This window comes from Arthrobacter tecti (genome assembly GCF_054511355.1).
Genome location: NZ_JBTNCT010000024.1, coordinates 1 through 52,304 on the forward strand (window position 1 = coordinate 1; position 52,304 = coordinate 52,304).

Below are 52,304 nucleotides of genomic sequence, written 5' to 3' on the forward strand. Positions count from 1 at the left end.
GCCCGATCAAACGCCCGATGAAAAATCGAGGTTAGGCCGTTGCTCACGTCTACTGGTCTGCTCTGTAGCCTTGATGTATGACTGCTGAGGCGCAACTCTGGATAACGATTGTAGGTGCTATCGCGGCTGGCTCGCTGGCTCTTCTTGGTAGCTGGCTGGGAAGCCACTTGGGGAAGAAGACCGAACATGAGCAGTGGCTGAGAAATGAAAAACGGGCTGTCTACTCGAACGCCTTGAAACAGGTTCATCGTCTCGTGCTTTTGCTGCAGGAGCACGAGAGAACGCCGATTCCGTCGAAGCGCTGGGACGAGACTTTTACAGAGACGATGGAAGAAGCCGATCTTGGGGTGATTGCCTCCGCGAAGGTCAGAGAAGCGTACCAAGACTTCATAGACGCCACGATTGACGCCGTTGCAAGCGAGAATCCAAATACCCTTCCTGCTGAGTACTACCACAAGAAGCGGCGACATCTCCGGGAGGTTATGCGTGCCGACTTGGGTATCGAGTCCGGAAGCTTTCGATAGATTCGGTCTGCACTGCAATCATTCATTGCCTCAGGCAACCGACGTACTTTAGAAACAACTTCACTGAAAAGGTTGTCGCCGACGCCTTCGCTGTCGAAAGCGAAGATGGCAAAGAACATGATCGAATACGCGCTCGCCAGAATGAAACTGCCTATCACCCCGCCCCGGAAGGTGACGGTGGGATCTTCGTCCCGGCGCGGAGTATGGGCGGCGCGCCACCGATCGGCGATCCCGGCTGCCCAGGCCTCCGGACTACCGTGCAGCCCCTGCGCCGGCTCCTGATTCGACTCGACTTGTTCAATGGCCGACTCAACCGCCTTGCATGCGGCCTCCACGGTTGCCTGTTGGCGGTCGATGAGTTCGACGACGGCCTCCGACGCCCAACTGCGATCTTCCGGTGATTCGCGGGCATGCTCCGCGAGCTCAAGGAGCGAGGTGATCCGCGGGTCGGCAAGTGTGGCCTGGTGCTCGAAACTTATAGATCCATTCTCGATTACGGGGTTAGCCGGAGCAGTCGACGGCCACAGCCAGAGCTTCGCAGACCTGCCGCATTTTGGCGTCGGCCAAGCGACCGAGCCTCTCAACAAGAACGCCTACCGAGACGCTCTCGATAGAGTCCAGGTTGACGGCCGAGCGTAGCGGTATCGGGTCTTGTCCGGGCTCGAGGATGACTTCGCTGCCTAGTCCGCGGACCGTTGTTGTGCAGGGGGCAACGAGCGCCCGCCGAAGCCGTGGAATGGCCGCATCACGAGATAGGACGACGACCGGGCGCCGTCCTATCTCGGCCAGCTCGCACCACCACACCTCTCCACGGGCGGGCAGTGCACTCACGAGGCGCCCGCTGCCCGCCGGAATGATGCAAGATCTCCCCATTCGTCCGGCTCGTCAATCTTGTGCTCGTCATAGGCGGAATAACTCGCATCCACTTGAGCAGCGCGATGGCGAATGAGTAAGGCTCTAAGGGCCTCATCGATCAAGGAGGCATCGGTGCTTCCCGGTCCTACGCTACGTGCGCGTTGAAGCAACTCGGCATCAACAGTGGTGCTCAAGCGTGTTCTCGACATGCCACTATTATGCCACGAAGGGCTTCGTGCGCGGTTCCGAGATCCGCCGGTTTCACCGGGCGTTGGGCGCCGCGTCCGAGGCAAACTGAACGTCCCGACCAAGTCCGGGCGGCGCATGTACCGTTGAGCAATGAGCGGCTTTGACGTGCGGCGCGCGGAGCCCGCGGACACTCAGGGCATGGCGCGGGTCCACGTCGACACTTGGCGCGAAACCTACCGGGGATTGATGAGCGACGCTGTCCTGGATGATCCTGCGCTCCTGAGCTCGCGCGAGCGATTCTGGGTAGCGGCCCTGACTGACCCTCAGTACTGCCAGAACACCGCCGCAGTCGCTGCGCATGAAGGCACGCTGGCCGGCATTGCTATGTCCGGCCCCTGCCTTGATGAGGTCTATGAAGCGCCGCATTTGTATCTCCTCTACGTCTACGCCGCGTTCCACGGTTCGGGAGTGGGTACGGCACTCCTCAATTCCGTGATCGACGCGGAAGCTCCAGCCGTGCTTTGGGTGGCCGACCCTAATCCCCGCGCACAGGCCTTCTACCGAAAGAACGGCTTCATCGCAGACGGCGGAGTTAGAACCGAGGATGGCGTTCGGGCGGTTCGAATGGTCCGAACAGCCCGCTGAAATCCGAGCGTCTTTCGGCTACGGCGCGCGTTCGCTCAGTTTTTACTGGCCGGCTCATACGACGTGAAGACTACGCCGCTTTCGAGCACCGTCCGTCCGGTGGGCTCCCAGGCGCGTGGGAGAGCCACTGCGTCCCTGCCCCATAACGGGATACCGGCTCCTAAGGTCATCGGCGCGATTTTCAGTACCAGTTGATCAATCTGATCAATAAGTGAGGCAGCGAGCGATGCGCCGCCGACCAGCCAGATACCGGTGCCGTCCTCCTTCTTTAGTTGGGCCACCCGGGCAGCCGGGTCACTGGACACCAGTTCGACGGCGGGATCTGCGGTCTTCTCGAGGGTCGTGGACACTACGAGGTGCCGAAGATGCGGGTAGGCGTCGGGGACTCCTGCGGCCAGCCCAACTTCGTAACTGCGGCGTCCCTCGATCACTGTGTCGAACTGCTTCCCTGGACCATCGATGCCGAGGGCGGCACGCGCGTGACCTGGCAACGTCTCGGGGTAGTGTTCGGTCAGGTGCTGGAGGTAGTCGGGGGTGACCGGCCAAAACGAACTGGGATCGGCGCCGTCGGGCGCTGCAATGAAACCGTCGAGGGTAGTGGCCACGAGATAGGTCAGAGTACGCACGAATGCGATCATAGCCACGCGGGCAACGTTTGGCCGAAGCGGGATTTATTGCAATGAGGAGTGCGATTTCGTTCTGCCGGTTGGCGCAGGGGTGGCAAGACGCCAGATCCAGACGGCCACGCCGAGCACAATAAGCAATCCCGCGAAGGCGAAGAGGCCGCGCTCAGCGGGAGTAACGCTCACAAGATGGCTGAACACAGCCGTACCTTCCTCAAGTCCGGAGTCCTCCACCCAGAAGTACCGGGAGGTGAGCGATGCGATCAGCGTCGCACAAACCACGAAACCTATCCCGCAGAGCACAGCGGCCAGAAGGCCCTTGGACCGCCGTAGTTCGACCTGCGCCTCGATAGTCCCCATTCGATGATTCTCGTCCTAGATGAGCGTCCCCCACAAGGTTCAGTCCCGCTCACGCCGCCCGGAGGTGGCTGACTCGTGTTATTGGTCGGCCCAGGGCATGGGACATTTTGCCCGGCATTCCGGCTGACCTTTACCGGGCCAATCCCGTCCGAAGGAACGATTGCACCGGCAGCGCCGGGGAGTGTTGGGATTCCTGAGGACTCTGAATCGGCGCGGTTTGATTCGGCCGCTGTAGTCAACGGTCGCCCCAGTGAGCACAGCTAGTGCGCTCTCGCTCACGAACAGTTCCACACCGGGGCAGCCGTATCTGGCGTCCGTCGGATCACTTGGATCCCGCGTGATGACGTAGGTGGTTCCGCAACATCCGCCGGGCTCAAGATCGATTCGCACCCGCCCGCCCAGGTGCACTACCTGTTCAACTGCAGCCGCAGTCACTGTGAATGGTGGGAACACTGTGTCCGACATGTCTCAACCCTAGGGCGAGGACCGTTGGCCGAGCCCCTGCATCGCGGACTATCAGTGTCCTAATGTCCGCGCAGATTTCGGCAGGCGCGAAAACAGTGTTGCCCCTCGATGTCGTGTCCAGGGCACAGCATCATAAGCTCGACGTATGGGTGACGACCGGATTCTGATCGATTGGAAGGATGCGCGGGCGAGCAACCGCGCCAACTGGGAGGATCGGGTTCCGCTGCACGAGAAAGCCTACGGAATCAGCGACCTGGAGGATCCCAACCACTTGAGCTCGGTCGTCCGGACTGATCTGGCCGCGCTCGGGCCGTTCCTTCCGGACGGGACGGTGTCGGGTCTGGATGTGTGTCATCTGCAGTGCCATATCGGCACGGACACGCTCTCGCTGGCCCGGGCAGGTGCCCGTGTGACCGGCGTCGACTTCTCCCCGGGCGCCCTGCAGTCTGCCGCTGGACTGGCGAAGCGGTTGGGTTTGCAGGCGGAATGGGTGGAAACCGATGTCCTCGACGCCCGCGCAGCAGTGACCGGTGACTTCGATCTTGTTTACACCAGCATCGGAACCATCACCTGGCTTCCGGACCTCAACCGTTGGGCGGCGCAGATAGCCGGACTCCTACGACCCGGCGGGACGTTCTACATTCGGGACGGGCATCCCGTTCTCTACGCGATCGATGAAAACGCCGACGGTCTGCAACTTCGATACCCGTACTTCAGCAGTAGCGAAGCGCAGGTGTGGGATGACGAATCGACGTACGCTGGCGATGGGAAGGTTGAGCATGCCAGGACCTATGAGTGGGCACATCCTCTGTCCGACATCCTCAACTCACTCATTAGCGCGGGCCTACAGATTCTCCGCATGGACGAGGACACAACTCTTCCCTGGAAGTTTTCGCCCCGCATGGTGGAGATTCCGGGCGGCTTCGCCTGGCCAGAAACTGAACGCAACCTGGCGCCCTGTACATACACGATCGTTGCCCGGAAGCCCTGACTTCCCGGTCAATCTAACGTCCGGCCGCAGGCCGGTGATCCGGGAAGTCTTCCTCTCCGATTCCTCGCGGCTCATAGAACCCCTGCAGGAAACCGCGGACCTCGTCGACGAGTTCTTCGCGCGACATCCGGTACTCACGATGGGACCCGCCAACGGTATAGCCGTACCCCTCAGCCGGACCGTTGAGCCAGAGGAAGTCATAGCTCATGTTCCCGGTGGGCTGCCGCCGCTCGCTGATGCGGAAGACCTCCTGCTCAATCGTGACTTCGAAGGGTTCCATCCGAACAGCCTAGTTTCGACCCCCGGTCACCGCCCGTAGGTCTGGATCACCTGGGAGTCGTCCCGCCGCTCAAGGCCGGCCTCCACAGCTGCCAGGTACCGGCCCCTCGCCGCCTGCAGCAGCGGAACATCGAGACCCACTTCCTCAGCGACGTCCTTCACCAGGGTCGAATCCTTGACGAAGATCCCGACGGTACTGGTCACCTCCGCATCAAGGCCCTCAAGCATGCGCGGCCCACGATCGGACAGCATCCAGGATCCGCCGGCCCCGCCGGAAACGGCCGTGAGCACCTTCTCCTGATCGAGGCCCAACTCCTTCGCCAACGCGAGTGCCTCGGCCGCAGCGACAATATGTACCGAACACAGCAGTTGATTCACGGCCTTGTACGACTGCCCCTGCCCAATCTCCGTCCCGCACTCGATGACGGTTCCCAGCGCATCGAGAACGGGCCGCACATACTCGAGCGCCTCGGGAGAACCCGACGCGAAAAGCTTCAGCCCACCCGTCACGGCGCGGGCAACACCACCCGTAACCGGAACATCGAGCACCCGCACCCCGTCAGGAGCGGCAGCCGCCACTTCCCGCACAGCGCTGGGCCCAACAGTGCTCATGACCAGCAGAACGCTTCCGCTACGCATCTGCCGGAGCAGGCCGTCGTCGTCGTTCATTGTCGCCGTCCGTAACTGCTCCGGGGTGGCGACCATACAGACGACGACGTCGGCACTCGCCGCGGAAGCGGCGGTCGCCTCTGCGGCGATCCCCCGGGCGGCAGCCTTCTCGCGTTGGGCGGGGAAGGGGTCGACGCCGGTTACCTCGAACCCGGCACCGCGCAGCTGCTCGGCCATCGGCAGCCCGATGGCTCCTATTCCTACGAAGGTGACGCTGTGTGGAACTGAGGACATGTTGCTCTCCTGGGGGTGTTGGTCAGATGAAGATGTCGAGCACGAGGCAGACTGCGAGCCCCACCACCGCGAACGTTGACTGCGCCATGGTGTAGATCTTGAACGTCCCCTTGGTGGTGAAACCGAGCATCTGCTTGAAGATCCAGAACGTGTTGTCCGTGACGTGCCCACCGAAAGCGGCACCGGTGCCCGAAGCGAGGAGGATGAGGATCGCTGAGGTGTCGATGGATCCCATGATCGGCGCGAGCAGGGTTGCCGCGGTGATGGCAGCAACCGACGCCGAACCCTGGGCCAGGCGCAGAACAGCGGCGACAATCCAGGCAAGCAGGACCGGGATGGCGGCATTGGCGGAGAAGAGCGAGCCGAGCATGTCGCCGATACCAACCTCGGTGATGACCTGGCCGAGCGACCCCGCGACGCCGGTGAACAGGAGGATGGAGCCGGAGGTCTGGGCGCCCTTGGTGATGAGGTCGTCGATGCCGTGGCGGGTCACAACCGGCACCGCGAAGATTATGCCGATGATCAGCCCGATCAGCAGGGCTACAACAGGGCTGCCAAGGAAGCCGAGCAACGCGATGTCCTGACCGGCTGCCCGGGCGACGGTATCGAGGATGATGAGCAGGATCGGCACAATGACGGGAAGCATCGCGACCATCAGGGGCATCCGGTGGGTTGTCGCCGTGGCGACCGGGCCGGGCATGCCCTTGCCCGCCACCTCAGTGGTGCCCTCGTTAGTGGCATCCACGGTGCGCTGGGCCCTGCCGGCCGTGCCGCCGTCGTTGTTGTACTCGCCGAAGATGGAGTCATCGAAATCCGGCTCGCGGTCCTTGACGGGGTCGAAGATCTTACGCATCAGGAGGTCGTGCAGAAAGATGCTGGAGATGATGAAGAGGATGCCCAGCGGGATTCCCCAAAGCAGCATGGTGCCGATATCGACGCCGAGGGGTCCGGCGACGGCGAGCGCCGCGACACCGGGGACAACGATCAGAAGGCCGACTTCGAGTCCGATCGCCAGCGCGCCGGCCAGCGTGGCGATGCTCTTGCCGGTGCGTTTGGCGATAGCGCCGGCGATCGGAGCGAGAATCACGAGCGCCACGTCGAAGTAGATTGACGGGAAGATGATGCCGGAGGTGAGGCCCAGCACGTAGGGCGACCTTTTCGGGCCAACAATCCTCATCAGCCCGTCGACCACGCGCTGCATGGTGCCGGTGGCTGAGAGCGTGGTGCCGATCATCACGCCGAAGCCGATGATCAACCCGACCTCCGCCATGAGGTTGCCGAACCCTGTGTTGACGGCTGCAACAGAGTTATCGAAGCCGAGTCCGCTGGCCACGCCAAGGTACAGCGCGCCGACAACGAGGGAGACGACGGGGTTTACCTTCGCCCAGACAATCATCAGGATGATTCCGATGACCGCAACGGCGAGGTGTATCAGAACGATCGTATTCACTGGTTCTCCAAGGTTCGTGGGTGGGTTTCGGCTTGCCGGCTAGTGCATGTGGCTGCCGCCGTTGATGTCCAGGGTGATCCCGGTGAGGTAGGCGGAGTCCTCGGAGGAGAGGTAGGTGATAGCGGAGGCTACCTCTTCGGTGGTGGCCGTGCGGCCTACCGGAACTCCCGCCGCGATGGCCGCTTCCTGTTCGGAGGTACTGCCTACGCGGATGTTGGTGTCAACGGCTCCTGGGGTGACGGCGTTGACGGTCACTCCCGTTGGGCCGAGTTCCCGGGCCAGCGCCTTGGTGAAGCCAAGGATCGCTGCCTTGGCGGCGGAGTAAGGCACCTTGCCGAACACTCCCCCGCCCCGCTGTGCGGAAACCGAGGACATGTTCACGATCCGCCCCCACCCGTTCTCCAGCATGTCCGGGAGGAATGCCCTGGTGACGAGGTAGGTGCCCGTGGCGTTGACGTCCATGACCTTGTGCCATAGCTCGAGGGTGGTCTCGAGGAAGGGAACAGGGGAAGTGATGCCGGCGATGTTCGCCAGCGCTCCGACCGGAGGAAGGTTCCCGGCGGCAACCTCCGCCGCTACTGCTTCACGGGCGGCAGTGACGGACGCTTCGCTGGTCACATCCACGGCGTGACCGAAGGCCGGCGTTCCGGTTTCGGCGGCGATACTGCGGGCAACTTCCGCTGACCTCTCGCCGTCGAGGTCCAGAATCACCACGGCCCAGCCTTCGCGGGCGTACCGGCGGGCGGTGGTCATACCGATGCCTTTGTCCGAGGTGGCGCCGGTGACGACGGCGGTGCGCTGGGTGCGTGACATGTTGCTCCTAAAGGGATTTCTTGTGTGCCAGATCACGTTACCTCCGTTTACTGTTAACAGTCAACAGTGCGTTTCCTTTGGCTCGCCCTTGAGCCCTTCCTCGCGGAGGTCTAGCGTTGAGCAAACGGAGGTGATGACCGTGCAAAGGCGCCTTGTGGGCGCGGCCGCGCTTCTCGCCGTCGTCGTCCTCTCGGGCTGCTCCCCGGGGGTAGGCGTGCGTCCGTCCCCTCCATACTTTGAACCCGTTGCGGTCGAGCTTGAGCCGGGTGACGTTTTTCCCATGCTCACGCTGTACGGCGGATGGTGGAGTACGCTGGCCGACTCCTCCGAATCCGCAGGCTATCCGGCTCAGGCGACGCTCATCCGACCCGAAAGCGGCGAATATCTTGGCGGCTACGACCGCCGGTCCGGGATGCTCGTACCAGGCGAGGACATCCTCCCGCTCGAAGGATGGCCGGCCGACGTCGTCCTGGTCATTGATCCCGCGACGGGCATTGTGTGGGACCAGTTCCATGTCGATGAGAACGGTCTGCCTATCGAGGCGGAGAGTGGCGCCGTGTCGGTGGAGCGGCGCTTCCCGACCATCGCCGGGGACCCACCGCCGGGCACCTTCCACACGTTCGTCCAGAACGAGTTCACCGGGGCAGTGATCTACGTCGGCATCATGCCGGAGGAATCGCTCGATGCCGGCCGCGTGGGCGTGGACTGGTAGCTGCCGCCCTTGACGTGGGACGTTTTCTCCGGTGGGCTTCAGATACCCGGAACAGCAGGAGGAAGGTCCACCGTGAAATCCCTTTGGCTAGAATCATCCCCGCAGATCCCCACCGACTCCTTCGTGGCGAATGCCCAGTACGATTCCGTGGTGGTCGGAGCCGGAATCACCGGGCTGACCACGGCCGCGCTGCTCGCCCGGTCCGGACAGCGGGTCGCCGTCCTGGAAGCACGCTCGGTGGGAGTGGTAGCCACGGGAAACAGCACGGCGAAGGTCTCCCTGCTGCAGGGCACCCAGCTGTCCACGATCATCAAGCACCACGGAGCGGACCTCGCCCGCCACTACGTCACCGGCAATCGTGAGGGCCAGAGCTGGCTGCTGCGCTTCTGCGACGAGCACGGGGTCGGCTACGACACGCGGGATGCCTTCAACTACGCCGTGACCGACGACGGCGCCCGCCTCCTGAGCGAAGAACGCGACGCTTGCGCTGACGCCGGCCTGACGGCCACGCTGGAGGACACGTCGGAGCTGCCATTCCCGGTGAAGCGGACTCTCCGGGTGGCGGGTCAGGCGCAGGTTCATCCCATGGAAGTGCTCGCAGCCCTTGCCGCTGACCTGCGGAAACACTCGGGTCAGCTGTCCGACGGCGTCCGCGTCACCGGGGTTAAAACCGGCAGCGCGAAGGGCGACCGCATCAGCGTGAACACTCCGCGGGGTGACCTGGCTGCGCACAACGTCATCCTCGCGACCGGTACCCCGATCCTGGACCGTGGCGGCCACTTCTCAGTGCTCGAACCGCAGCGCTCCTACGCCGTGGCTTTCACGGTGCAGGACGAGATTCCACGCGGAATGTACCTCTCCGTCGATTCCCCGTCGCGAACCCTGCGAACCGCCGAGGTGGAGGGCCGTCCCTACCTGATCGTCGGTGGGAACGGCCATGCCGTGGGGCGGCAAGCGCACACGCAGGCGCTGGTAGATGACGTCATCCGGTGGACGCAGGAACACTTCCCCAGCGCGCAAGCCTCGTTCAGCTGGTCCGCGCAGGATTACCGGCCGGCGTCGTCGGTTCCCTATGTCGGACGGATGCCGGTAGGCGGGCAGTCGATCTACACCGCAACCGGCTTCAACAAGTGGGGGTTCACCAATGGGGTGGCGGCGGCGTTGGCACTGTCGGCCGAAATCCTCGGTGGGCACATGCCGTGGGCCAAGGAACTGTACAAGGCGCGTGTCGGCAAGCAGGACGCGCTGAGCACCGCGAAGGCGGGTGCCGGCGTCGGACTGGAATTGGCGAGCGGCTGGCTGAGCGGGCTGACGCGCTCCTCGCATGCCCAACCGCCCGAGGGGCAGGGCTCGGTGGTGCGCGAGGGCGCTCGGCCGGTGGGTATCTGCCAGGTTGCCGGCGTGACGCACCGGGTATCGGCGGTCTGCCCGCACCTGGGTGGGGTGCTGAGCTGGAACGACGCCGAGCAGTCGTGGGACTGCCCACTGCACGGCTCGCGCTTTACTTACGACGGGACGCGCCTCGAGGGTCCGGCAACGCGGGACCTTTCGGCGCCTTAGGGGCTTGGTCCTCGGGTCCTACGCCATACTGGAATAGTGGCCGAAGGGGAGAAAAGAATATCGCACACCAGAACGACTCGTCAGCGCGTATTCATTTCTTTCATGTTCGCACTCCCGTGGATACTGGTCGCGTGGTTCTGTTCGGTTCTATGGACGGCGATCGATGAGAGTGGAGTTCCGCCCGACTCAGCTTTCCAGTCTGTTCCGCCGCCTAACGAAGTGACGGAAATTTCCACTCAGTGCGGATCCGGAGGTTGCTGGAGGGTGATGGTCATAGACGTCAAATCCCCGCACACCGAACACTCACTCGCATCTGAAATGGGCCTCACATCCGAACGCTGCGGAGCGATGAACCTGTGGACTATGAGGAAGACCTGCTCCGGGGTCTCTTCTTCCCGCGGCGAGGGCCTTGAGATCTATCTCGGATACTCCCGCTTGTTTTCCAAGTATTCCTGATTTGATGCAGCACTCGAACGACGACGGCGGCCGGGGCTCCGATGTTAAGCTCCTTCGATGGATGGCGCCGCAATACCTGATTGGTGCCAGGACCTCGTGGCCAATGCGACCAGCGGTCTTCCGCGAACAACCCGGACGGCTCCAGGCCGCCTCGTCTCCTCCGGTTCGGCACACCTTGTTGTTCTGCTCGGAACGCGGGTCGCGGTTCGGATCGCTCGTGACAGTCATGCGGCGGCTCACATGCGCCGCAGGCAACGTCTCATCGACCTGCTCCGTCCTTGTGCTGGCATCACCCTTCCGCAATCCCTTGGTCCCGTCGTGGAACAGCACGGGAGGGCGGCAATTGCCGTTCAGGTGGTCCCGGGCGAGCCGTGCCCTCCCAATGAAGGGAATCCGCAAGAAGTGAAGCGGCTGCTCGAATGGGTCAGCAGCATCGACATCGGCCCAGTCGAGCCGCTCCTCGCGAAACCATTGTCTTTCTGCGGCGGTGATGACTGGCTACGCATCCAGATGGAAGAGGTCCTCCCGCGGATACGCCTCCCACTTCGCGCGGCCGCTCGACTCGCAGTGGAGTCGCTTGCCGCCCTGGAGCCTGCGGAGGAGGTCTTCTCCCACGGCGACCTCGGCGGCCACAACGTCTTCTGGAAGGACGGACGGGTGAGTGGGGTCCTCGATTGGGATCTGGCTTCGGCGAGCGATCGCTCCACGGACCTGGCCAGCCTCGGTGTGTGGCATGGCTGGGAAAAGCTGCCGGCCATTGCGCCTCCCGAGGAGGTGTGTCGCGCGGCGGTCCGGCGTGACACCTTCCGCCTGCAGCAGGTTGGCTTCCTCATCGTCTCGAACCGGCCCGACGACGAGGTTACTCGCGCCATACACCGCGCCGAAGCATGGATCGAGGAACATCTCATTCGGTAACAGTGAGCGGGGCTTCCGGACGCACGCACGCCACCCGCTCCAAGGCTGCACTTCCCGAGACGCGGTTGTTCCTGCCCGTGTCGTCGCACCAGTCCACCCGATACGGCATCGCAACCACTACATACTCGCCCAGCGGCGCGTCGTCGGGAACCGTGAGGGTGTACTCGAACGCGCCGGAGTCGCCCATCGGGCCAGTGCCGCTCGCAACGACGTCGTTCCGTAGCTTGATCAACTGGACTTCCACTTGAGCCGCTGCGCCATATCGCGGGTTGCAGTCTGCGTCGGATGCACGGACGGTCACATCCTCCCCCGCCTGAACCGTGGAAGAGGACAACGAAAACGGCGGCGGCAGGCATGGTGGCGCAAAGTTCGGGTCAACGGAGGCACATCCCGAAGCCGCCAGGAGAACGACGACGGCGAGCATCGCCCCAGTGCCTTGGCGCACAACCTGCTGATGGAAGGCAATCGTCCCCATCCGTGCATTCTTCTCCCAGAAAGACCGCAGCGCAGCCTTTCGCAGAACTCTTACTCAGATTGTTGCCGGACTCATCAGGGAACACCTACAGTAGGAACTATGCTATTGGTATAGTTCCTATGTTCTCAGAACAACTTCGGGGAGTCACAGTGTCAGCTCGAGCCACAGGCCAGGAACCAATCAACAACAGACAATTGCTGCGCTACGTCGCTGGACTCGTCCTTGGTGTGGCCGTTCTGCAGACCTACACCATTTTGATTGCGGACGGCAGAATCACAGTGATCACTCTGCTTCTTCTTGGAGCGGTAGCCCTCCATGCGCTGCTCTTCTACCGGCGCCACCGCACGTCCCTGCGAATGCGGCCCTATGCAAGCTTCCTCGTTCACGTGCTTACGTACCTGCTGGTGGTTGGCTCCTTCTGGGCCGAGGCCGCCGTCGTTATGTATTTCGACGCCGAGCACACGCTTGCATACGGATGGGCGGTTCCGCTTCTAGTGATGACGCTCGCGTGGGGTGCAGGACTCCTTGTTCACACCTTCGGTGCGCTGCTCAACAGGGGCTACGATGACGTCGCCGTTTGACGATGACGCTGATCAACTCACTGGTTATGAGCGGCAGGTTCTATCTTCCTGGTCGCAGACGCATAAGAAGAGCACGCTTATGCTCTTCGTTCTCCTGGCCCTTACCGAGAGCCCGAAATGGTCTGCTGAAATTCGCACATTTCTCGATGCAGCATCCAGCGGAACCCTCGCAGTAGACGAACAAAGCCTTCACCGAGCACTTCGCCGGCTTGAGGCGTTGAACGTCATTACACACGCCACCCAACCCGCGCGGGGCACCGGGGCAAAACGCAAGGTCTACGAGCTCACGGCGTCGGGCGAACGCATCCTCGCTGCCTACCTCCAGACAACGATGGCCTACCTCGATAACTCTGCCTTCGTTGATGCAATTGCGGCGGCGAAGCGGGCGGACTAATCACCGCACCCGCTTTCCGTCGTCGTACGTTTCTCGCAAACTACGCCGATCCGCGCGAACTCAATGTGTACACGTCATAGCCGTCCACGCTTCCCGACCTTTCGAATCCGCAACCCAGCAGAACCCGCACCGATGCAAGGTTCGCCGAATTCACCCGCGCGCACAGTGGACGTTCCGAACCATAGAGCTCAGTGATGAGCGGAAGCGCCTGGCTGACCATAGCTCGCGCGATTCCACGCCCCCACGCGGAGGGGTCCACCCAGTAGCCAACCTCCACCCCGTCCGGGGTCAGCCATGCGACGACCAAGCCCACCCGGGCTGGTTTCCCAGCCTGGGGCACCGAAGCAATAAACCAGCGGGCGGCGCCTTCCGAATCCACGGCAGCGCGTTCGAGTGCGTTATTAACTCGCGCGTCGATTCGTTCGTCGTCCCACGGAAGGCCGTCTCCGAGGAACCGAACCACTCGTGGATCCTTGGCCAAGGCCCTGAAGAACTCCCGATCTGCTTCGGTGAAAGGACGGATCAGGACTTGAGGAACAGGTTTCTGATTGCCGGAGTTCATTGACGCGATAACCACGAGGTTCAGTGTGGCATGGTGTGGCTCGCCCACCGCTTGAATCAAGTGGTTGGCAAACTTCAATCACTTGGTTAGGCTCGGACCATGGATGGATTCGACCCAGCTCACAGTTTTGGCCCTGATGTCGCGCGCACTTACGACGACGCACCGCGAGGGGACGAGGGCGAAACAGTCGCCTTCCTCGCCAAGCTCGCAGGCGGCGGTCCCGCCCTGGAATTCGCCATCGGAACGGGCCGGATAGGGCTCCCTCTGAGCGAACGCGGCATAAGGGTCGACGGCATTGAACTCTCGCAGGACATGGTCGATCAGCTCCGGAGGAAGCCCGGCGGCGCGGAGATCGACGTCGTTGTAGGCGACATGTCCACCGCTGACGCACCGGGCAATGACTACTCGCTCGCCTACCTCGTTTACAACACCATTTACAACCTCCTCACCCAGGAGGACCAGGTCCGCTGTTTTGAGAATGCGGCCCGGCACCTCTCCGACGACGGCGTGTTCGTGGTGGAAGCGGGCGTACCGTCGGCCTGGATCCGGAGGGACCAGTTCATCAACGTCGAGCAAGTGACGAATGACAGGGTGGTCCTCGATGTCAACCGGTACGATCCCGTGACGCAGATCCTGGACGAAAGCCACATCTCTCTAAGCAACGACGGCGTCCGCCTTGGCCCGATCTCGTGTCGCCTGATCTGGCCGAGCGAGATGGATCTCATGGCTCGCATCGCCGGCCTCCGACTGGTTGAGCGCTCGGGCGGTTGGCAGGGCGAACCGTTCACTGCCTCGAGCGAACGTCACGTGAGCGTCTACGTTTCGTGTGATCGCAGCGCGACGACTACTGGCGCGAGCGCGGTCGCGATCCACGCGACCCGGCAAAGCCAACCGACGGATGAACAGCCCTAAGTTATCGAGAAGGCGTCCCACAAGCCTTCACGAACGGTGGGTTGATGGGAGCGGCGGGCATCATGACTGTGACACTCACCGGGTGCGACGACCCTGGGAGGGGAGCACTCCTGAAAATGCGTGTACGACCAAACAAGGGAATAGACGACGACCTCGAGGACAACTCACGCGGCGAGGAACAGTTAACCTTGTGGGCCCTGCGGGGTCCACCGAATGAGCAGGGCAGCAACAGGCCGCTGTGTTTGCGTCATCGTGGGTTACCGTCGAGTTCCTTTATGTTCTGCTCGCTGCGCGCACATCTGCGTTGACGGAGGGTGATGTATCCTCCCCCGGCGAGGAATGCCGCCCCTGCGATGGCAAGCCCAAGGAATCCAGTCTGGGGGCCCTGAGCGGCCGAGAGACTCGATGCGAGTGGCGCGCCTACTCCCACACCAACGCTCGTACCGCTGGCCAGCACCGTCATCAGCGTGACCTGAAAACTGCCGGACACAACTCTTCGCCCCTGGCTGTATGCCTTGGCGAGTACGGGCGAGAGCCACAACCCGACAAAAACACACAGGACCCCCGTCGCTGCGACACCCATCGAGGGCCAGCCCACGGCAAGCAAGCCCGCGGCCAGGAGGGCGGCGCCGCCAGCGATAACGATCCACACCCCCCGACGCCGGTCCGGAGTCTGCGCCCACGCCACACCGCCGACGATGCTGCCCACCCCCACCAGCCCATAGATCACTCCGACCATAGCGGGAATTCCGAGGACAGCGAACAGCGAGTTCACGGTGGCCTGGGTAGCGCCAAAGACGAGACCAACAGCGGTCACAATCAATAGCGCAGCTCCGGCGTGCAGCACAGGCTGCTGGCCAGCGCTGGTTGCGAAGACCAATTTCCGTCCCCCCGCCCGGACTCCTTGGCGGATACCGCCGACTGAAGGGACATGCAAAGGAACCAGGCGAACGAATCCCAAGTGAATACCCAGCCCGGCAAGTGCCAGGCCGACGAGAGCCGCGCGTGGCTCGACCGCGACAAGTAACAACGAAGCAACTACGGGTGCAATGACGAAGCCTGCTTCGTCCGAAGCGGCTTCCCACGCCATCGCTGATCGGAATGCCGGCCCATCCAGATCGCCAGCCTCAGATCGACGGACCCAAGCAGCCCGGGCAAGCGAGCCGATCGCAGGATTGGATAGCCCCGCGACGAAGGCGAGCGGTAGGAGCAACGGTGCGGCATCGAGGTCCTCAAGCTGCGCGGCTAGCCCGAGCAATGCCGTGGATTGCAGGACTGCAACGATTCCTACAACGGGGCGCGCCCCAAAGCGGTCAACTAGCAGACCCACTGCAGCACCGCTAGTAGCTGTTCCCAGTGCCGAGACGCCAACTGCCGAGCCTGCCTGCACCAGACTTCCTCCGCCGATGGGTATGGCGACCAGGAGCAGCATGGGTGTCATCGCGGTTGGCAAACGGCCGAGCAGGCCGAAGATCATTAGCGGCGCACCGCCAGCTCGGAAAAGGTGCAGAATTCCCTGCGTCTCGGATCTAGGCATCACGGGCTCCATTCATGCATCGGAGGCGCACGCCCGACCTCGCTGTGCGCTGTGATGCCCGCTGAGACCCAGCTTACAAGACCAACCCGCCGTCGTCGTTGTTTCATCTCTTCCGTGGAGAAACCGGCACCGGTTGTTCAACGTGAGTTCACCGGATGTTCGCCTGTATCGTGGGCGTGTGGTTTCCCGTCGCATCCTTGCCCTTGCCCTCAGCTGTGCCGCCGGCCTGGCTGTCTCGTCCTGCGGCTCGGACTACCCGCTAGGACCCGAGCAGGAGGCAGCCGCGAAGAACGCCACGTCGACGCTCAGCGGCACCATCACCGGCGCCGGATCTTCTGCGCAGGGGCCGGCGATGAACGCCTGGCAGGCCGAGTTCGCAGCGATTCACCCTGACGTCCGCGTGCAGTACTCGCCGGACGGATCGGGCGCGGGGCGCGGGGCTCTGTTGGCCGGTGCCGTTGATTTTGCGGGGTCCGATGCCTACCTCAGCGATGAAGAACTCGAAGAGTCCCGCGAAGTTTGCGGTCCGCAGGGCGCGTTCAACATCCCCGCCTACGTTGCGCCGATCAGCATCGCCTTCAACCTTCCCGGCATTGAGAGCCTGAATCTCGACGCCGAGACGATCGCCCGCATCTTCCGGGGCGAGATCACCCACTGGACTGACCCCGCGATCGCCAGCCAGAATCCCGACGTCGATCTGCCGGACCTTCGCGTGGCGCCGGTCAGCCGCTCGGATGATTCCGGCACCACTGAAAACTTCACCGACTACCTGCACGCTGTCGTTCCCGAGATCTGGACACACGAAGCCGATGGCACGTTCCCCGGCGAGTTGGCGGGTGAAAACGCAAAAGGCAACGCGGGTGTGGTGAGCACAGTCTCCAGCACGGAGGGTGCGGTGACGTATGCGGATGATTCCGCCGTCGGGCCGCCACTCGGCCGGGCGAAGCTCCTGGTGGGCGACGAATACGTTGCGGTGAGCCCGGAAGCGGCCGCGACCGCCATCGATGAAGCGGAACCCGTTGAAGGGCGTGCGGAGTTCGACATGGCGCTCAACCTCGACCGCAAGACGACCGCGCCCGGCGCGTACCCGCTGGTGCTGGTCTCGTACCACATCTTCTGCTCCACGTATGAGGACGAAGAGACCGCCAACCTCGTCAAGACCTTCGGCACTTTCGTGGTGAGTGAAGAAGGGCAGCAGGCTGCCGCCGAAGCCGCGGGCAGCGCACCCATTTCCGAAAGCCTGTCAGAGCGTGCAACCGAAGCGATCAACACCATCAGCGTCGAAAACTGACCCACAAAGAAGAGGGACCCACTTCAACTGAAGTGGGTCCCTCTTCTTTGCGTCGACTTAAGCGGGGTTGGTTGCCCGCGGTCCGCCTGATTCCGGATCATCCAGTGAAGGATCGGCGAGTCCCGCGCCGCCCGCCAACGGATCTGACGTCCGGCTGGCCGTGCCCGAACCCGGGGCGTCCACATCACCGCGCCAAGCGCCGGTCTCACCGCCCGACTTCTCGATGAACTCCTTGAAGCGCTCAAGATCGGACTTCACCTGGCGATCATCCGCGCCAACCGCCGCGCCTACCTTCTCCGTGAAACCCTCGGGATCCCAATCGAGCTGGACGGTCACCCGCGTTTGGCTGTCATCCAGTCGGTGGAACGTCACAACGCCGGCATGGGACTTTCCGTCCGTACTCTTCCAGGCGACGCGCTCATCCGGATGCTGCTCGGTGATCTCCGTGTCGAACTCCCGCTCGACACCGCCGATCTTGGTAATCCAGTGATTGTGGGTATCAGAGGTCTGGGTGATGGACTCTACGCCGCTCATGAACTCCGGAAATGTCTCGAACTGAGTCCACTGGTTGTATGCGGTGGATACGGGAACTGAAACGTCAATCGATTCCTGAACTGTTGCCATTGCCTGTTCCTCCTTCTGGTTGAAAATCTCTGTTGGAACATCACGTGGGCAATCCTCGCGAGCCAAGCTCGGCTGACCACTTGATCGCCACGCTAGCCCACCGTGGATCACGGATCAATAAATTGGTAAGTTTACTTAGAATGTTCCCAGCAAATTGGATTCGGCAGAATCCGCCGCACTAGGCTGATGCTGATGCCGGCAGCGGTAGCGGCCGGATTCCGTCACGAATGGAGGATGTTATGAAGGCGTCAAAGACCCTGACCGACAACATGCAGGCAGTACTGGTTGACCTCGTAGAGCTCCACCTGCAGGGAAAGCAAGCCCACTGGAATGTGGTCGGCAAGAACTTCCGTGACCTGCACCTGCAATTGGACGAAATCATCGAAGACGCACGGCTCTTCGCGGATCAGATGGCCGAGCGCATGCGCGCCCTCCATGCCGTGCCGGACGGCCGCAGCGCCGTCGTCGCCAAGGGAACCTCACTGAACGAATTCCCTTCCGGTCTGGTTGACACCAAAGACACGGTCACAATGGTGGTAGCCATGCTCGAGTCCGCCGTCGGCCGCATGCGTGACGTCCACGACCAGGTTGACGAGGAAGATCCCACCACCGCGGATATCCTGCACGGCTTCATCGAGAAGCTTGAGCAGTACGCCTGGATGGTCGATGCAGAGAACATGAAGCCGACCGCAACTGTTGTGAAGCCTGCCAAGAAGTAGGCAACCGGTACGAAGAGGGTGGAGGCTTGGCCTCCACCCTCTTCGCTGGTTAACGCCTCAACTTCGCTCACCGCCGCTTTTGGTGAGACCCGGCAGGAACTCCTCCGGCAGCTCCGCGACCGGAACGATCACCATGTCCTGGACCTTCCAGTCCATGTCCACGCATGCGGCGCGGGCTTTCTCGATCTTGTGCAGGGTGGCCCGCCGCCACTGTCGCGGCACCACGAAAGATTCAATATGGAACACGTGGCCCTCATCCCGGACGCGTGACCTTGCCTCCTTCACCCAGCTCAGGCTTTGGAGGTAGGCATCGATCTGCGTGCCGACGGGGTCGGGCTTGGAGTCATCGTAAACCGTCGCCCTTGTATCGGTGAGGCCACCAATCGCACCGCGCAGGTTCTTGACGCCGTCGTGCAGGATGCTGAAGGAAATCAGCAGCGCCGCCGCTGAGTCTGCCCACCACAGCCCCAGACCTATTCCGAGAACACCGACGGCGGCGGCCAGCGCCGTCATCCAGTCGGCCTTGTTCATATCGGCGTCGGCGTAGAGCACCTTGTCGTGGAGCGTACGGGCGAGCTTCATCTTCACGATGCCGAGGACCACCGGCGGTCCTGCGGTCAACAGCATCGCCAGGACCATGAGCCATCCCAGCCAGAAGGTCGATCCGAACAGCTCGATTCCGCCGATAGTTGGGTGCTCGGCAGTGACCAGACCGATCCCCGAATCGACGATGAGGTAGCCGCCCATGACCACCAGGGCGACAGCCGAGACCAGGTGCGCAACGCCTACCGCCCGGTGATAGCCGTACGGGTGCGTTTCAGAGGGTCGACGACGGATTACCCGTGTCGCCACGAGGAAAGAAATCGGCGGAAGGAACGAAAGCAGGTCCTCGATCCAGGCGGCCTTCATCGCCTGCGAGTTGCCCAGCACGAGGTACACCAGAACGGTGGACACCGCCAGGAACGCAAGGGTGATCCACTCCCACTTCACGGCTTTCCGAAGGGCCCCCTGCTGTTTCTCGGGAAGCTCGGTGTGCCCGAAGCGCGCGGTTCCCTTCTCATGCAGGTTGCTCACAACGTGACCTCCTGGGCGAGCAGGAACTGGTCCAGCTCCAGCAGGAAGGCATTCTCACCGAGCGGTACGAGCATTACGTGCTTGACCGTCTTGCCGCGTTCGTCGGTGGTTTCGGTGTACGGCCGGGTGATGCCGGCTTCCTTGGTCCACGGGGTGTCGGCGCCGAAGCCCCCGATCGCCATGTCCAGTTCACCGTGAAAGAGGTCATCCGCCAGCTCATGCTCGGCGCCGGGGACCCATTCGATCGCCGCATCGAGTGTGTCCGCGAACTCCTCGACAAGCGCGGGTTCGATGCCGCGCGGGTCCCCTGTGGGCGGCAGCTGCACCCATTCCGCATTTTCACTGACACCGACCCTGAGCGTTCCACCGCTGACCTTCTCAAGCGTCCCTTCCGGGTCCTGTGGGATGGCGGTCCCACAACCGCTCAGGGTGAGTAGAAGCAGCGCCGCGAGCGGTGCATGAACTTTCAGCATGCTTAGCAACATACTCCTCAGGCCGCGAAGTACCTGAACTGTCTACGGTTCTGTGGAGGGAATGACCTGGTAGATGGTTTCCGATACCTGCGATTTCGCGTGTTCACGAAGCCAGCGGAAGGCTCCGTAGTTTTGATCCTCGTAAACTTCGACGACGGCGCCACCACGTTCCAGGAAGATCCCTGTCTGATCGATCCGAAGGGAGTCATGCTCCGCGCCTGACTCGAATCCCAGGTTGTGGACAATAAATCCACGGAAACCGAGTCCACTCTGAGCTGGAGCGCCTGCACCCCTCTTCTGCGCATCGTCAATGAGGGACCGGAGTTCTGCAGCTTCGTCGTCGATAAGTATCCACGCCGGGTTATCCCCGCCGGACAGGACGTCAACCTCCACTGACGTGGAAGGCTCGCCGGTCTGGTCAGCGCTTTGGATGCCGCACGACGAGAGAGTGATCACCGTTAAGAGGGCGAGCGCAACGAACCTGCAGCCGAAGCGACGAATAGCGGCGACAATTCTCAAGTTACCCAACCTTTTGGAGTGAGTCAGGTCAGCGGCCCGGGAAGTTCGGCCGTTCCTTCGCCAGGAAAGCGCGGGTCCCTTCCGCCTTGTCGGCGGTAGTAAAGGCCTGACGGAAGGCGTCAGCTTCGATCTTCAGCCCGTCGCTTGTCGGCAGTCCCTGAGCTTGCCCTACAGTTTTCTTGACGAGCGCGACGGCGGCGGGAGACTGGCGCGTTACCAGCTCCAGGGTGTTCCGGGCGCCGTCGAGCAGGTCATCAACGGTCTCGAAGATGGCTGCCACCAGGCCGGCGCTGTGCGCCTCTTCCGCGGTTAGTCGGCGCCCAGTGAACAGCAGCTCCCGAGCGAGCGCCTGACCAACGTACTGGGGAAGACGCACTGAACCACCGAATCCGGGAACCAGCCCAAGACTGACTTCCGGCTGGCCGAAGGAGGCCGTAGAGGCTGCGTAGATCATGTCGCAGGCCATCGCCAGCTCGCATCCACCGCCCAGGGCAAATCCGTTCACGGCAGCAACCACCGGAACCGGCAGCTGTTCGATCGCGAGCGTCACCTGCTGCATGCGGGAGCTGTACGCGTGCGCCTCATCCGGAGTCATATCGGTCATTTCGCGGATGTCGGCGCCCGCGACGAAGGCTTTGCCCGCTCCGGTGATAATGACGCCGCGGACCGGCCACGCGCCGTCGTCGTTCCTTAGAGCCTCCGACACCGCACCGATGCAGTGCTCGAGGTCCTCGATCACTTTCGAGGAGAGGGCGTTGAGCGCATCGGGCCGGTTAACCGTGATGGTCAGGATGGAGCCGCGGGCATCAGTGAGGAGCGTGGGGTAGGCGGGAAACTGCATGGTTTGAGCGTAGCCCGAAAATGTCGGAGCGGGATGGCAGGTTTGAGGCAGGCGAATCGAAGGAGCAAACCCATGACCGATCTCATCTTCCATCCACCGTGCCAGGCGCTGGAGTTCGTTGACCTGCGGCGGGATGAGCCCGAGGATCCCGCTTGGCTCAGGGAGCGGATCGGGCACGAGGGCTTCCTTCTCCGGTTCACTCAGGCCGGCACGGAATTGCCTTCTGCGTACACGGTTGGGCTGACCGAGCTGGGGCTGCCGGAGCTGATCCTGTACGGGCAGAGCCCTGGGCACGTCCGGCATGCGTGGTCGCTGATCGAACCGGTGCTGCACAGCCTTACCCAGGCGGGGCTGAAGGTTTTTCACGGGCAGTTCGACGGGCAGACCGTTCAGGTGCGCAAGGAATCCCTGCGGAGGCTGAAGGATGCGTGCCAGGTTTACGGTGGGGAAGGGTTCAGTGCGCTGCAGGTGTACTGGATGGTGGGTGCTGATAACCATCTGCCTCAGCATTGGGAGATCCGGTTCCTTGCTTCGCAGCCGTTCCTCGGGCAGGGGACGCTGGGGGATCTGGTCCCCAAGAAAGGAGCCGCCTAGGGCAGCATTTCGGGAGGAACAAGTAGCAGCAAGCCCACTCCAGTGCCGTTGAATACAACGTGCGTGACTATCGCTGCGCCAAGCCGCCGGGTGATCACCGTAAGCACACCGCACACCAGTCCCACCACGAAGGTGCTGAGCAGGAGGTAGATGGAGGAACGGAGATCCGCCACCGCACCGGTGTGCAGAAGGCCGAAAGCAAGCGAGCTCGCCAGGACGGCAATCACCGTTGAGGTCATCAATGACCGGCGCTGGACGGCCGGTGTAACCGCCTGCCCCTTTGGCCCCGTGCGCCGCAACCACAGCGCGTTCTGCAACCCGCGCAGAACCAGGCCACGATTGAAGAGCTCCTCCAGAAAGGGAGCAATGAGCACACCGCCAAGAACGCCGTTAACGATCAGCCACACAGTGTCACCCGTGACGAACTGTTCGGCGTTGCCCTGAATCACTTCACCTTCTTCCAGCGGCCACAGCAGGGTGATGACCGCCAGAATGAACGCGAGGATGATGCGCGCTGCTACGCCTACGCCCAATCCGATGGCAAGGTCCACCCAGCGGAATCTCAACCCGAAATCACGGGTCAGTGAGCGGAACCCGTGACGTCGTGAAGCGTAGACGCTGACCCCGAGCATCGCGGTCCACGTCAACAGGAGCGAGGCAAAAACGAGGGGTGGCCCGAAGGGAAGCACCTCGACGAGCGCCAGCGTCCCCGCCAACGGCAGTACCACCACCAGCACGAGGCCGATGAGCGCCAGGCCCGCACCCCAACGCGGCGCCACAAGTCCGTCCGCCGTAACCTGTGCCGGGTTGGCGAGACGGAGAGGGTCGGAGACGGGAGGCACGGAGGCACCGGACGCAGGTACGCCGGGCTTCGGGACGGGAAAGCGGTCCATGGAAGCACCCTACCGGCCCTTCCGGGAAAGATTCTGTGGACCAGACGGTTGACGCCGGGCGCGGGGAGTCCTTTAGTGAAGGGACATCACAGCAGGGAGTGCGCATGAGTGGATTCGGATTGCCCGGGAAATTTGTGTTTGGAACGTCGACGGCGGCCGCACAGATCGAGGGCGCGGTCAATGAGGACGGGCGCGGACCGAGCATCTGGGACGAGTACGCGAGCCAGCACAAGAACATCCTGGACGCCTCGAGCCCGGCCATCGCATGCGATCATTACCACCGCTACGAAGAAGACTTCGACCTGCTCCAACGGTTGGGCACCAAGGCCTACCGCATGTCGATTGCGTGGCCGCGCATCCAGCCGACGGGACGCGGGCCGGCCAACCCGGACGGCATCGCCTTCTACCACCGGATCCTGGACGCGCTGCTGGAACGCGGCATTCAGCCGTGGGTCACCCTCTACCACTGGGATTTACCGCTAGCGCTGCAGGACGCGGGCGGGTGGCAGAACCGGGACACCATCGACGCGTTCGCCAACTACACGCGCATCATCCGTGACGAGTTCGGGAGCAAGGTTGCGGCGTGGATGACGGTCAACGAGCCGGTGGTGCACACGGGCATCGGCCACGCGATCGGCCGGGCAGCGCCCGGGCTCATGCTGTTGGGAAGCGCGTTCTCGGTGGGCCATCACCTGCTGCTGGCCCATGGCCGGGCCGTGCGGGTGCTGCGCGAGACGCTGGACGTGCCGATCGGCGTCGTCAATAACCATTCCCCCGTGGAACCGGCCAGCGATTCCGAGAAGGACCGCAACCTCGCCCTCCTCTACGACCACTACCACAACGGGCAGTTCGCGGGCCCGCTGCTGACGGGTGAGTACCCGGCTGACCTCGCGGAGATCGAGGGGATGTCCTTCGAGGTGATCCAGGACGGCGACATGGACATCATCTCCACTCCCCTGGATTTCTACGGCATCAACTACTACTTCCCCACGAAAATCGGTGCCGCGCCACCGCTGTTTCCCGTTCCATTTATGCCGCGTGACTACCCGGACGTGCCGAAGACGGATTTCGACTGGCCGGTCATTCCCAGCGGCCTCACCACCATCCTGAAGCAGCTCAAGGAGCAGTACCCCAACATCCCGCCGATCTACATCACCGAGAACGGTTGCGCCTACGACGACGGCCCGGGCGGCGACATTGAAGACACGCGCAGGATCGAGTTCCTGGAGCAGCATCTGGCGGCGATCGGGGATGCGGTTGCCGACGGCGTCGACGTTCGCGGTTACTTCCACTGGACGCTCGTGGACAACTGGGAATGGCAGGAGGGCTATACGAAGAAGTTCGGGCTGATCCGGATGGAACCGTCAACCCTCGACCGGGTTCCCCGGGCGTCGTTCCACCGGTACGCAGAGATTATCGCCCAGCATTTATCCGGAGCCGCTGCCCCGCTTGCCGTCGAAGTGTCCTGACGCTAACGACGACGACGCCCGCGGCCCTTCGCGGGTGGGCCGCCTTTCGTGGAACCCGGCTTGCGCCGCTGGTCCTTGCCCGTCTGCTTAGCCTTCTGTGTCCCTTTTGCCGGCTTCTTCTTCGGGGCATCCTGCTGAGCGGATGGCTGCCGTGAACTGCGCGCCGTCCTGCCGCGCACTATGCCGATGAACTCCTCGATCTCGTCGGTGGTGTTATCGGCAATCCAGCTGACGGCGATGGTGGTGGTCGGAGCATCGGGCACAACCCGGGCCACGACGTCGCGCCGGTTGAAGTGGCGGGCAACGGACATCGGAAGCACGACGACGCCGGCTCCCGACGCCACAATCTCCACGGCCAACCGCGCGCCTCCGCATTCCCGCACGTCGAGGAGCAACTCGTCAGCCAACTCGGGGAGCGGCACCTCGTTAAGCAGGGACAGCTCGTTCTCCTTGAATACGACCACAACCGCCAGTTCCTCGTACAACGGGATGACGCTGAGGGCATCCCGGTCGATGGGGAGACGCACGAAGGCGATGTCCACCGAACCGTCGCGGAGCGCGGCGGCCAGCCCGCCGTCGTCGTACTCGGTGGCTTCGATGGGGTGATCCGGGTTCCGCTCACGCCAGCGCCCCACCCACTTTCCCGGCGTCACACCTGGCACGAAGCCGATGTGGAGGGCGGCAGGCTGGGTCGGGGGCACGTCTTCACAGTAGCCCAGTCGGCGTTACCCTGAATGAATGACCCCCGCGAAGTCCCCACAGACCATGAAGCCGGCCACCGCCGCGAAGAAGCTCGGCGTTTACCTGCCTGCGACGCCGCAGGAGTTCCAGGACACCGACATCACGCGGGGCGATTTCAACGTGCTCCAGGAGAATCCGCCGGAGTGGCTCGCCGAGCTGCGCCGCACCGGCCCCCATCCCCGTCCGGTTGTGGCGCAGAAGTTGGGTGTCTCGATCAGCGGACTATCCCGCGGCAGCATCACTGAACCACTAACGACGGCGGAAATCACCGAGCTGCTGCAGTCCCCGCCGGAGTGGCTGGTTGCGGAGCGCGCCACCATGGCGCGCGTGCGGGCCGAGGAGATGCGCGCCAAGGAAGCCCGGCGGGCTACGCGCTAGCTGGCCACTACTGCCGGGCGGCTGAACCGCCTGCTCCTGAAAATCAGGAGAAGCGCAGGCACTACCAGCAGTATTCCTCCGGTCGTCGGCACCGTAGAGAACCACACCACAGTTCCGCCGATCGTCAGCGCAAGGGCCACCGCAATTCGTACGTGTGGCATCGCAGCTGACGAATCTATTGCGATGGCCAGCCATACGCCTACGCTGACTCCCGCGATGCCGGCGGCCGTGAAGAGTCCGGACCCGTCGGGGCTGTATCCGATGAGCTGGATGATTGTCGCCCCCGTTATGCCAGCCAGCGGCAGGAAGGACGCCGTGACCCACCGACGTCGCGACGTCCTCGCCTGACCAATCAAGGCCGTAGCACGAACCAGCGGAAGAGCCGCGAACGTTGCGGCGCCCGCTGCGATACCCATCGCCGTCGTCGCTTCTAGTCTGCCCATTTCACGGAAACCAACCCACGCACCAGCACCCCACACAGCCAGAAGAATCACAAGCGCCAACGCGCCGAGTACGCGCAGGCTCTGGAGACTTACGGGTTGTGCAACGGCATGGTGTTGCTGGTCCTGCGGCAGCGTTCCGGGTTTCGACTGCGTTCCGGGTTTCGACTGCGTTCCGGGTTTCGACCGCGTCCTGGGGAGGACCAGTACCAGCAGCACCACGAAGCTGAGAATCACGGCGTGCATCGGGTTGAACTGCAGGACGAACAGCGGGACGGCCAGGAGCAGGCCCGCGAGCGCCGCCAGAATGATGCGCTGCACCGTCGGGCGTCTACGTAACAGGGTCAGCCCAAGAAGCAGCCCCGCCGAAGCGCCGCCGGTCAGGATGCCTGCCACACCGATGGGAAGCGCGAGGTTTGCCAACGGCCCGGCTTGGCGGCCGGCGTCGGCGGCGTCCATCCCTGCCGAGAAACCGGCTCCGAACAGCTGAACTGACACCGCGCTGAGGGCTACCAACCCAACGAAAATCCACGGCAGCGCCCGCGTGTTCGAGGAGCGGGACAGAATCACCGCCACCGCTGCCGCGATGAGCACCGGCGGCAGCACGAGGATGAAACGTTCGCCGGCTACCGGGGATCCGAAGATGTACATGGCATAGCCCAAGGCCGAAATCACGCATGCCGCAGCAACAGGGATGATCGGTGGGTTACGCATCAACCCAGTTCATCAGGCGTTTGCTCGTCGAGCATCAGCCCGGGGGTGGAGAAACCCCGCCTACGCCGGGTTCAGTGTGGCTTGTAGACGTCGGAGCGGTGCTCGATGCGGTGAACGTACAAAACATGGTCGTCGACATCGAGCGTGAATAGCACCCGGTAGTCCCCACGGCGCGCGCTGTGAAAGCCCAGCACTTCGTTGGTCAGGGGTTTGCTGAGCCGCTGAGGATTTTCGGCTAGAGCGCCGATGACGAATTCGACGATCGCGGTTGCTGCTTTCTCAGGCAGACGACGGAACCCTTTCAATGCGGGGCCGGTGATTTCCACCCTCCATGAAGGTTGTCCTGAAGTCACCTCGGCGGCAGCCTGAATTCACGGCGGATGTCATCACCGCTAACCGTATTGCCTTCCTGAATGTCCCGCTTGGATTGCTCCAAATCTTCGCGGATACCTAGCTGTGAGAGCCAGTGGATTGTCTCCTGGAGCGATTCCAGATCATCAGCGGACATGAGCACAGCGGCTGGATGCCCATGACGGGTGATCTGAATGATCTCGTGCGTCTTGTCCGCCTCTTCGACAAGAGCGGAAAGTTTATCCTTTGCTTCGCTAAGGGGCACAGTTTTCATATGCTCCATTTAGCCCGGATTCAGGCCTATGGATAGCCTGGCTTTTAGCCTATGGTTACGCCGGATTCAGCGGTTCAATCAGCAGCGGGCTGTCTTCACGGACCGGCCTTACCTCGTGGAACTGCAGCCGCTCCGCCACCGGAGTAGCCGCGGCAACCGCCTCATCGGCAAGCTCCTGGGTGCCCTTGGTCCGCGGGTTCAGCCACTCATTCCAGAAATCCCTCGGCAGGGTCACCGGCGTGCGATCGTGGATTTCTGCCACTCCCCCGACCGCTTCCCGCGTCAGGATGGTGGAGGACAAAACCCACCGTTCGGGGTGGTCATTCGGTAGTTCCCGGTTGCGCCACCACGCATAAAGTCCCGCGAACACCACCGGTTCACCGGGCAAATGGATGTAGAACGGGATCTTGGTTTTCCCTTCGGTGCGCCACTCGTAGTAGCCGCTGGCCGGGATCAGCGCGCGCCGACCCTCGAGCGAAGGCTTGAACGTGGGCTTGCTCCCCACGGTTTCTGCCCGGGCGTTGAAGGTGGGCGCTTTTGTCTTGAGTTCTTTGGAGAACGACGGCGTGAGCCACCATCGCGCTGCTTCCATGCGGCGGGTGGCGTGGTCGTCTTTCAGCGATTCGAGGATCACGCGAACCGGGTCGGTTGGACTGATGTTCCAAGAGGGTTTCGGCAGGTCGTCAGCCACCGTATCGACGTCGAAAAGATCCACCAGATCCTTATTCGAACCTGCCACTACAAAGCGTCCGCACATGTGGACAAACTACTCCGTGTTCTGCTCAGAAACCTAGGATTGACCCATGTACTCGATCAAGAGCAACTTTCCGCAAACGCCGCCTTCTGGCAAGACCGGACTCGTTCAATGACGCGACTGGTGATGCTGGGAGGAGCGCCGGGGATAGGGAAATCAGCTGTCGCCCGCGCTCTGCTTCAACAGGCAACCGACGGTTCAAAACTGGTGCAGTGGGTTGATGTCGACAGTTTATGGCTGCACCAACCGTGGCGGGTGGATGACCAGATGAGAACGATGGTCCAGGAAAATCTCCGGGCAGTCTTCGCACATTCCGTTGCAGCCAAAATCGATGTCTTGATAGTGACCTGGGTGTTCCAGAGTTCCGATTTTCACACCCTGGTCGCTTCCCTTGCTCCCAAAGGAGTGGAAGTTGTGTCGGTCCAGCTTCGGGCACAGCCTGAGAACTGGCGTACGCGATTCACTCAGGATCTGAATCGCCCGCAAATCAACGAGTTCTTCGAAGCACGATATGAGTCGGCGCAATCAACTCCGGCGGATAAGACGATAGATACGGACTACTTGAACCCCACTGAGGTGGCGCAACTGGTCGCCATCTCAGTGGATCTGTGACTGGAGGTTCTGTTCAAAGAGTGCCTTCAGGGAAAGCCGGCTTGGCCCTCCTTTTGGGGCAGAACAACCCCTCCTCCACAGCCGCCAATAGCCGATTGACTTAATCGAACATGAGTTCGAATATTAAGTGTGAGTTCAACAGCAGCCGTCCCTCTTGAGTCGTCCGCGGGTCAACACCCGCCGCGCGCCGATCGGGTGCTGTCTGCCGTGGACCATAAAACCCGGCTCAAGGCGGAACTGCAGTCCAAAATCAACTCCATGCAGAGCAGCCGGCTCTCATCGAGGCGGTTGCCTACCGTTCCCGTGTTGGCAGGAATCCTTCCGGGCGGCGGACTGCAGGCGGGGGCAGCCTATTCGGTCAGTAACTCCACCACACTGGCAATGGCTCTGTTGGCGGGGCCGTCGGGCGCCGGCGCCTGGTGCAGCGTAGTTGGCATGCCCGCCTTCAGCGTGGAAGCTGCAGCAGGTTTCGGTATAGCGCTGGACAAACTGGTGCTGGTACCGCAGCCCGGAGATCAGTGGCTCACCGTCACCGCTGCAATGGTGGATGTGGTGTCAATCATCCTCACCCGTGCACCCGAACACGTCACGCCGTCGGACGCGTCCCGTCTCATGGCACGCCTGCGGCAGCGGGGTGCCGCCTTGGTAACCATGGGGCCCTGGCCCCAAAGCGAAGCCACACTCAGCGTGACCGGAAGCAACTGGCAAGGTTTGGGTTCGGGAACGGGACACCTTCGAAGCCGTCGGATGAGAATCACGGCGCATGCTTCCACAGGACGCTCCCGCACCGCGGATTTGTGGCTTCCGGACCTTCAACACGGACCGTGGACGGAACCTGTCGGCACAGTGCCGGTAAAACCAGTGCAGCAGGAGTTCTTTTCCGAAACGGCCCATGCGTCATGAGGTCCCGGACGGCAACCCCAACAACTACCCGCACCATGGTGCTCTGGTGCCCTGACTGGCCTATTACTGCGGCACTGCGTGAACACAATCTCCCCGCTGAGCACCCGGTGGCGCTGATAGAGAAGGGCGAAGTGTTTGCCTGTTCGCCCTCTGCGCGGGAGCAGGGCGTCAAGCGGGGGCTGCGTGTCCGGGAAGCCCAGGCCCGGTGCACCACCCTCGCCGTCCTTCCCTATGATCCGGCCCTCGATGCGAGAGCCTTCGAACCCGTCATTGCCGCATTGGAAAAGATTATGCCCGGGGTGCAGTTGGTGCGTCCCGGCCTGTGTGCCCTGCACGCCAAAGGGCCGGCCCGCTACTACGGGAGTGAGGACCACGCCGCAGCTGTCCTTCTGAAAGCGCTAGCGGCAATCGGTCTCACCGCCGCCCGGATCGGGGTGGCAGACAGCCCCTTTGCTGCTGAGCACGCAGCGAGGGCAACCCAGTTCCTGGAAGATTCCGGCGCTGACCCTGTATGGATCATTCCGCCCGGGGAGTCGGCCGCGTTCCTGTCCAGCTTTCCGTTGGAGGTTTTGGAGGAGCCAACCCTTGCAGTGCTGCTGCGACGCCTCGGAATCCGCACACTGGGCGATTTCGCAACGCTCACCCGAGCCGACGTGCGCAACAGGTTCGGGATAGAAGGTGCCGTTGCCCATCTCAAGGCAAGCGGGGTTGACCACCACAGCGTGGTGGAAAGAAAACCGCCTGCCGAGCTCGACGTCGTCGTGCACTGTGAACCTCCGCTCACACGCATTGATGAGCTGACCTTCACCCTGCGACTGTCAGCCGAAAGGTTCGTGGACCGGCTGCGGGACGCGGGACTGGTGTGTACTTCCCTGGTGGTCCGGTTGCAGTCGGAATCGGGGGAGGAGTCGGAGCGGCGCTGGCAGCATCCCCGCTGGTTCGACGCCGAGGACGCACTGGATCGCGTGCGCTGGCAACTGCAGGGCAGCGGGAATATTGAACACGGACTGAGTTCGGGGATCAGCAGGGTTCAGATAGTGCCGGACACGGTGGAGGATCTCAGCGACCACGCAGACGGGCTGTGGGGCACCGGGCCGGACGCAAACATTCATCACGGCCTTGCCCGGGTCCAGAGCATGCTGGGTCACGGTGCAGTGCTGACCGCCATGGTGGCGGGTGGACGCATGCTCACGGACAGGCGGGTCTACATTCCCTGGGGTGATCCGCCTATCAAAGCGGTGGCCAAAAGCCGTGAACTCCCGTGGCCAGGCAACCTTCCAGGCCCTGTTCCAGCCACGGTCTTCGACGAACCCCGTCCCGTCCTCGTGTTGGATCATGCAGGAAACAACGTGGATGTTAATGAACGGGGGCTACTGACAGCGGTCCCTGCCCTGCTTTCGTCTCCCCCTTCAACCCGGATGAGAGTCTCTTCCTGGGCCGGGCCGTGGCCAATCACCGAACGGTGGTGGGACTCCTCCGGCCGAACCCTCAACCGCTTCCAGATGGTGGATGAATCCGGGACCGCCTGGTTGCTTCTCCTTGAAGACCACCGCTGGTGGGCGGAGGCCAGTTATGACTGAAGGTCGGAGACCCTGAATGGGTTTCAACAATCCCCCGATTCCCTGGTCGGAGTTTGAGCGGACGCTCTCCGACCGGCGTCGTCCTGGCGCCCCTCCGCTGGGGGCCGACGGCGGCGACAGCCCCGCATGGTCCCTCAAACGGCACCCCTACCTCCCGCCCCAGCAACCCGCACCCCCACCCAGCGGACCAGTGGTTCCGTACGCGGAACTGCACGTGCATTCGAACTTCAGCTTCCTTGACGGCGCCGCCAGTCCGGAACAATTGGTTGAGGAAGCCCACCGCCTCCGCCTGCACGGGCTGGCTTTGACGGATCATGATGGCCTGTACGGGATCGTCCATCTCGCTGAAGCCGCAGAGAAATATCCCGGGCTCTCCACCATCTACGGCGCCGAACTGTCCCTGGAACTGAATAAACCACAGAACGGGGAACCGGACCCTGAAGGCAGGCACCTGCTCATCCTGGCCCGTGGCGCCGAGGGGTACCACCGGCTCGCCGCCGCAATTACGAAAGCCCAGGTAAAGCCCGACGCCGAGAAGGGCAAGCCCCGCTACAACCTCACCGAACTTGCCGGCAAAGCGGAGAACCACTGGATGATCCTCACCGGGTGCCGCAAAGGAACAGTGCGGCATGCGCTTGTGAATGAAGGCGTTCGGGAAGCTGAGCGGGAAGCCCGGCGGCTGGTGGACCTGTTCGGTGCGGGCAACGTCGTCGTCGAACTCTACGATCACGGCAATCCGCTGGACAGCGCGCATAACGACGCCCTGGCGGACATCGCTGCCCGGCTGGAACTCCCCACTGTGGCCACCAACAACGTGCATTACGCCGTCCCGCAGCAGCACAGGCTGGCCACGGCGTTGGCTGCGGTTCGTGCGCGCAGGTCGCTGGATGAGATGAATGGGTGGCTGCCGGCGTCAGGGTCGGCACACCTGCGCAGCGGGGCGGAGATGACTGCACGTTTTGCCGCCTACCCTGGGGCGGTGGAGCGGACGGTCGAACTGGCTGATGAGCTGGCGTTCACGCTCAGCAGCGTGAAACCCGGGCTTCCCAAGCTTGACCTGCCGGAGGGTCACACCCAGATGAGCTGGCTGCGGAAACTCGTGTGGGAGGGGGCCGCGAAGTTTTATGCCGGACGTGACGACGTACGCGAGCGCATCGAGAAAGAGCTCAAGGTCATCGCGGAGAAGGACTTCCCGGGCTACTTCCTCATTGTCCATGACCTGGTTCGGTTCGCACGCAGCAAGGGCATCCTGTGCCAGGGACGCGGTTCAGCTGCGAACTCCGCGGTCTGCTACCTGCTGGGGATCACCGCCGTCGATTCCATCCTGTATGAACTCCCTTTTGAGCGCTTCCTTTCCAGCCTGCGGGATGAGGAGCCGGACATCGACGTCGACTTCGATTCCGACCGCCGCGAAGAAGTGATCCAGTACGTCTATAAGAAGTACGGGCGGTTCAACGCAGCCCAGGTAGCCAACGTCATCACCTACCGGCCCAAATTCGCGGTGCGGGACATGGCCAAGGCGCTCGGTCACAGTCCCGGTCAGCAGGATGCCTGGTCCCGGCAGGTGGAACGGTGGGGTGCGCTGGTGTCCAGTGATGACCACGACATACCCGAACCCGTGGTCGAGCTCGCACAGGAAGTGCTGAAATTTCCGCGGCATATGGGAATCCACTCGGGCGGGATGGTCCTCACCGACCGGCCCATCGGTGAGGTCTGCCCTATTGAGCACGGCCGCATGGAGGGGCGCACCGTCCTGCAGTGGGACAAGGACGACTGCGCATGGATGGGTCTGGTCAAGTTCGATCTGCTGGGCCTCGGCATCATGGCGGCAATCCAATACAACTTCGATCTCGTGAAGAAGCACTTCGGTGAGGAGTGGACGCTGCACACCATCCCAAAGGAGGAGCAAGGCGTTTATGACCAACTGTGCTTCGCCGACTCGGTAGGGGTGTTCCAGGTGGAGAGCCGCGCCCAGATGGGCATGCTGCCGCGGCTCCAACCCCGCCGGTTCTACGACCTTGTCATCGAAGTGGCGCTGGTTCGCCCCGGCCCCATCCAGGGAGGAGCGGTTCACCCGTACATCAAACGAAAACTGGGAGAGGAAGAAGAAAGTTACCTGCACCCCAAACTTGAGCCGGTCCTCAAGCGCACGCTCGGTGTACCGCTGTTCCAGGAGCAGCTCATGCAGATGGCCATGGTGGTAGGAAACTGTTCGGGCGCCGATGCCGATTTACTTCGCCGCGCCATGGGCTCCAAGCGCGGCCTGGAGCGGATCGAGAGCCTCAGGGAGAAGCTGTATGCAGGTATGGCAGAGAACGGCATCACAGGCGAGGTCGCCGATTCCGTCTACCGAAAAATCCAGGCGTTCGCGAATTTCGGGTTCGCCGAAAGCCATTCGATCAGCTTTGCCCTGCTGGTCTACGCCAGTTCCTGGCTACGGCTGCACTATCCCGGCGCGTTCCTGGCTTCGCTGTTGCGGGCACAGCCCATGGGCTTCTACTCCCCACAAACCCTGGTGGCTGACGCCCGCCGACACGGCGTGAACGTCCTCCGCCCCGACATCCTGCTCTCGGGGATTCACGCGGACCTTGAGCGGGAGCACGACGACGACGGCCCCACCGGCTCAGCCGCCTGCCTGAACTACGAGCAGCCGCCGGTAGGCATGTTCGATCGCAGTGTCCCCTTCGACTCGGACGCTCACCGCCGGGACGGCAACTTCGCGGTCCGGTTAGGCCTGGACAGCGTGCAGTCGATCGGCAAGAAGCTCGCAAAAACCATCGTTGAGGAACGTGATGCCAACGGCCCGTTCGAAAGCATGGGCGACCTGGCCCGCCGCACAGAACTGAACTCCAACCACCTTGAAGCGCTGGCCGCAGCCGGGGCCTTCGACTCAATGGGACTGTCCCAGCGTGAAGCGCTATGGAATGCCGGGCCGGCCTCCACCGAGCGTGAGGGTCAAATCAAGGGAACCACCGTCTACATCCAGCCGCCCCTGTTTCCGGACCTCACCGACGTCGACCGCGTTGCGGCAGACCTGTGGTCAACCGGCATAACCACCGATGATCACCCGGTGCGCCACGTCCGCCCGACATTACGACGCCGGGGCGCACTGAGCGCCGCGGACCTCCACCACGCCGAATCGGGGCGGCGGGTCGAGGTGGGCGGGGTAGTGACCCACCGGCAACGGCCGGCCACCGCCAGCGGGATCACCTTCATGAACCTTGAGGACGAAACCGGGCTGGTGAACGTCATCTGTTCCGTGGGGGTGTGGCAGCGGTACCGAAGGATAGCCAGGGAAGCGAGCAGCGTACTGGTTCGCGGTGTGCTGGAGCGGTCCAAGGAAGGAGTGGTGAATCTCGTGGCGGACAAATTCGAGGTTCTCCGGTTGAAGGCGGCAACCAAATCCCGGGACTTCCGTTGATCCAGGGCCCCCGAATCGGATTCGACCCAAAAACAGAAGCGTCCCGGTCACATGACCGGGACGCTTCAATAAAATGTGCGCGAGGGGGGATTTGAACCCCCACACCCTTTCGGATACTGGCACCTGAAGCCAGCGCGTCTGCCGTTCCGCCACTCGCGCGTGTAAGAAATATTCCTAAGAACAGCAGAAACAAGCATAACGGAGGCCCGCTGAAAACACCTAAACGCGGAGGATTCGACGTGAGGTGGAGCACCAAACGCAACTCAAGGGAGATCAGAATCGTTGTCAGTTATCGGTGGACGGAACCGGCGGTTAAGGCCATTTAGGGGACGCCCAAGTAGTATCGAACCAAGAGAGCAGCAATCCAGCATGCCCCCGCGCCTTTCAGCGTGGGCACGATTCGCAGGACAAATGCGCAGGTGAGGAGGTTGAACATGGGCTTACTGGATAACGTCGAGCGCGGACTCGAGAAGATGGTTCGGGGTGCCTTCTCCACCGGTTCCCGCTCCCAGGTTCAACCCGTTGAGATCGCCAGCGCCCTTCGTCGGGAGCTCGACAACAAGTCGATGACCCTCGCCCAGGGACGCACCCTCGCTCCCAACGTGTTCACCGCGAGGCTTTCCGACCCTGACTTCGCCCTCGCACAGGAGTGGGGCGCCACCCTCGCCGAGGAACTGTGCGACGTCGTCATTAAGCACGTCAACAGTCAGAACTACACTCTGCAGGGCCCGGTGAAGGTGTCCTTCACCCGCGACTCCGACCTCAAGCCCGGAAACTTCGAGATCGACTCCGCCACCGAGAAACAATCCGGACCGCGCCGCCCGGCTGCACCCAGCGCACCCAACCGCCAGCCCACCCGCTACCAGCCGATCCTCGAGCTGGACGGCCAGCGCTACTCCCTCAACGCCGGCACAGTGGTGCTTGGCCGCTCCTCCGAAGCAGACATTCTCATCGACGACACGGGGGTGTCGCGCCGCCACCTCGAAATCCGCACCGGTTCCGGCACAGCCCGCGCGGTGGACCTCGGCTCCACCAACGGCAGCTACGTGAACGGCCAGCGCGTCCAGGGCGAGGCGGAGCTGACAGACGGCTCCGTCATAACAATGGGGCGCACCAAAATGACCTTCCGACTTGTTCCCGTGCAGAACGGTGGCCGCCAGGTATGAGTGAACTGACCGAAACGCTCCTGAGATACGGCTTTCTGCTCCTGATCTGGGTCCTGGTACTCAGTGTTGTGAGCGCACTCCGCCGGGATCTCGTGGTGGGCCGGCGCAACCAGACCGGAACGCCTACGGCCCGTGAAGCCCGCAGAAACCCCGAACTGGTAGAGGACGCCCCCTCACGTCCGCAGGCCCACTCGCTGGTCGTCACCGAAGGCCCCCTCTCCGGCACCACGCTTGAGCTAGCATCCAGCCCCATCCTTCTGGGCCGCGCACAGGAAGCCACACTCGTTCTGGAGGACGACTACGCCTCCGGCCGTCACGCACGCCTGTTCCCGCAGGGAAGCCGCTGGTTCATCGAAGACCTCGGTTCCACAAATGGAACATTCCTCGGCGGTAATCAGCTAACCCGAGCCCTTCCGGTGGAGCCGGGCATCCCCGTTCGGATCGGTAAGACGGTCATTGAATTGAGGCCGTAGTCCATGGCCTTGGTCTTTCGTTTCGCGGCCCGCTCCGATGTGGGGATGGTCCGTTCGAAGAATGACGATTCCGCCTACGCGGGCCGCTATCTCGCCGTCGTAGCCGACGGGATGGGCGGCCACGCGGGCGGAAATGTCGCCTCCGCCTCAACCGTGCTGGATCTGGTCCATCTGGACCGCAAGGATTACGACGACGACGCCGGCACCCAGCTTGCCGACGAGATCCAGACCGCCAACTCGCTTCTCTCGGAACTGGTCAGCACCAATCCGCAGCTGGCCGGCATGGGGACCACCGTTACCGCCATGCTCCTGAGCGACGAGCAGATCTCCTTCGCGCACATCGGTGATTCCCGGGCGTACCGCCTGAAGGACGATGTCTTCGAGCAGATCAGCGTGGATCACACCTTCGTGCAGCGGCTCATCGAAGAAGGTCGGCTGAAGCCCGAGGAAGCAGACATCCACCCGCACAAGAACGTGCTGATGCGCGTCCTCGGCGACGTGGATGCCAGCCCCGAACTGGACCTGAACACCTACGATGCCGCGCCCGGTGAGCGGTGGCTGCTCTGTTCCGACGGATTGAACGCGGTTCTGAACGATGCCACCGTCGAACGCGTCATCCGTGAAACCCCGGACCGGACCGCGTGTGTGGACACGCTCGTCGAGTTGACCCTGGCGGGTGGGTCGCCCGACAACGTGACCATCGTCGTCGTCGACGTCGACACCGCCTCCCCTGAGGATCTCCGCACCGCGGCGCTCACCGCGCTACCGCCCGCCCGACAAGCTGCAGGTGAGAAAGACAGCGATGCTCCGGCGGCTGGGGAGGACCAGCTGCCGGGTGCAGCGATCCGCGCCGACGTCATCCGCGAAGACCTGTCCTCGCGGCCGCACACCCTGGTGGGCTCCGCAGCCCTCGCGACTGAGACCGGCCAGATCCCGATCGTCACGCAGCGTTCCACCGAACGCCGTGCGGCGATGATGCTGACTCATAAGGCGCCGTCGGACGACGGCAATGACGACGACGAGAACGACGACGATTCGAAGCCCCGCCGACGCCGCTGGCTCCTGCCTGCCGCGTTGAGTGTGCTGGCGCTCATGCTGGCAGGTGTTCTCTGGTTTGGCTACACGTGGACGCAAACCCGCTACTACGTAGCCACCTATGAGAGCAACGTGGCCATTTTCAACGGTGTCGCCCAAACTCTGGGACCGATCCCCCTCAGTCACGTGGATGAAACCACAGACATTCCGGTGGCGAGCCTGCCGGAGTTCCAACGCAACCGGCTCGAAAACACCCTCGCTGCCCGGGATCTGGCCCATGCGCAGGACATCGTCGCTGACTTGCGTCAGTCTCTTCGAGCCATTCCATGTCCACCTGCTGACAATCCAAGTCCTTCTGCAAGCCCGACACCAACGGGGGAAGAGAACTCGGGAACCGCCGAGCCAAGCCCCAGTCCCAGCCCTGACGAATCCGAAACGGCTAGTCCGTCCGCCGAACCGAACGCGAGTGCGTCAGCAAGCGCGGAAGGTGATCCGGGCGATCCCGCCCTGTGCGGAGGGAGAGCGCAATGAGTGATGTCCTGACAGTTCCCAAGCCCCGGCGCAACGTCGAAGCACTCCTGCTCGTGGTGGCACTGGCCGTTGCCGTGGGAGCCAACTGGATTGTAGGCCTGGAGAAGGAAAACCCCTTCGACTCCGCCTTCTGGCTTCAGAGCGGAACCCTTGCCGCTCTCGCGCTGATTTTCCACTTGGTACTGCGCTTCCGCGCCAAATATGCCGACCCAGTAATACTCCCGATCGTCATCGCGCTAAACGGTATCGGGCTGGCGATGATCTACCGTCTGGACCTGTCGCTGCCGGCGGACGTCGATCCGGTTGCACCAGCCCAGTTCCTCTGGACAACGGTGGCGATGGCGGCTTCGATTGCAACGCTGATCATCTTCAAGGACCACCGAATCCTTCGTCGGTTCACCTATATCTCGCTGATTGTCAGCGCGGTACTGCTCCTTCTCCCTTTGACACCGCTGGGTCTCGAGATTAACGGCGCGCGCATCTGGATCAGCGTCGGCTTCGGAACCTTCCAGCCCGGCGAGATAGCCAAGATTACGCTGGCTATATTCTTCGCTGGCTATCTATCGACCAACCGCGACCTCATTCTCCTGGCCGGGAAGAAGCTCGGGCCGCTGCAGTTTCCCCGGTTCCGCGACCTCGCGCCGATGGTCGCGGCCTGGCTGGTCAGCATCGGCGTGCTGATCTTCCAGCGCGACCTCGGATCCTCAATCCTCTTCTTCGGTCTCTTCATGGCGATGATTTATGTAGCCACGTCCCGTTTCAGCTGGGTCCTGATCGGGCTGGCCATGATCGCGGTGGGTGGGTTTGTGGCTCTTCAGCTCTTCAGCCACGTCGCCCTGCGCATTGACAGCTGGATCAACGCGTTCGACCCGGAGGTCTTCAACCGAAATCCCGGCGGCAGCGGACAAGTGGTGCAGGGGCTCTTCGGACTCGCCAACGGCGGTTTGGTGGGCACGGGTCTCGGCGAAGGCAGGCCGGACCTCGTGACCTACGCGAACAGCGACATGATCATCGCGGCCCTCGGAGAAGAATTGGGACTGGTGGGCCTCTTCGCGATCATCCTGCTCTACGTCCTGCTTGTATCCCGCGGTTTCCGAGCTGCGCTGGGAACCCGTGACGGCTTCGGCAAGTTGTTAGCTTGCGGGCTTTCCTTCACCATCGCGCTGCAGTGCTTCGTGGTGATCGGGGGCGTCACGCGTCTCATTCCGCTGACCGGACTGACCACGCCGTTCATGTCCGCAGGCGGATCGTCTCTGCTGGCGAACTGGATCATCGTCGCCCTGCTCCTGCTTATCTCAGAAACCGCCCGCAGGCCCGCGGTCAAGGGGCCCGTGCGGGAGACGTTCCCGGAGGGCAAGCAGAACCGTAACTCACCTGCGACAGACAACACCCGGGAGGTCAGCGCGTGAATCAGGCCATCCGCCGTTCCTGGATCGTCGCCATCAGCATGTTCGCTCTGGTCCTGGGTTCGCTCACCTTTGTTCAGTTCTTCGAAGCCCGGGCACTGGAGGGCAACGACTGGAACACCCGGGAAATCCTTGAGGACTATGGAAAGAACCGCGGCGCCATCCTCGTAGATGGGCGCCCTATCGCTGAATCAGTCCCATCTGATGACCAGTTCAACTACCAGCGCGTGTACAACCAGCCGGAGATGTACGCGCACCTGACGGGATATTTCTCCCTGGTCGGTGGCACATCCCAGCTCGAAGAAGCATTGAATCCCGCGCTCTCCGGTGAGAGCAGCGACCAGTTCCTCGACCGCGTAACCAGGCTCTTCTCCGGAGCGCAGGCTCAGGGAGCTTCCGTTGAACTGACGATTGACCCGCAGCTTCAGCAGATGGCCTGGGACATGATCCCCGAGGGCCAGCAGGGTTCGATTGTCGTCATGGAACCGGACACCGGGAACATCCTGGCAATGGCGTCCAAACCTTCTTATGATCCGAACCTGCTGGCAACACACGATACGGGCGCCGTGATCCAGAACATTGAGGAACTGTCGCAGGTTCCTAATCTGTCGATTTACTTCAATCCCGCAACCCAGTCCCTGGTCGCTCCGGGTTCGGTTTTCAAGCTCGTCGTCGCTGCCGCGGCGCTGGAGTCCGGCCAGTTCGACGCCGAGTCCACCATCCCAAACCCGGCGGTGCTGGATCTACCGGGCACCGATGTGGGGTTGCCGAACTTCACGAACGGAGGCTGTGCAGCGAGGGACACTGCTGACCTGGAGTTCGCCTTGGAACAGTCCTGTAACACGCCGTTTGCCCAGATCGCCTGGGACCTCGGCGAGGATGCTGTTCTTGAACAGGCACAGGATTTCGGATTCGGTGAGGACTTCAAGATTCCAGTGAATGTCACAGCCAGCCAGTTCCCCACCGGAATGGACCAGGCACAGCTCGCCCAGTCCGCCATCGGGCAGTTCAGTGTTGCGATCACACCGTTGCAGATGGCGATGGTGAGCGCGGCCATCGCCAACGACGGCGTCCTCATGAAACCGAACCTGGTGAAGGCCGTCCGCGCACCGGATCTATCCGTGATCGAGGAACCACAGCCGGAAGTGTTTCGTGAGTCGTTGAGCGCGGACAACGCGAACCAGATCACGGAGTGGATGGTGAACGTCGTGAACAATGGAACCGCAAGCGACGCCGCTATTCCCGCCGTTGACGTAGCCGGCAAGACGGGTACCGCGGAGGTTCCTGAGCAGGGCAACAATTCATGGTTCACCGGGTTCGCTCCAGCGGATGATCCGGAAGTAGTCGTGTCAATCGTGATGCAGGATGTCGACATCGCCACGGGTGCGCAGTTAACAAGTCCAAACGGTAAGAGACTCATAGAGGCGGTGTTGAATAGGTGAGGCCTACTTCAGGTATCACGTTAGGCGGCAGGTTCCAGCTCACTGATCGCATCGCCATCGGAGGCATGGGCGAGGTCTGGAAAGCCCGGGATCAGGTGCTCGGCCGCATCGTGGCCATAAAGATTCTAAAAGAGGAATATACGGGTGACCCCGGCTTCCTCAATCGTTTCCGCGCAGAAGCCCGCCACACCGCCCTCCTCAACCACGAGGGCATCGCCAACGTCTTCGACTATGGCGAGGAGGCCGGCTCCGCGTACCTCGTGATGGAACTGGTGCCGGGCCAACCGCTTTCCACGATCATCGAACGCGAGCAGATCCTCTCGCCTGACCGCACACTGTCAATCGTCGGACAGACGGCGACTGCCCTCAGCGTTGCGCACCAGCAAGGGCTGGTTCACCGCGATGTGAAGCCCGGTAACCTGCTGATCATGCCCGAAGGCCGCGTGAAGATCACCGACTTCGGCATTGCCCGCCTCGCTGACCAGGTTCCCCTGACGGCCACCGGCCAAGTGATGGGGACCGCACAGTACCTCGCGCCCGAACAGGCAACCGGTCAACAAGCAACCGGGTCCAGCGACATCTACGCGCTCGGCGTCATCGGTTATGAACTCTTGGCTGGCCGTCGCCCATTCTCCGGGGAGTCCCAGATCGCGATCGCCCTGGCTCAGGTCAATGACGCGCCACCGGCACTACCGGAAACCATTCCGACGCCGGTGCGCGCCCTGATTGCATCAATGCTCGCCAAGGATCCCGCCGACCGCCCGGCCAACGCAGAACTGCTGGCTCAAGCCGTTGACGCGATCCGCCGCAATGACATTCGGGCAGCCGAGGCAGCCGTCCCTGGCATGCTTCTCTTCGGGAGTCCCACCGGCCCTCTGACCCAGCCTGTTTCCACCCCAACCAGTGCGACGCGCACCGTTCCGGCACCCAGCACATCGGCTCTTCCCGCCGTCGCGGGTGCAGGAGTGGGCGCCGGAGCAGTCGCAGCGTCACGCGAGTGGTCCGAGGAAGAGATCGACGACGATCCTCCCCGCGAAGAAGAGTCCCGCGGCCGCAGCCCCTGGCTGATTGCGCTGATCGTAATCCTGATCATCGCGGCCCTGGCCGTAGCCGGGTTCCTGCTGGGGCCGCTCCTGGCAGGGTCAGGAGATGAGGACCCGTCAACGCCGCCTGCAACAAGCACACAGGCTACTTCAGCCACGACTTCCGAGAGTGAAACGCCGACGCAGGAGGAAACCACCCCGGAGCCCACATCCGAAGAGCCAACCACTCCCGAACCAATCATTGTCGATGGAGTGGCCTATCAGGGGCGGCCCGTCGACCAGGTTGTGACAGAACTGACTGACCTCGGCTTCGTGGTAAGTCAGCAGCCCGAGGTGACTGATGAGGCCCCGCCAGGTGCGGTCCTGAGCTTGAACCCGGTCGGTCCCTTGCCTCCTGGCAGTGCAATCACCGTGATCTTCGCTGAAGCCCCCGAGACAACTGCCGTCCCCTCAGGCCTTGTCGGAGGCACTGAGGAGCAGCTCCAGGCGGCCCTCGCGGAGGCGCAGCTCAGCCCTGTTCGAAGCGGCAGTGAACCGTCTGAGGAAGAAGCAGGCACGGTTTTGTCGGTCAATCCGCAGGAAGGCACCGAACTGGAGCCGAACAGCGTCGTCGAGTACGTCATCTCAACGGGTCCGGAAGAGACTACCCCGCCGTCCACACCTCCTGGCCAGAGCAGCACGCCTCCCGGCCAGGGTGGTTAGTTCAAAGGAAGCATGAAGGGTCACCAGGTGAGCAGCGACAAGGTCCTCAACGGACGTTACGAAGTAGGTGAACTCATTGGCCGGGGCGGTATGGCCGATGTGCACCTCGGTCGTGACATCCGTCTGGGCCGTTCGGTCGCGATCAAGGTGCTGCGCCAGGATCTCGCTCGCGACCCCCTGTTCCAGTCGCGGTTCCGCCGGGAGGCACAGGCTGTTGCTGCCCTGAACCACTCGACCATCGTCTCGGTCTATGACACCGGCGAGGAAGAGGTTGAAGGACGGTCCCACGACGACGTCCGGGTCCCGTTCATCGTCATGGAATACGTCGCCGGCCGAACCCTTCGTGACCTCCTCAAAGCCGGCGACCTGACGCCGGAAAGTTCCGTCGAATACATCCTCGGCGTGCTTTCCGCGCTTGAGTACAGCCACCGCGCAGGCATTGTCCACCGCGACATCAAACCGGCGAATGTGATGATCACACCCGAAGGCCAGGTCAAGGTGATGGACTTCGGCATCGCCCGCGCCATCGCCGATTCCGCCGCAACCATGACCCAGACGCAGGCGGTCATCGGAACAGCCCAGTACCTTTCCCCGGAGCAGGCGAGGGGAGAAACGGTTGATGCACGCAGTGACCTCTACTCTGCCGGGTGCCTGCTGTACGAACTCCTGACGGGCCGGCCTCCATTCGTAGGGGACAGCCCCGTGTCGGTTGCCTACCAGCATGTGCGTGAGATGCCGAGGCCGGCCCGTGAGGTCAACAGCAGCATTCCCCTGTCGATCGAAGCCGTCCTGAAGATCGCGCTGGAGAAGGACCGTTCCCAACGCTTCCAAAGCGCGGCAGAATTCCGGTCCGCGCTTGTCGATGCAAGGAAGGGCATAACGCCCGGCGCAGTCGGTATGCCTACCGAAGCGATGGCCTCGGTCCCTACTAAAGCGCACGACGTCGATCCGCCCCAGACCCGCGCGATGGCGAAAGTCCTGGCTGGCGGGACCATGGCCGCGGATCCTGTGCGTGACGAGGAAGACGCGGCGCGGCCCATTGCGCTGGGCCGCCGCGACGACGTCGAGGACAAGCGGCGCTCACGCCGACGCGGCTGGATCGCGGTCTTCCTGGTTCTGCTTGCGCTGGCACTCTCGGCCGGCGCCGTCGTCCTGTTCGGCATGCTGAACTCGCAAACGGAGCAACCGGTCCTTGCTTCGGTACCGTCGGTGGATTCGATGAACGAAACCGAAGCGAGTAATGCCCTTACAGCGGCAGGCTTCAGGCCGCAGGTGGAGCGCACGTTCCACGACGAGGTCGAATCGGGTATTGCCATCGGGACCGATCCGGAGGCTGGGGCGGAAGTGGAGCCGGACTCCCTCGTGACCCTCAACATCTCGAAGGGACCGGCCAACCGTACGGTTCCCGAGGAACTCTTCCAGCTGACCGAATCCTCCGCCCGTGATGCGCTCGAATCTGCCGGGCTCCGCGGTGGAACGGTGAGCGAGACCAATAGTGCCACCGTTCCCGAGGGCCGGGTGGTTTCGACCGATCCGGCGTTGGGATCCACCGTGCCCGCTGACACTGAAGTGAACCTGGTCCTGTCCACCGGTCTGGTCACCGTTCCCCGCCTGATCGGCTTGCCTCAGGAAGAAGCGATCGCCATCCTTGAGGACCCGGCCCGTGCCCTCGTGGCGCGCGTCGAGGAGGAGGAGAACGCCGTCGTCGAGCCCGGCACTGTAGTGAAGCAGGAGCCTGCGGAGGACTCAAACGTAGAGCCGGGCAGCGAAGTGGTGATCTACGTGGCGGTGGAGCCCGCCGCGGAGGAGGAACCGACCGAGTCGGCAACCCCTACTCCTACCCCCACGCCTACCCCAAGCGAAGAAGGTGAGAGCCGCGGGCGCGGCCGCGGACAGGGAAGCGGCGGCGTGGTCGGGGACCTGCTGGACGGTCTGGGCGGCTGACTACTGGCGGATCAGTGGGCTCAGCGACGATGACCGTTCAGCGGCGCCCGTAAGGCCGACCGACTCAAGCCAGTTCCCCAGCATCCGGTAACCACCCTCGGTCAACACCGATTCAGGGTGGAACTGGACACCGCACAGGGGAGCGGACCGGTGTTCCAGGCCCATAATGACACCGCTGGCTGTGCGCGCCGTTACCCGAAGTTCTGCGGGCACCTCGCCCACCGCAGCGAGCGAGTGGTAACGGGTGGCTGTCAGCGGTGAGTGGAGCCCCTCGAAAACGTTGGTCGAATCGTGCTCCACAAGGGACGTCTTCCCGTGCATCAGCTCCGGGGCATGAGTAACCGAGCCCCCGTACGCCTCGGCGAGTGCCTGATGGCCAAGGCACACGCCGAGCATCGGCTTCGCGTTCGCGCCGCACCACTTGATCAGGTCGATGCAGACGCCCGCTCCCACGGGGGCGCCCGGCCCTGGGGAGATCAGGACGCCGTCCCGCGCTTCGGCGAGGGCAACCGCCTCGGCGAGGGTGACGTCGTCGTTCCTCACTACCGTGGTCTCCGCGCCGAGCTCCTGCAGGTAGCCGACGAGGGTGTAGACAAAGCTGTCGTAGTTGTCGACAACCAAAATACGGGTTGGGGTGAACATGTTACTCGGAGCCAATCGTGGAATCGGTCAGGGGATTGAATTGGGACAGCCAGGGAAAGACCCACGTCACCAGGACTGCGAGGACGGCTGTGATCAGCAGGATGGACCAGACGATGCGCAGCCAGAGCGGTCCGGGCAGATGCCGGAATAGAAACGCATACATCAGGCGGCTCCTTCCGCTGCCTCGTAAACCTGGCTGGCAATGTCCTCAGGCGGCCCGGCGTCCAGCGGACGGAAGGACTCCATCACCGCGTAGGCAATGATGCGCTCCTGCGAGCCGAACCGCGGATTGCAACTGGTCAGGGTAAGGATCCGCTCAATGGGTTCGGCATCCGGCTGGGTGGGAACCGAGGCAAGCACGTCCACCCTGTCCGGCAGCACAATCTGGGTGTTGCGGTACACGTAGGTGTAGTAGCCCTCGCGGGTCTGCACGTAGATGCGGTCACCGGGTACAAGGGTGTGGATATTGTCCAGGACAGCCCCGTTGGTCTGGCGGTGGCCGGCGAGTGCGAAGTTGCCGACGGCGCCCGGCATACCCGTTTCCGGGTAGTGTCCCAGGCCGAGGTTGTCCAGCACGGCCGTTCCGACGCCGCTGGTAACCGGACGCGTATAGTCCTCGCCGAAGCGCGGCACATAGACGACGGCGAAGGTCTCTCCGACGGGCAGGCCACCCAAAACCGGGACGTTCTCAGGGGCTACGGTGCCGCCGCCGCCGTCGTTGTTGTTATTGGTTTCGCCAGTGGGTGCGGGCGGGAGCTCAAGGTCCGCGATAAAGTTTTCCACCGCCTCTTCCTGCTTGGCGTTGGATTCGATGTTGGTCCACCATAATTCCCACGCGACAAAGAGAAGAAGTAGGATTCCGGCCGTGATGAGCAGCTCACCGAATACCTGGACGAGGGTTTGAAACACACCACGACGACGGCGGGCGGGGGGCCGTGCCGAACGGTCACGGCGGGCCACCGCGATGCTCCCGCCGGTCTCGGTCACGCCTTCTCCTGAATCTGCCGGTACGCAGCCCGGCACCACGGCGCCGGATTCTTAGCTAGAATGGGCAGCTAGAACCCGCGCCGATGACAATAGTCCTGTTTCAGGATAGCTTGTGAATTCGCCGCATTCCGAGCCAGCATGACCATATAAGAGCCGCCGGCAGTCCAACTGCCCGTCAAGGAGGATCCGTGCCCGAGTCGAAGTCCCGCAAGAAGCCGGTCGAGTCGAGGACACCCGCCAGGAACGAGACCGCGCCGAATCCCATCTGGTACAAACCGGTGATGTTTGGGCTGATGGTCATCGGTCTGCTGTGGATTCTGGTCTACTACATCTCCGAAGCGCGCTTCCCGATTCCGCAGATTGACTCATGGAACATCCTCATCGGTTTCGGAATTGCGATCGTCGGGTTCCTGATGACCACACGCTGGCGGTAATCACCCGTCACACCAACAATGGGCGCTTTCCTTGCGGAGGCGCCCATTGTTCGTTCCGGTACCGGTCAGCCGGTTCTGTTGCCGGTCAGCCGAGCGAGGCGAAGCCGAAGACGGCAGCCGCTATGCCGAAGCCCATGACGCCGATCGTGGTTTCCATGACCGTCCACGTCTTGAACGTGGTCTTGACGTCCATGTCGAAGAACCGGCCAACCAGCCAGAAGCCGGAATCGTTGACGTGGCTGACCACAACCGATCCTGCGGCGACGGCAATTACCAGGGCCGCCAGTTGCAGCCCGTTGTAACCGCCGGAAGCGATAGCGGGGCTGATCAACCCTGCCGCGGTGGTCAGTGCAACGGTCGCGGATCCTTGAGCGATGCGGAGGATCGCAGCGATGAGGAAGCCCGCGAGGATCACGGGGATCCCGAGGTTACCCAGCGCGCTCTCGAGAGCTGCGCCGATTCCTGAAGAGCGCAGGACGCCGCCGAACATGCCACCTGCGCCGGTGATCAGGATGACCGAGCACACGGGGCCCAGTGCCGATTCGAGGACCTTCTCGAGCGCCGTCTTCTCCACCCCGCGCCGTCGTCCGAGGACATACGCCGCGACCAGGAGGGCTATCAGAAGTGCCACGGGCGTTTCTCCGACGGTGCGGAGAATCTGGAACCACGCCTGGTCCGCGCTGCCTTCAGGCAGAGCGCCCGAAACGTAAAGTGCATTCAGGCCCGTATTGAGGAAGATGAGGGTCAGGGGCAGCAGCAAGATTGCCACCACAGTGCCGAACGACGGCGGATTGCTCTCCTGCTCTTCGTCAGCCCTTCCCAGCAAGGCGGGGACGGGCAGAACGATGCGTTTGCCCATGTACAGCCCGTACAGGTACGAAGTGACGTACCAGGTGGGGATTGCCGCAATGAGGCCCACGAGCACTACAAGTCCAACGTTCGCTCCGAAGAATTCGGATGCGGCTACAGGACCGGGGTGGGGCGGTACGAAGATGTGCATGACCGAGAACGCACCGGCTGCGGGCAGTCCGTAGATGAGAACTCCTCCGCCAAGGCGGCGGGCCACCGAGAACACCACGGGCAGCATGACCACGAGGCCGGCATCGAAGAAGATCGGGAAACCGAAGATCAATGAGGCCACGCCTAGCGCCAGCGGTGCCCGCTTCTCGCCGAACTTCCCGATGAGGAAATCAGCGAGGACTTTCGCGCCGCCGCTGGTTTCAACCAGCCTGCCCAGCATTGCGCCAAGTCCAACCAGGAGCGCCACGGTTGCGAGCGTGGACCCGAATCCACTGGTCAGCACGGGAACCACCTGGTTCGCCGGTATTCCGGTTGCGAATGCGGTCAGCAGGCTCACGAGGATCAGCGCAACGAAAGCATGAATTCTCAGTTTGATGATGAGCAGGAGCAGCACCACGATTGCGGCGGCCGCTATGAGCAGGAGCGGACCGGCGCCAAGCGTCTGTGTCCAGCCTTCAATTTCCATGAATTACTTCTCCGTGAGGGTTGTGGTTGTTCAGGCAGTCAGGCCGAGTTGCTGCAGGATGGAATCGGTGACCTCGTCAGGTGTTCCGACGTTCATCACCGTGATTCCGTTCTCCTTCTCCCCGAGCGGTTCAAGGGTGCTCACCTGGGATGGCAGCAGGGATTCGGGCATGAAGTGTCCCGTGCGGGTCTTCAGACGAGAGCGGATGAGCTCGACGTCTCCGAGCAGGTGTATGAAGCGAACATCGCCGTCTGCGGCGGCGAGGATGTCCCGATAGCTGCGTTTCAAGGCTGAGCAGGTGACAATGGTGGATTCGCCGACCGCACTCTTACTGCTGATCCACTCCTGAATGGCCGTGAGCCACGGGTGGCGATCCTCATCCGTGAGGGCTATGCCCTGCGTCATCTTGGTGATGTTCGCTGCCGAGTGGAACTCATCAGCCTCCGCGTAGGACCACCCCAGGCGATTCGAGAGCGCCGTGGCAATCGTCGTCTTGCCTGAGCCGGATATGCCCATGATCACCAGGTGCATCCGTGTTTCCATGTCGACTCCTCGACTCCCTTGTCGTTGCTTCTGCAGTCCTGACGTTCTTCGTGCTGCGTAAAAGGTAGCACCTTTTGTCGCCCAAAAGATACCACCTTTGGTAATTGCGCGTCCGGCTCTATCCTGAGTGCACCTGCTCTCCCGCGAAAGGTCAACAGTGACGCGTTCTTCGCCTGGCTCCTCAGTAGTTGCAGAGGTGATGTACAGCCGCATCATCGATGAGCTCGGCAGGAGTGTGGTCAACGGCGATCTAGCTGTTGGTGAGCGTCTCACGATCGACGCGCTTCAACTCCGTTTCGGGGTCTCCCGAACCGTGATTCGCGACTGCATGCGCATCCTTGAGTCCATGAACCTGGTATTCAGCAAGCGCCGGGTGGGGATTGTGGTTCAGCCGCCGGAACGGTGGAACGTGTACGACGCGCGGGTCATCCGTTGGCGGTTGGAGGGCACCTCCCGCGCGCAACAGTTCCGGAGCCTCACCCAGCTGCGCTGCGCCGTCGAACCACTTGCCGCGGCAGGGGCCGCACGGAACGCGACCGCGGAGCAGCGCGCCGTCGTCGTCGATCTTGCCCGGCAGATGCGCGAGCTCGGCGAGGCAGGACAACTGGAGGAGTTCCTCGCCGTCGACATCCGGTTTCACTCGGTGCTGCTACTCGCCAGCGGCAACGAGATGTTCGCTGCGCTGGAGGAAGTCGTTGCCGAGGTACTGCGCGGCCGGACCCAGCAGGGCTTGATGCCAAGCAGCCCACGCGAGCACGCGCTGGCTACGCATGAGGCCGTGGCCGCAGCAATTGCCGGCGTCGACCCGGATGCCGCGGAGAACGCCATGCGTGAGCTTTTGGCCGAGGTCCGTGACGCCATCAGCTGAGCGCGATGGCGAGTGCCCAGTGCCCAGTGCCCAGTGCCCAGTGCCCAGTGCCCACACTGATGATCCAGTGCAGGTTTGCCGTTCGAACCCGCCTTTCGGCGGCGCGTCCTGCTGAAACACCCACTATTGCCGTTGAGACCTACACAGAATCGGTGCCCGCTAATCGCCGCCCGCGCTCATGCACACGTTGTGCACCGAGTTATCCACAGGTGTGGGTAACTCTGGGGGTATCGAGCCTGGATCTTCCAAGATGCGCCGGGATGCTTATCCACACCTGTGGAATTACATGTGTGTAAGTTTTCCCCGGTGTTGATAAACCCTGTGGATAACTAGGCAGGCAGTGAGATGAGCTGCGCCCCGACGAAGGTGAGAACTATCAGCAGGAACGTAAGGGCGCCGAGGCCGGTCCACTGAATGAGTGAGCGGTTCTTCCCGCGCGGTGTATAGGCGATGATCGCCGCGGCCGCAGCACCTGCCAGCAGCCCACCGAGGTGCGCTTGCCAGGAAATGCCTTGAACCACAAAACCCAGAACGGTATTGATGGCTATGAGGACCACGAGCTGACGCACGTCTCCGCCGCGCCGTCGCTGAACAATGAACATGGCGCCGAACAGGCCGAAAACTGCGCCGGATGCGCCAACCACAGGCTGCAGTGGGCTACTGAGCAGGAGTACGGCAACGGAGCCACCAATCGCGGCAATCAGATAAAGGGCGAGAAAGCGCACCCTGCCAAGCAGCGGCTCCAGAGCCTGCCCCATGATCCACAGCGCATACATGTTGAAGCCGATATGAAGGAGGAAACTCGGGGAGTGCAGGAACGCCGCGGTGAGCATGCGCCACGGTTCCACAGGGCCGAATTCAGAGGTGTAAATGCCCGCGTACCAGAGCAATTCAGTGAAACCAGGCACAACGACCTGCGCCAGGAAGAGGACGGCGCACAAACCGATGATCGTGAAGGTGACTATCGGACGTCCCTGACGGACTGCGCCGCCGAAGACCGTCTTGTGTACAGGCGCGTTGCGCTGTGCCTCGTGGACACAGTCAACGCATTGAATCCCGACGGCAGCCGGACGCTGGCACTCCGGGCAGGCAGGCCTGCCGCACCGCTGACACCGCACGTAACTGACCCTGTCCGGGTGGCGCGGGCATACGGGTACCTCTTGGTCCGGCTGGCCCGCCGGGATTCCGTAGGTCATGGGCTGTTAGGCCTGCTCTACCGTGATGCTGCTGATGACAACGTCCTCGAGCGGCCGGTCACGTCCATCGGTGGGGATGGCGTTCAGCTGATCGACGACGGCGCGTGATGCTTCATCCTTGACCTCGCCGAAGATGGAGTGCTTTCCCTGCAGCCAGGTGGTTGGAACTGAGGTGATGAAGAACTGGGAACCGTTGGTTCCCCGCCCGTTCTGCAGGCCCGCGTTCGCCATGGCCAGCTTGTACGGAGCGGTGAAGTCCAGATCCGGGTTGATCTCATCATCAAATTTGTAGCCCGGGCCGCCGATTCCCTGGCCCAGCGGATCGCCGCCCTGGATCATGAAGTCCTTGATGACGCGGTGGAAGACGGTCCCGCTGTACAGGGGAGCGTTGCTCTCCTCACCGGTGTCCGGATGTGTCCAGGTGATCTCGCCGGTGGCAAGCCCAACGAAGTTCTTCACCGTCTTGGGGGCGTGGTTGCCATACAGTTCCACCTGGATGTCCCCGAGGCTGGTATGGATGGTTGCGTGTGCAGTAGCGATTGCTGTCATGGCCTCCATTCTTCCATGCGCTTGCTGCGCTTCCCCCGGAATTTCGAGGTTCCGCGCACAGTGAAAATGCTGCGAAATCAGCATCCGGATGGCATGTATCCCGAAATAGCACGTAGGCTGACTGACAACAGTCACTATCCTCGGGAGGTAGTTGTGAAGAAATCCGATAGCGTTGTCCGCACCCTTGAGAACAACGTTCTGATGGGGGTCGGCACGGCACGGGATTGGGCCGGTCCGCGAGTGGATGCCGCCAGGGGCTGGGTAGCTCCCCGCATTGAACGGGGCTTCGAAACAGCCTCACCAAAGATCCAGCATGGAGTACATCGTGCGGCACAAGGCCTCTCAGATGGTATTGCCACGGTGACCCCACGTATTCAGGAAGGCCTGGACAAGGTCGCGCCCCGCATCTCGCAGGCGGTTGATAATACTGCGCCACGCATCCAGCACACGTTGGACCGCGCAACCCCAGCGATCAATCAGGCGCGGGACAAAGTCGTCGGCGAGTACATCCCAGCAGTGTCCTACCGGCTGGGTGATGTTGCGGACTCCGCATCCCGGACTCTGGCCGCAGCCACAATTCCGGCGGGCGTCGCCGGCGTCGTCACAAAGGTCACCGGTGACAAGAAGGCCGTCAAGAAAGCACAGAAGGCTGCAGTAGCAGCGGCAGAGCGTGCTGCGAAGGACCTCAAGCGCCGTCGGAAGAGCAAGAGCGGCAAGGGCTGGCTGATCGTGGGCATCATCGCCGCCGCCGTGACTGCAGGTGTTGCGGTATGGCGCGCTTCGCAGCCGGTCGAGGACCCGTGGAAAACCCCTACCCCCGTCGAACCGAAGCCGGTTGCCGAGGTGTCGCACAATGACGACGCGAAGCAGGCGGTGAACGACATCAAGGCCGCCGCTGACCGCGCAGCCGCGAAGTCCGACAACGACGCCGCCGGCGCACCCAAGGACCCCACCGCCTAGCCTCGATTTTTCATCGGGCGTTTGATCGGGT

General features: G+C 62.7%; 55 protein-coding genes, 1 tRNA gene and 1 pseudogene. 28 read left to right on the forward strand and 29 right to left on the reverse strand.

What is annotated here, in order from left to right:
• The first annotated feature begins 77 nt into the window (after positions 1-77).
• Entirely contained in the window at positions 78-524 is a 447-nt protein-coding gene (locus ACX80C_RS17830) for a hypothetical protein (protein ID WP_459327803.1), read from the forward strand.
• A gap of 501 nt (positions 525-1,025) precedes the next feature.
• On the opposite strand, the gene ACX80C_RS17835 is transcribed toward ACX80C_RS17830, so the two are convergent.
• On the reverse strand, positions 1,026-1,397 hold the full coding sequence (locus tag ACX80C_RS17835) for a type II toxin-antitoxin system PemK/MazF family toxin (RefSeq protein WP_459327804.1): 372 nt from the start codon (positions 1,395-1,397) through the stop codon (positions 1,026-1,028).
• 321 nt (positions 1,398-1,718) lie between these two features.
• On the opposite strand from ACX80C_RS17835, the gene ACX80C_RS17840 reads away from it, so the two are divergent.
• Positions 1,719-2,213 carry a GNAT family N-acetyltransferase gene (locus tag ACX80C_RS17840; protein ID WP_459327805.1) on the forward strand — a complete coding sequence of 165 codons (495 nt, stop codon included), beginning with the start codon at positions 1,719-1,721 and terminating at the stop codon, positions 2,211-2,213.
• Positions 2,214-2,248: 35 nt separating this feature from the next.
• On the opposite strand, the gene ACX80C_RS17845 is transcribed toward ACX80C_RS17840, so the two are convergent.
• Positions 2,249-2,839 carry a dihydrofolate reductase family protein gene (locus ACX80C_RS17845; protein ID WP_459327806.1) on the reverse strand — a complete coding sequence of 197 codons (591 nt, stop codon included), beginning with the start codon at positions 2,837-2,839 and terminating at the stop codon, positions 2,249-2,251.
• Positions 2,840-2,884: 45 nt separating this feature from the next.
• Positions 2,885-3,196, reverse strand: coding sequence for a hypothetical protein (locus tag ACX80C_RS17850; RefSeq protein WP_459327807.1), 312 nt, complete (start codon positions 3,194-3,196; stop codon positions 2,885-2,887).
• 610 nt (positions 3,197-3,806) lie between these two features.
• Between ACX80C_RS17850 and ACX80C_RS17855 the strand changes: the two genes are divergently transcribed.
• Positions 3,807-4,652, forward strand: a complete 846-nt coding sequence (locus ACX80C_RS17855) for a class I SAM-dependent methyltransferase (protein WP_459327808.1) — start codon at positions 3,807-3,809, stop codon at positions 4,650-4,652.
• Between the two features lie 13 nt (positions 4,653-4,665).
• On the opposite strand, the gene ACX80C_RS17860 is transcribed toward ACX80C_RS17855, so the two are convergent.
• From ACX80C_RS17860 to ACX80C_RS17875, 4 genes are read right to left on the reverse strand one after another with little or no spacing between them, the layout of a single operon-like run.
• Positions 4,666-4,932, reverse strand: a complete 267-nt coding sequence (locus ACX80C_RS17860) for a hypothetical protein (protein ID WP_459327809.1) — start codon at positions 4,930-4,932, stop codon at positions 4,666-4,668.
• Between the two features lie 26 nt (positions 4,933-4,958).
• Complete coding sequence (locus ACX80C_RS17865) at positions 4,959-5,834, reverse strand: NAD(P)-dependent oxidoreductase (RefSeq protein ID WP_459327810.1); 876 nt, start codon at positions 5,832-5,834, stop codon at positions 4,959-4,961.
• A gap of 22 nt (positions 5,835-5,856) precedes the next feature.
• The gene (locus tag ACX80C_RS17870) at positions 5,857-7,284 is read right to left on the reverse strand and encodes a GntP family permease (RefSeq protein ID WP_459327811.1); all 1,428 of its coding nucleotides are present in this window, start codon (positions 7,282-7,284) and stop codon (positions 5,857-5,859) included.
• A gap of 39 nt (positions 7,285-7,323) precedes the next feature.
• Positions 7,324-8,097: an SDR family NAD(P)-dependent oxidoreductase gene (locus ACX80C_RS17875; protein ID WP_459327812.1), complete on the reverse strand. Its 774-nt coding sequence runs from the start codon at positions 8,095-8,097 to the stop codon at positions 7,324-7,326.
• A gap of 133 nt (positions 8,098-8,230) precedes the next feature.
• On the opposite strand from ACX80C_RS17875, the gene ACX80C_RS17880 reads away from it, so the two are divergent.
• From ACX80C_RS17880 to ACX80C_RS17890, 3 genes are all read left to right on the forward strand, one after another.
• A complete protein-coding gene (locus ACX80C_RS17880; protein WP_459327813.1) occupies positions 8,231-8,809 on the forward strand; it encodes a hypothetical protein in 579 nt (192 codons plus the stop codon).
• A 72-nt stretch (positions 8,810-8,881) separates the two neighbouring features.
• Positions 8,882-10,369: an FAD-dependent oxidoreductase gene (locus ACX80C_RS17885; protein WP_459327814.1), complete on the forward strand. Its 1,488-nt coding sequence runs from the start codon at positions 8,882-8,884 to the stop codon at positions 10,367-10,369.
• Positions 10,370-10,882: 513 nt separating this feature from the next.
• Positions 10,883-11,740 (forward strand): phosphotransferase family protein, encoded by an 858-nt coding sequence (locus ACX80C_RS17890; protein ID WP_459327815.1) that lies wholly within the window; start codon positions 10,883-10,885, stop codon positions 11,738-11,740.
• Here ACX80C_RS17890 and ACX80C_RS17895 read toward each other — a convergent pair.
• A complete protein-coding gene (locus ACX80C_RS17895) occupies positions 11,730-12,215 on the reverse strand; it encodes a hypothetical protein (protein ID WP_459327816.1) in 486 nt (161 codons plus the stop codon). The two genes, ACX80C_RS17890 and ACX80C_RS17895, sit on opposite strands and share 11 nt — an antisense overlap.
• 149 nt (positions 12,216-12,364) lie before the next feature.
• Between ACX80C_RS17895 and ACX80C_RS17900 the strand changes: the two genes are divergently transcribed.
• Together ACX80C_RS17900 and ACX80C_RS17905 are read left to right on the forward strand one after the other, a co-directional pair.
• On the forward strand, positions 12,365-12,796 hold the full coding sequence (locus ACX80C_RS17900; protein WP_459327817.1) for a hypothetical protein: 432 nt from the start codon (positions 12,365-12,367) through the stop codon (positions 12,794-12,796).
• Positions 12,780-13,190 carry a PadR family transcriptional regulator gene (locus ACX80C_RS17905; protein WP_459327818.1) on the forward strand — a complete coding sequence of 137 codons (411 nt, stop codon included), beginning with the start codon at positions 12,780-12,782 and terminating at the stop codon, positions 13,188-13,190. The genes ACX80C_RS17900 and ACX80C_RS17905 overlap by 17 nt, the downstream gene beginning before the upstream one ends.
• A 40-nt stretch (positions 13,191-13,230) precedes the next feature.
• Here the strand turns inward: ACX80C_RS17905 and ACX80C_RS17910 are convergent, their stop codons facing one another.
• Positions 13,231-13,800 carry a GNAT family N-acetyltransferase gene (locus ACX80C_RS17910; protein WP_459327819.1) on the reverse strand — a complete coding sequence of 190 codons (570 nt, stop codon included), beginning with the start codon at positions 13,798-13,800 and terminating at the stop codon, positions 13,231-13,233.
• Between the two features lie 51 nt (positions 13,801-13,851).
• Between ACX80C_RS17910 and ACX80C_RS17915 the strand changes: the two genes are divergently transcribed.
• Positions 13,852-14,664 (forward strand): class I SAM-dependent DNA methyltransferase, encoded by an 813-nt coding sequence (locus ACX80C_RS17915; RefSeq protein WP_459327820.1) that lies wholly within the window; start codon positions 13,852-13,854, stop codon positions 14,662-14,664.
• A 247-nt stretch (positions 14,665-14,911) separates the two neighbouring features.
• On the opposite strand, the gene ACX80C_RS17920 is transcribed toward ACX80C_RS17915, so the two are convergent.
• Positions 14,912-16,201 carry an MFS transporter gene (locus tag ACX80C_RS17920; protein ID WP_459327821.1) on the reverse strand — a complete coding sequence of 430 codons (1,290 nt, stop codon included), beginning with the start codon at positions 16,199-16,201 and terminating at the stop codon, positions 14,912-14,914.
• A gap of 178 nt (positions 16,202-16,379) precedes the next feature.
• On the opposite strand from ACX80C_RS17920, the gene pstS reads away from it, so the two are divergent.
• Positions 16,380-17,492, forward strand: a complete 1,113-nt coding sequence (pstS, locus tag ACX80C_RS17925) for a phosphate ABC transporter substrate-binding protein PstS (protein ID WP_459327822.1) — start codon at positions 16,380-16,382, stop codon at positions 17,490-17,492.
• Positions 17,493-17,666: 174 nt separating this feature from the next.
• On the opposite strand, the pseudogene ACX80C_RS17930 reads toward pstS, so the two are convergent.
• A pseudogene (locus ACX80C_RS17930) lies at positions 17,667-18,116 on the reverse strand (SRPBCC family protein); the annotation flags it as partial.
• A 239-nt stretch (positions 18,117-18,355) separates the two neighbouring features.
• Here ACX80C_RS17930 and ACX80C_RS17935 point away from each other — a divergent pair.
• Complete coding sequence (locus tag ACX80C_RS17935; RefSeq protein ID WP_167995526.1) at positions 18,356-18,835, forward strand: Dps family protein; 480 nt, start codon at positions 18,356-18,358, stop codon at positions 18,833-18,835.
• A 57-nt stretch (positions 18,836-18,892) separates the two neighbouring features.
• On the opposite strand, the gene ACX80C_RS17940 is transcribed toward ACX80C_RS17935, so the two are convergent.
• The 4 genes from ACX80C_RS17940 to ACX80C_RS17955 are packed head-to-tail and all read right to left on the reverse strand — an operon-like array spanning position 18,893 to position 21,742.
• Positions 18,893-19,909: a cation diffusion facilitator family transporter gene (locus tag ACX80C_RS17940; RefSeq protein WP_459327823.1), complete on the reverse strand. Its 1,017-nt coding sequence runs from the start codon at positions 19,907-19,909 to the stop codon at positions 18,893-18,895.
• Positions 19,906-20,382: a transporter substrate-binding domain-containing protein gene (locus ACX80C_RS17945; RefSeq protein ID WP_459327824.1), complete on the reverse strand. Its 477-nt coding sequence runs from the start codon at positions 20,380-20,382 to the stop codon at positions 19,906-19,908. The genes ACX80C_RS17940 and ACX80C_RS17945 overlap by 4 nt, the downstream gene beginning before the upstream one ends.
• 42 nt (positions 20,383-20,424) lie before the next feature.
• A complete protein-coding gene (locus tag ACX80C_RS17950; protein ID WP_459327825.1) occupies positions 20,425-20,901 on the reverse strand; it encodes a M15 family metallopeptidase domain-containing protein in 477 nt (158 codons plus the stop codon).
• Between the two features lie 28 nt (positions 20,902-20,929).
• Positions 20,930-21,742 carry an enoyl-CoA hydratase/isomerase family protein gene (locus ACX80C_RS17955; protein ID WP_459327826.1) on the reverse strand — a complete coding sequence of 271 codons (813 nt, stop codon included), beginning with the start codon at positions 21,740-21,742 and terminating at the stop codon, positions 20,930-20,932.
• Positions 21,743-21,814: 72 nt separating this feature from the next.
• On the opposite strand from ACX80C_RS17955, the gene ACX80C_RS17960 reads away from it, so the two are divergent.
• Positions 21,815-22,336 (forward strand): DUF4262 domain-containing protein, encoded by a 522-nt coding sequence (locus ACX80C_RS17960; RefSeq protein WP_459327827.1) that lies wholly within the window; start codon positions 21,815-21,817, stop codon positions 22,334-22,336.
• On the opposite strand, the gene ACX80C_RS17965 is transcribed toward ACX80C_RS17960, so the two are convergent.
• Positions 22,333-23,229, reverse strand: a complete 897-nt coding sequence (locus ACX80C_RS17965) for a CPBP family intramembrane glutamic endopeptidase (protein ID WP_459327828.1) — start codon at positions 23,227-23,229, stop codon at positions 22,333-22,335. The two genes, ACX80C_RS17960 and ACX80C_RS17965, sit on opposite strands and share 4 nt — an antisense overlap.
• Positions 23,230-23,333: 104 nt before the next feature.
• On the opposite strand from ACX80C_RS17965, the gene ACX80C_RS17970 reads away from it, so the two are divergent.
• Positions 23,334-24,698 carry a GH1 family beta-glucosidase gene (locus tag ACX80C_RS17970; protein WP_459327829.1) on the forward strand — a complete coding sequence of 455 codons (1,365 nt, stop codon included), beginning with the start codon at positions 23,334-23,336 and terminating at the stop codon, positions 24,696-24,698.
• 2 nt (positions 24,699-24,700) lie between these two features.
• Here ACX80C_RS17970 and ACX80C_RS17975 read toward each other — a convergent pair whose 3' ends face one another.
• A complete protein-coding gene (locus ACX80C_RS17975; RefSeq protein WP_459327830.1) occupies positions 24,701-25,399 on the reverse strand; it encodes a LysR substrate-binding domain-containing protein in 699 nt (232 codons plus the stop codon).
• A gap of 37 nt (positions 25,400-25,436) precedes the next feature.
• On the opposite strand from ACX80C_RS17975, the gene ACX80C_RS17980 reads away from it, so the two are divergent.
• A complete protein-coding gene (locus ACX80C_RS17980; protein ID WP_459327831.1) occupies positions 25,437-25,817 on the forward strand; it encodes a DUF5997 family protein in 381 nt (126 codons plus the stop codon).
• Here the strand turns inward: ACX80C_RS17980 and ACX80C_RS17985 are convergent.
• The 4 genes from ACX80C_RS17985 to ACX80C_RS18000 form a co-directional block, all read right to left on the reverse strand.
• On the reverse strand, positions 25,814-26,971 hold the full coding sequence (locus ACX80C_RS17985; RefSeq protein WP_459327832.1) for a hypothetical protein: 1,158 nt from the start codon (positions 26,969-26,971) through the stop codon (positions 25,814-25,816). The two genes, ACX80C_RS17980 and ACX80C_RS17985, sit on opposite strands and share 4 nt — an antisense overlap.
• A 71-nt stretch (positions 26,972-27,042) precedes the next feature.
• Positions 27,043-27,297, reverse strand: a complete 255-nt coding sequence (locus ACX80C_RS17990; RefSeq protein ID WP_459327833.1) for a type II toxin-antitoxin system RelE family toxin — start codon at positions 27,295-27,297, stop codon at positions 27,043-27,045.
• Positions 27,298-27,320: 23 nt separating this feature from the next.
• Positions 27,321-27,596, reverse strand: a complete 276-nt coding sequence (locus ACX80C_RS17995) for a type II toxin-antitoxin system Phd/YefM family antitoxin (RefSeq protein WP_459327834.1) — start codon at positions 27,594-27,596, stop codon at positions 27,321-27,323.
• Between the two features lie 55 nt (positions 27,597-27,651).
• The gene (locus ACX80C_RS18000; protein ID WP_459327835.1) at positions 27,652-28,353 is read right to left on the reverse strand and encodes an SOS response-associated peptidase; all 702 of its coding nucleotides are present in this window, start codon (positions 28,351-28,353) and stop codon (positions 27,652-27,654) included.
• 39 nt (positions 28,354-28,392) lie between these two features.
• Here ACX80C_RS18000 and ACX80C_RS18005 point away from each other — a divergent pair, with 39 nt between their 5' ends.
• The 4 genes from ACX80C_RS18005 to ACX80C_RS18020 all read left to right on the forward strand — a co-directional run bounded on the left by ACX80C_RS18005 (position 28,393) and on the right by ACX80C_RS18020 (position 34,866).
• Entirely contained in the window at positions 28,393-28,962 is a 570-nt protein-coding gene (locus ACX80C_RS18005) for a DEAD/DEAH box helicase family protein (protein WP_459327836.1), read from the forward strand.
• Between the two features lie 129 nt (positions 28,963-29,091).
• Positions 29,092-29,865: a hypothetical protein gene (locus tag ACX80C_RS18010; RefSeq protein ID WP_459327837.1), complete on the forward strand. Its 774-nt coding sequence runs from the start codon at positions 29,092-29,094 to the stop codon at positions 29,863-29,865.
• The gene (locus ACX80C_RS18015; protein WP_459327838.1) at positions 29,862-31,445 is read left to right on the forward strand and encodes a DNA polymerase Y family protein; all 1,584 of its coding nucleotides are present in this window, start codon (positions 29,862-29,864) and stop codon (positions 31,443-31,445) included. The genes ACX80C_RS18010 and ACX80C_RS18015 overlap by 4 nt, the downstream gene beginning before the upstream one ends.
• Positions 31,446-31,461: 16 nt before the next feature.
• Positions 31,462-34,866: an error-prone DNA polymerase gene (locus tag ACX80C_RS18020; protein WP_459327839.1), complete on the forward strand. Its 3,405-nt coding sequence runs from the start codon at positions 31,462-31,464 to the stop codon at positions 34,864-34,866.
• Positions 34,867-34,942: 76 nt separating this feature from the next.
• Here ACX80C_RS18020 and ACX80C_RS18025 read toward each other — a convergent pair.
• Positions 34,943-35,025, reverse strand: a tRNA-Leu gene (locus ACX80C_RS18025).
• A gap of 275 nt (positions 35,026-35,300) precedes the next feature.
• Between ACX80C_RS18025 and ACX80C_RS18030 the strand changes: the two genes are divergently transcribed.
• The 7 genes from ACX80C_RS18030 to pknB are packed head-to-tail and all read left to right on the forward strand — an operon-like array spanning position 35,301 to position 44,608.
• A complete protein-coding gene (locus ACX80C_RS18030; RefSeq protein WP_167995507.1) occupies positions 35,301-36,032 on the forward strand; it encodes an FhaA domain-containing protein in 732 nt (243 codons plus the stop codon).
• The gene (locus ACX80C_RS18035) at positions 36,029-36,505 is read left to right on the forward strand and encodes an FHA domain-containing protein FhaB/FipA (RefSeq protein WP_459327840.1); all 477 of its coding nucleotides are present in this window, start codon (positions 36,029-36,031) and stop codon (positions 36,503-36,505) included. The genes ACX80C_RS18030 and ACX80C_RS18035 overlap by 4 nt, the downstream gene beginning before the upstream one ends.
• A 3-nt stretch (positions 36,506-36,508) precedes the next feature.
• Positions 36,509-38,071: a PP2C family protein-serine/threonine phosphatase gene (locus ACX80C_RS18040; protein WP_459327841.1), complete on the forward strand. Its 1,563-nt coding sequence runs from the start codon at positions 36,509-36,511 to the stop codon at positions 38,069-38,071.
• Positions 38,068-39,480: an FtsW/RodA/SpoVE family cell cycle protein gene (locus tag ACX80C_RS18045; RefSeq protein WP_459327842.1), complete on the forward strand. Its 1,413-nt coding sequence runs from the start codon at positions 38,068-38,070 to the stop codon at positions 39,478-39,480. Before ACX80C_RS18040 ends, ACX80C_RS18045 begins: the two co-directional genes overlap by 4 nt.
• A complete protein-coding gene (locus tag ACX80C_RS18050) occupies positions 39,477-40,919 on the forward strand; it encodes a peptidoglycan D,D-transpeptidase FtsI family protein (protein WP_459327843.1) in 1,443 nt (480 codons plus the stop codon). The genes ACX80C_RS18045 and ACX80C_RS18050 overlap by 4 nt, the downstream gene beginning before the upstream one ends.
• Positions 40,916-42,664 (forward strand): protein kinase domain-containing protein, encoded by a 1,749-nt coding sequence (locus tag ACX80C_RS18055; RefSeq protein WP_459327844.1) that lies wholly within the window; start codon positions 40,916-40,918, stop codon positions 42,662-42,664. Before ACX80C_RS18050 ends, ACX80C_RS18055 begins: the two co-directional genes overlap by 4 nt.
• Positions 42,665-42,676: 12 nt before the next feature.
• Positions 42,677-44,608, forward strand: a complete 1,932-nt coding sequence (gene pknB / locus ACX80C_RS18060) for a Stk1 family PASTA domain-containing Ser/Thr kinase (RefSeq protein ID WP_459327845.1) — start codon at positions 42,677-42,679, stop codon at positions 44,606-44,608.
• Here pknB and ACX80C_RS18065 read toward each other — a convergent pair whose 3' ends face one another.
• From ACX80C_RS18065 to ACX80C_RS18075, 3 genes are read right to left on the reverse strand one after another with little or no spacing between them, the layout of a single operon-like run.
• A complete protein-coding gene (locus tag ACX80C_RS18065; RefSeq protein WP_459327846.1) occupies positions 44,609-45,250 on the reverse strand; it encodes an anthranilate synthase component II in 642 nt (213 codons plus the stop codon).
• Position 45,251: 1 nt separating this feature from the next.
• Positions 45,252-45,413: a hypothetical protein gene (locus ACX80C_RS18070; protein WP_459327847.1), complete on the reverse strand. Its 162-nt coding sequence runs from the start codon at positions 45,411-45,413 to the stop codon at positions 45,252-45,254.
• Positions 45,413-46,237, reverse strand: coding sequence for a class E sortase (locus ACX80C_RS18075; RefSeq protein WP_459327848.1), 825 nt, complete (start codon positions 46,235-46,237; stop codon positions 45,413-45,415). The genes ACX80C_RS18070 and ACX80C_RS18075 overlap by 1 nt, the downstream gene beginning before the upstream one ends.
• A 188-nt stretch (positions 46,238-46,425) precedes the next feature.
• Between ACX80C_RS18075 and ACX80C_RS18080 the strand changes: the two genes are divergently transcribed.
• Positions 46,426-46,671, forward strand: a complete 246-nt coding sequence (locus tag ACX80C_RS18080) for a cell division protein CrgA (protein ID WP_459327849.1) — start codon at positions 46,426-46,428, stop codon at positions 46,669-46,671.
• 85 nt (positions 46,672-46,756) lie between these two features.
• Here the strand turns inward: ACX80C_RS18080 and ACX80C_RS18085 are convergent, their stop codons facing one another.
• Positions 46,757-48,157 carry a GntP family permease gene (locus ACX80C_RS18085; protein WP_459327850.1) on the reverse strand — a complete coding sequence of 467 codons (1,401 nt, stop codon included), beginning with the start codon at positions 48,155-48,157 and terminating at the stop codon, positions 46,757-46,759.
• A 30-nt stretch (positions 48,158-48,187) separates the two neighbouring features.
• Positions 48,188-48,700, reverse strand: coding sequence for a gluconokinase (locus tag ACX80C_RS18090; RefSeq protein ID WP_459327851.1), 513 nt, complete (start codon positions 48,698-48,700; stop codon positions 48,188-48,190).
• A gap of 157 nt (positions 48,701-48,857) precedes the next feature.
• Between ACX80C_RS18090 and ACX80C_RS18095 the strand changes: the two genes are divergently transcribed.
• On the forward strand, positions 48,858-49,568 hold the full coding sequence (locus tag ACX80C_RS18095) for a FadR/GntR family transcriptional regulator (protein ID WP_459327852.1): 711 nt from the start codon (positions 48,858-48,860) through the stop codon (positions 49,566-49,568).
• Positions 49,569-49,897: 329 nt separating this feature from the next.
• On the opposite strand, the gene ACX80C_RS18100 is transcribed toward ACX80C_RS18095, so the two are convergent.
• Positions 49,898-50,764 (reverse strand): rhomboid family intramembrane serine protease, encoded by an 867-nt coding sequence (locus ACX80C_RS18100; protein ID WP_459327853.1) that lies wholly within the window; start codon positions 50,762-50,764, stop codon positions 49,898-49,900.
• Between the two features lie 6 nt (positions 50,765-50,770).
• Positions 50,771-51,313, reverse strand: coding sequence for a peptidylprolyl isomerase (locus ACX80C_RS18105; protein ID WP_459327854.1), 543 nt, complete (start codon positions 51,311-51,313; stop codon positions 50,771-50,773).
• Positions 51,314-51,466: 153 nt separating this feature from the next.
• Between ACX80C_RS18105 and ACX80C_RS18110 the strand changes: the two genes are divergently transcribed.
• Positions 51,467-52,273 carry a hypothetical protein gene (locus tag ACX80C_RS18110; protein ID WP_459327855.1) on the forward strand — a complete coding sequence of 269 codons (807 nt, stop codon included), beginning with the start codon at positions 51,467-51,469 and terminating at the stop codon, positions 52,271-52,273.
• The last annotated feature ends 31 nt before the right edge of the window (positions 52,274-52,304 follow it).

What these genes read in the sequence shown, in the direction of transcription:
- ACX80C_RS17830 (WP_459327803.1), top strand. Translation starts at nt 78, where the DNA reads ATGACTGCTGAGGCGCAACTCTGGATAACGATTGTAGGTGCTATCGCG.
- ACX80C_RS17835 (WP_459327804.1), bottom strand. Translation starts at nt 1,397, where the DNA reads ATGGGGAGATCTTGCATCATTCCGGCGGGCAGCGGGCGCCTCGTGAGT.
- ACX80C_RS17840 (WP_459327805.1), top strand. Translation starts at nt 1,719, where the DNA reads ATGAGCGGCTTTGACGTGCGGCGCGCGGAGCCCGCGGACACTCAGGGC.
- ACX80C_RS17850 (WP_459327807.1), bottom strand. Translation starts at nt 3,196, where the DNA reads ATGGGGACTATCGAGGCGCAGGTCGAACTACGGCGGTCCAAGGGCCTT.
- ACX80C_RS17855 (WP_459327808.1), top strand. Translation starts at nt 3,807, where the DNA reads ATGGGTGACGACCGGATTCTGATCGATTGGAAGGATGCGCGGGCGAGC.
- ACX80C_RS17860 (WP_459327809.1), bottom strand. Translation starts at nt 4,932, where the DNA reads ATGGAACCCTTCGAAGTCACGATTGAGCAGGAGGTCTTCCGCATCAGC.
- ACX80C_RS17865 (WP_459327810.1), bottom strand. Translation starts at nt 5,834, where the DNA reads ATGTCCTCAGTTCCACACAGCGTCACCTTCGTAGGAATAGGAGCCATC.
- ACX80C_RS17875 (WP_459327812.1), bottom strand. Translation starts at nt 8,097, where the DNA reads ATGTCACGCACCCAGCGCACCGCCGTCGTCACCGGCGCCACCTCGGAC.
- ACX80C_RS17880 (WP_459327813.1), top strand. Translation starts at nt 8,231, where the DNA reads ATGACCGTGCAAAGGCGCCTTGTGGGCGCGGCCGCGCTTCTCGCCGTC.
- ACX80C_RS17890 (WP_459327815.1), top strand. Translation starts at nt 10,883, where the DNA reads ATGGATGGCGCCGCAATACCTGATTGGTGCCAGGACCTCGTGGCCAAT.
- ACX80C_RS17895 (WP_459327816.1), bottom strand. Translation starts at nt 12,215, where the DNA reads ATGGGGACGATTGCCTTCCATCAGCAGGTTGTGCGCCAAGGCACTGGG.
- ACX80C_RS17905 (WP_459327818.1), top strand. Translation starts at nt 12,780, where the DNA reads ATGACGTCGCCGTTTGACGATGACGCTGATCAACTCACTGGTTATGAG.
- ACX80C_RS17915 (WP_459327820.1), top strand. Translation starts at nt 13,852, where the DNA reads ATGGATGGATTCGACCCAGCTCACAGTTTTGGCCCTGATGTCGCGCGC.
- ACX80C_RS17920 (WP_459327821.1), bottom strand. Translation starts at nt 16,201, where the DNA reads ATGCCTAGATCCGAGACGCAGGGAATTCTGCACCTTTTCCGAGCTGGC.
- ACX80C_RS17935 (WP_167995526.1), top strand. Translation starts at nt 18,356, where the DNA reads ATGAAGGCGTCAAAGACCCTGACCGACAACATGCAGGCAGTACTGGTT.
- ACX80C_RS17945 (WP_459327824.1), bottom strand. Translation starts at nt 20,382, where the DNA reads ATGCTGAAAGTTCATGCACCGCTCGCGGCGCTGCTTCTACTCACCCTG.
- ACX80C_RS17955 (WP_459327826.1), bottom strand. Translation starts at nt 21,742, where the DNA reads ATGCAGTTTCCCGCCTACCCCACGCTCCTCACTGATGCCCGCGGCTCC.
- ACX80C_RS17960 (WP_459327827.1), top strand. Translation starts at nt 21,815, where the DNA reads ATGACCGATCTCATCTTCCATCCACCGTGCCAGGCGCTGGAGTTCGTT.
- ACX80C_RS17965 (WP_459327828.1), bottom strand. Translation starts at nt 23,229, where the DNA reads ATGGACCGCTTTCCCGTCCCGAAGCCCGGCGTACCTGCGTCCGGTGCC.
- ACX80C_RS17970 (WP_459327829.1), top strand. Translation starts at nt 23,334, where the DNA reads ATGAGTGGATTCGGATTGCCCGGGAAATTTGTGTTTGGAACGTCGACG.
- ACX80C_RS17980 (WP_459327831.1), top strand. Translation starts at nt 25,437, where the DNA reads ATGACCCCCGCGAAGTCCCCACAGACCATGAAGCCGGCCACCGCCGCG.
- ACX80C_RS17985 (WP_459327832.1), bottom strand. Translation starts at nt 26,971, where the DNA reads ATGCGTAACCCACCGATCATCCCTGTTGCTGCGGCATGCGTGATTTCG.
- ACX80C_RS17995 (WP_459327834.1), bottom strand. Translation starts at nt 27,596, where the DNA reads ATGAAAACTGTGCCCCTTAGCGAAGCAAAGGATAAACTTTCCGCTCTT.
- ACX80C_RS18000 (WP_459327835.1), bottom strand. Translation starts at nt 28,353, where the DNA reads ATGTGCGGACGCTTTGTAGTGGCAGGTTCGAATAAGGATCTGGTGGAT.
- ACX80C_RS18015 (WP_459327838.1), top strand. Translation starts at nt 29,862, where the DNA reads ATGAGGTCCCGGACGGCAACCCCAACAACTACCCGCACCATGGTGCTC.
- ACX80C_RS18020 (WP_459327839.1), top strand. Translation starts at nt 31,462, where the DNA reads ATGGGTTTCAACAATCCCCCGATTCCCTGGTCGGAGTTTGAGCGGACG.
- ACX80C_RS18030 (WP_167995507.1), top strand. Translation starts at nt 35,301, where the DNA reads ATGGGCTTACTGGATAACGTCGAGCGCGGACTCGAGAAGATGGTTCGG.
- ACX80C_RS18035 (WP_459327840.1), top strand. Translation starts at nt 36,029, where the DNA reads ATGAGTGAACTGACCGAAACGCTCCTGAGATACGGCTTTCTGCTCCTG.
- ACX80C_RS18040 (WP_459327841.1), top strand. Translation starts at nt 36,509, where the DNA reads ATGGCCTTGGTCTTTCGTTTCGCGGCCCGCTCCGATGTGGGGATGGTC.
- ACX80C_RS18045 (WP_459327842.1), top strand. Translation starts at nt 38,068, where the DNA reads ATGAGTGATGTCCTGACAGTTCCCAAGCCCCGGCGCAACGTCGAAGCA.
- pknB (WP_459327845.1), top strand. Translation starts at nt 42,677, where the DNA reads ATGAAGGGTCACCAGGTGAGCAGCGACAAGGTCCTCAACGGACGTTAC.
- ACX80C_RS18065 (WP_459327846.1), bottom strand. Translation starts at nt 45,250, where the DNA reads ATGTTCACCCCAACCCGTATTTTGGTTGTCGACAACTACGACAGCTTT.
- ACX80C_RS18070 (WP_459327847.1), bottom strand. Translation starts at nt 45,413, where the DNA reads ATGTATGCGTTTCTATTCCGGCATCTGCCCGGACCGCTCTGGCTGCGC.
- ACX80C_RS18085 (WP_459327850.1), bottom strand. Translation starts at nt 48,157, where the DNA reads ATGGAAATTGAAGGCTGGACACAGACGCTTGGCGCCGGTCCGCTCCTG.
- ACX80C_RS18090 (WP_459327851.1), bottom strand. Translation starts at nt 48,700, where the DNA reads ATGGAAACACGGATGCACCTGGTGATCATGGGCATATCCGGCTCAGGC.
- ACX80C_RS18100 (WP_459327853.1), bottom strand. Translation starts at nt 50,764, where the DNA reads ATGACCTACGGAATCCCGGCGGGCCAGCCGGACCAAGAGGTACCCGTA.
- ACX80C_RS18105 (WP_459327854.1), bottom strand. Translation starts at nt 51,313, where the DNA reads ATGACAGCAATCGCTACTGCACACGCAACCATCCATACCAGCCTCGGG.